Consider the following 45,928-nt stretch of genomic DNA (forward strand, 5'->3'; position numbering starts at 1 on the left):
AAGAAGCCGTGATCGGCAGATGCGCGCCTTGGAACGCAAGGCACGCAAACTGGGATTGCAGCTGGTTAAAGCGGCTTAAATTTTAAGAGCAAAAACAATGAGTTAATTTTTGTTTGATAAGAGCGGGCTTGCTCGCTCCCACAGTAGTTTGGGGATACTCTGGGGGTTAGTGGACGACCCAGCTCAGGAGCCATAGGCCGAGCAGTAGCCAGATGATGCCCATGATGACCGAGGCGCGCATGAAGGCGCGTACGGCTGAATACAGGAATAGCAGGCCGACGATCAGGGTGATGATGCTGATGATCGAGGTGTCCATGCCCAAGGTGCGGGACAGGCCTTCGACGAAGTTGCCGCCGGCGTTGCTCAGGGCACCGAACAGGCCGCTGAGGCCGTCGACGATAAAGCGGATGATGGAACCGAGCGCCTGGCCCAGCCATTCGAAAAAGCTTTCTACCTGCATGTGTGTGTCCTGATGAAGAGTTGGGCGTATCCGTGTCTTTGGTTGTTATTGCGACTGGCTAGTTCCCTACAAGCATAGAGGTTTGCTCGGTTGAATTTGCGATTAAGTTGCGTCATTTGCGGGTGTACGCTCCCACATTTACTGCGCTGGGCTCTGGGGGCAGTGGTGTTGGTGGTGGTGTTGTTGTGGGGAGCGGATCGGGTTTGGCCGTTGCCGTTGCCTCAGGATGATTTGGCGCGGGTGGTGTTGGCTGAGGATGGCACGCCGTTGTGGCGGTTTGCCGATGCGAATGGGGTGTGGCGCTATCCAGTGCAAACCAGCGAAGTGTCGCCGTATTACCTGGATGCGTTGCTCACCTATGAAGACCGTTGGTTCTATCAGCATCCCGGCGTAAACCCACTGGCGCTGGTGCGGGCGACTTGGCAGAACTTGACCGGGGCGCGCGTGGTGTCGGGGGGCAGTACGTTGTCGATGCAGGTGGCGCGGTTGTTGGATCCGCATTCGCGCACCTTCCACGGCAAGTTGCGCCAGTTGTGGCGCACGGCGCAGTTGGAATGGCACCTGTCCAAGGAGGAGATCCTCAACCTCTACCTGAACCGCGCACCGTTTGGCGGAACATTGCAGGGCGTGGCGGCGGCCAGTTGGGCGTATCTGGGCAAGTCTCCATCAGAATTGACCCATGCCGAAGCCGCCTTGCTCGCGGTTTTGCCCCAGGCACCCAGCCGTTTGCGCCCGGACCGTCACCCGCAGCGTGCCCAGGAAGCGCGCGACAAGGTGCTGCGTCGTCTTGCCGAGTTCAAGGTGTGGCCGCAAGCCGCCGTCGATGAAGCCCTGCAGGAACCGCTGCTGCTCGCCCCGCGGCGGGAGCCGAGCTTGGCGCCCCTGCTCGCGCGTCGCCTGAACCGCCCCGACAGCCCGCCGCTGATCCGCACCACTCTCGATGCCACCCTGCAACGCCGCCTCGAAGACCTGCTGTTGGGTTGGCGTGCACGCTTGCCGGAGCACACCTCCGCCGCGATCCTGGTGGTGGAGGAAGAAACCATGGCGGTACGCGCCTACCTAGGCTCGGTGGACATCAATGATGCCAAGCGTTTTGGCCATGTGGACATGATCCGCGCACTGCGTTCGCCGGGCTCCACCTTGAAACCCTTTCTCTACGGCATGGCCCTTGATGACGGGCTGATTCACTCTGAGTCCCTGCTGCAGGACGTGCCGCGGCGTTACGGGGATTACCGGCCGGGCAATTTCTCCCTGGGTTTTACCGGCGCAGTGCCGGCGAGTACGGCGCTGTCCAGTTCGCTCAACCTGCCGGCGGTACAGTTGCTGGAAGCCTATGGGCCGAAGCGGTTCGCCGCCGAGATGCGTATTGGCGGCGTGCCTTTGGCGTTGCCGGCGTTGGCCGAGCCGAACCTGGCCTTGATCCTGGGCGGCGCAGGCAGCCGTCTGGAAGATCTGGTGAGCGGCTATAGCGCCTTCGCCCGGAACGGCAGGAGTGCAACTATTCGATTACAGCCGGACGATACGCTTAGGGAGCGACCATTACTGTCGCCAGGGTCCGCCTGGATTGTGCGGCGCATCCTCAGCGGCCAGGCGCGTCCCGACCGCGACCCGCGGGCCGAGCTGGTGCAGCGCCCGATGCTGGCCTGGAAGACTGGCACCAGCTACGGCTTTCGTGATGCCTGGGCGATTGGGGTGGGGCCGCGTTACTTGATCGGCGTGTGGATCGGCCGCCCGGACGGCACACCGGTGCCGGGCCAGTTCGGGCTGGCCTCGGCGGCGCCGTTGATGTTGCAGGTGCACGATGTACTGAGCAACCGCGACAGCCAGCGCGGCATCAGCGCGCCGGTCAACCCGGTGCCTGCCAATGTCGGCGTGGCAGCGATCTGTTGGCCACTAGGCCAGCCCATGAGCCGCAGCGACCCCAATTGCCGCCGCCAGCGCTTCGCCTGGACGCTGGACAACACCACGCCGCCGACCTTGCAGGCACTGGACCAACCGTTGAGCGTGGGCCTGATGGAAAGCGTATGGGTCAATGCCAAAGGCTCGCGGGTCGACGCCCATTGCCCGGGGGCAGAGCCGAAAAACATCGCCCTGTGGCCTGCGCCCTTGGAACCCTGGCTGCCAAGGGCCGAACGCCGCGAAGCACGCATCCCGCCCGCTGACTCCGATTGCCCGCCACCGGCGCTGGCCGCGTCTTCACCGCTGTCGATCGTTGGCGTACGCGAGGGCGACCAACTGCGCCTGCCCGCCGCCAGCCAGCAAACCTTGCGCCTGAAAATCTCCGCCCTCGGCGGCAGTGGTCGGCGCTGGTGGTTCCTCAACGGCGCGCCACTGGGCGACAGCGCCAACCAGGACTTCATCAACGCCAGCTTCGAACACCTGGGCCGCTACCAACTCAGCGTCCTCGACGAAGCCGGCCAAACCGCCCGCCTAGAATTCAGCGTCATCGACTAGAGCCTCATCGCAGGCAAGCCTACATTTTGATTTGCAAACCCATTCCAATGTGGGAGCTGGCTTCCCTGCGAAGGCGTCCTCGAACACACCACAGATTCACTTGCCTTAACCGCCAATCCCCCCGAAGCTACCCATCTTCAGGAGCCCCCGCATGAACCTCGAACACCTCACCGAACGCCTGCACCGCATTCGCGATACAAATAATTGGAAACAATTCCACAGCCCAAAAAACCTGGCCATGGCCGCCAGCGTAGAAATGGCTGAACTGGTGGAAATCTTCCAATGGCTGAGCGAAGACCAATCGCGCCAGCTCCCGGCTGAGAAACTCGCCCACGCCGGCCAGGAAGTCGGCGATATTGTGCTGTACCTGCTGTTGCTGTGCAGCGAACTGGGCCTGGACATGAACGAGGTGGTGCGCGCCAAATTGGCCGACAGCGAACGGCGGTTTGCCCATGAGTGATCGTCATTTCGACCAACTGGCCACGCGCTTTGCCGAAAAAATCTACGGCGGTGCCAAAGGCGCGATTCGCCTGGCGGTGCTCCAGGCCGACCTCACCGAAGCCCTGCCCAAACGCCCCTTGCGCGTTCTGGATATCGGCGCAGGCCTGGGCCACATGTCGCTGTGGCTGGCGGAGCAAGGCCATCAGGTCACCCTGGCCGAACCTGCCGAACCGATGCTCGCCGGCGCCCGCCAACGTTTTGCCGACGCCGGGCAGACCGCGACCTTTATTCATGCGCCCTGGCAAGACCTGCTCGGCCAACTCACCGAACCCTACGACCTGGTGCTGTGCCACGCCGTGTTGGAATGGCTGGCCGAACCTCATGCGATCCTGCCGGTGCTGCATCAGCTCACGCTGCCTGGCGGCTGGTTGTCGTTGGCGTTCTACAACCGCGATGCGCTGATTTACCGCAACCTGCTCAAAGGCCACTTCCGCAAAATGCGCAAGAACGACATGGCCGGCGAAAAGCAGAGCCTCACCCCGCAGCAGCCGCTCGACCCACGTGAATTGGCGGCGCAACTCGAAGGCCTTTGGCAGGTCGAAAGCCAAAGTGGCGTTCGCGTATTCCACGACTATATGCCGGTGGAATTCCAGGCCCGCGCGGATTTGCAGGGCCTTTTGGAGATGGAACTCGCTCACCGTCGTCACCCAAGCTTTGCCGGACTTGGGCGTTATTTGCACTGGGTCTGCCGTCCGGTTTAAACGGCCCAGTCTGCGGAGGTCGAAATGCGTCGTCTCTGTTTGATCCTGTTATCTCTCGGCTTGGGTGCGTGTTCGAGCCCCAACCCTTATGTCTCCGCTTCGGCGCCGATTCCACCGGCGCCGCCGCAGGCAGCCAATACCTTTGATGCCAGCGCCTATCCCGCGCCCGTGCGCGACTACGGCGCCTACCGCAACTGGGCGTGGCGCAATGGCCAGCTCCCGGCGGGCACGGCCTGGGCGGATTCGGCGCAAATTGCCGAAGCGGTCAGCGGCGCGCTTGACCAGCGCGGTCTGCGTCCCTTGCACGACAACCGCCCGGCAGACCTGCTGGTGAGCGCCGATGTGCGCCAGGAAAAGCGCCTCAAGCAGGTCCCGGATGATTATGGCTACGGTTACGGCGGCTACAACCGCTATGGCAATGGCTATGGCATGTACAACTCGGTGCCGATCGTACGCACCTATGAAGTCCAGGTCGTGGTGGTGCGCGTCAATCTATTCGATGCCCGCACGGGGCAGCCGGTGTGGAGTGCCAGCGCGGAAACGGGCAGCCAGGGCAGCCTCAGTGAACGGGGAGATGCCTTGCGCCAGGCGGTGCAAAAGGCAATGACGGCGTATCCTCCCAGTTAACAGCTATTCTCATCCTGAGCGCGGGTCGCTTTTTGGAGAAAACCCATGTTTTGTCGTATCGCTATGCTCGCTGTTGTCATGTTGCTGGGCGGTTGCCAGACCAGTCAGGTCAACCACGATTTTGACGCCAGCCGTGATTTTGGCGCCTACCGCAGTTGGGCCTGGAAAGACCCGGCCTTGCAATATCGCCCGGATGACCCGCGCATCAAGAGCGACCTCACCGAACAGCGCATCCGTCAGGCGGTGGGCGAACAACTCGACCAACGCGGCCTGCGCTCAGCGGCACCGGGCAGCAAGGCCGACTTGAACGTACAGGCCTACCTGATCGTCGAAGACCGCCAGCAACAAGTCACCACCAACTATGGCGGCGCATGGGGCGGCCCATGGAACGGCTATTGGGGCGCGCCGATGTACAATGAAACCCGCAACATCACCTACAAAGTCGCCACCCTCCAGATCGACCTGCTCGACGGCAAAGACGGCAAACTGGTCTGGCGCGGCAGCGACGAACAAATGATGGCCAACTCGCCCAGCCCGCAGGACCGCAACAACGCCATCCGCACCACGATCACCCGAATCCTCTCCAGCTACCCACCCCACTAAAACCACCGCTGAACCCTGTGGGAGCTGGCTTGCCTGCGACAGCATCACCTCGGGGAATCTGAAAAACCGAGGTGCCTGCATCGCGGGCAAGCCCGGCTCCCGCACAAGCCAGCCCCCACATTGATTTGTGGCGACTGGCCAGCCCTTGTCTACACTCAATACCAACTAAGGAGAGTAAGCGCTAAGGAGTGCCTGATGTCTCCCCGACTTGGTTCCCGTCAGCGTGGTGCGATTGGCCTGATGGCTGCGGGCACCCTCGCAGTGGCCCTGGTGTTCATGCTGCTCGCGGTAGACAGCGGCCGCCTCCACCTGGAAAAGCGCAAATTGCAATCCATCGCCGACACCTCGGCCCTAGAAGCCGCCAGCCGTGGTGGCCTGTGCACGCCCACCACCAGCGCCAATGACTACGCCAAGGAAAACGCCACGCGCAACGGCTTCACCGTGGTCGCCGGCGACAACAGCCGTGGCCTGGCCGTGACCTGCGGCACATTGACCACCAATGCCAGCAATATCCGTGTATTCACCGCAGACGCCACCAAAAACGATGCCGTGCGTGTGGTGGCCACGCGTAGCGTGATGACCAGCATTGCCGGTGGGATCTGGAGCATGTTCAGCGGCGGGCCAATGTCCACCCAGATGATCTTGAGTGCCACCGCCGTTGCTGCATATGCGCCACCGGTGGCGCAGCTGACGATTCGCAGCAGCCTAGGAACGGTCGATGCCAGTAAATCTCCTATATTGAACATGGTCATCGGCAATCTTTTGGGCGGCAACCTGTCCCTGACGGCGGCGGCCTGGAACGGCTTTTTGACGACGAACGTTAATCTGCTCAGCTACTTGGATCAGTTGGCGATTGAATTGAATGTCAAGGCAGGTGACTACGATGCATTGCTCAACACCGCTGTGTCCGCCAGCCAGTTGATCGAAGCCGCGGTAAAGGTGCTGCAAAAAAATGGCTCGGTGGCCACGGCGATCATTAACGACGTGATTTCAGTGAAAGCAATCGCGCCCACCACACAGCTGTTGAAGGTCGGAGACCTGCTGAAGGTCGCCACTGGAACACCGGCCGCTGCCTTGAATACCAGCGTGCAGTTGTTTCAACTGCTTGAGACTGTGGCGCAACTGTCCAATAGCAAGAGCGCGGTGAGTGCCGCAACGCAGGTGAATATTCCACTGGTGGGCAATGTCTCGATCCAGACCAAAGTCATCAAGCCGCCGCAACTGTCGGCGATTGGCAATCCCGCAAAGGCCAAGGCCGGACTCCTGAATAACCCGCAGACAGATCAGATTTTTGTACGAACCGCCCAAGTGCGCACTTTGGTCACCATTGATGCGCCGGTAATCAAGATGGTTTCTGGGGTTTCACCGATTCTGACCGGGCTTGCGACGCCAGTGTCAAAGGTGGTCGGCGGTTTGTTGAACCTGAACCTTGTTGATACGGTGGCCGGTGTCGTGTGCTTATTGGGGTGCAATCTCACTGACGTGGATATCACCCAGCCCTTGAGCATCTATATCGAGGCGGCCAGTGCGCAAAGCCATGTAACCGACTTCAGTTGCGCCACACCGGCCACTAAGTCTTTGACGGTGCAGGCCACCACCACACTCGCTACCCTGGGCGTTGGTTATGTGGATCCGGTGGCGGCATTTTCATCGTCTGCGCCTGTCAACGTGCAGCCAGTGAGGCTGATCGACTTTGGCCAGCGCTTTTGCCTGCTGACACTGGTTTGCGGTCCGCGCACAGCAGGCGTCGGCGGCGGCTTGAATCTGAGAGCGTTGTCCACGGTGGGCGCGCAGACTAATACGTTGCTGTTTTCTCCGGTGAATGACATCAACGCGGCGACGATCTATAAAAGCCCACCTGGCACCGCCAATATCGTCAGTAGCCTGGGGGCTACGTTGAACGGTCTAGAGGTCACCTACGTACCGCCCAGCGGCAGCACACCCGGTGCGGCGAACGGCACTGTCACAAGTGCTATGGCTACCATCATCAGTTCGGTGATCACGCTCGTAAAAAGCGTCCTGACTCCGATACTCGACCCCATCGTCAACACGCTGCTCTTAGCCCTGGGGATCAGCCTCGGCAACGCCGAAGTCGGCGCCAACCTCAGTTGCCACATGGGTCGCGCCTACCTGGTGATCTAACTGATCGGCAACTCCACACAAAACCGCGCACCGTGCTCCCCCCTGGCAACGCTCAACCGTCCGCCCATGTTGTCCACAATCCCGTAGCTCACCGACAACCCCAACCCCGTGCCCACGCCAATCGGCTTGGTGGTAAAGAACGGCTCGAAAATTCGCTCCAGCAACCGAGGGTCAATGCCACCCGCGTTGTCTTCCACCCAGATCCGCGCATGCCGACTATCGTGCTCGCAATGCACTGCGATCCAGGGGCGGAACGCCGGGTCCTTGTCCTGTTTGCTCAACAGCGCATCACGGGCATTGACCACCAGGTTGATCAGCACCTGCTCAAGCTGGTCGACGTAACCTTTGACCTGCACCGCAGCGTCCGCTGGCGTGACGCGCACCTCCACACCTTTGCCGCGCAAGCCTTCGCCGAGCAGTGACAGCGTGCCTTCTACCGCCTGTGACGGGTCGAAGGGCTGTTGTTCGATTTCCGAGCGGCGGCCAAACACGCGCATATGGTCCACCACCCGCGCCGCGCGCTGCACCTGGGTGTCGATGCGCTGGAGCTTGTCAGTGAGGTAGTCGATTTGCGCATCACCAGTGCTTAGCCGCTTGAGCACATTGACGATCGCCATGCGCATCACGTTAAGCGGCTGGTTGATCTCATGGGCGAGGCCCGTGGCCATTTCGCCAAGGGTGGCCATCTTTGCGCTTTGGGTCAGCTGCTGCTGGGAGCGGCGCACTTCGGTGTTGTCGCGGCCCACCGCTTGCACTTCCACCAGCGTGCCCTGTTCATCGAACACGCCACGGTCTGACCATACCCACCAGGCGTGTTCGCGGCCGGGCAATTCCAGGCTGATTTCGGCGGTGCTGACCGGAAATTCCGCGCTCAATTGGCCGATACGTTGCACAAAGGCCTGGTGTTGTTCTTCCGACAGCCAGTGACCCAGGTTCTGCCCCGGCAGCTGTGCGGGCAGGCATTCCAGGTAATTGGCCAGCGGCGTGTTGCCAAAGGTCAGGGTCAGGTCCGGGCGGTAGCGGCAGATCATTGCCGGGGAGTCTTCGACGAGAATGCGGTAGCGCTCTTCGCTTTGTTTGATCTGCTCGGCAGCCTGGGTTGTCTCGGTGACGTCCAGCCACAGCCCGACGGCTTCCAGCGGCAATCCAAGGTCATCGCGCAGTAATTTGGCCTCATCCAGCAGCCAATGGTATTGGCCTTGTTTGTCGCGCAGGCGGTAGCGGCTGCGCACGGCGCCTTCGCGCAACAGTTGGCGGGTGCGTTCGAAGTACAAATCGCGGTCTTCGGGGTGAATCAGCGATGCCAGGCTGTCGTGGTTACACTCGGCCAACGTCCAGCCCAGCAGGGGCAGCAGGCTATCGCTGAAGAACGCAGGGTGCAGGGCGCCGCTGACATAGCGCTGCACATAGATCACTGCTGGTGAACTGGCGATGAGGTTGTCCAGGCGCGCATGGGCGGCGGCGGCTTGCAGTTGTTGGTTCTTGATGTCGCTGATGTCGAGCATGAAGCCGACCCAGCGGCGGTCATCGCCCATGCCCAGCACCTGGCCCTGTACGCGGTACCAGAGGGGGTTGTGCTCGGCGTCGGTGCGTTGCAGGCGTACGGTGGTCAGCAGCGGTTTGCCCAGGGCTTGTAGATCGTGCAGGCGGCTGTTGAGTTCCTGGCGGTCGGCGGGGTGGATCAGTTCCAGCCACAGGCCCAGCGGTTGGCGGGTGGGACCGTCTTCCGGGCTGAGGCTGTGCAGCAACTGCGGGGCGAGCTGGATTTCTTGGGTAGCCGGCAGCAGCTCCCACCAGCCGGTGCCGAGCAGGCCTTGCAGGGCTTCCATGCGGTCGAGCTGTTGATGATAGCGTTGCTCGCGCAAGCGGCTCAGCAGTGGGGCGGCGAGGGCGGCGGTGAGGTCCAGCCAGTCCTGTTCGCGGGTGTGTTGCTGGCCGTTGTAGAGGCCGCAGAGTAACCATGCGGCGACGCCCTGGCTGTCACGGTAGGGCACCAAAAATCCATCGGCGTTGCCGAAAATGCTCTGCAGGCGCGGGTTGTCGCTGCGCTCTTGGGCCAGGCTCAACGGCGTGTTGCCACTCACACTGTCGAGGCTGGTGCCCAGGTGTTGGCCGGTCCGCCACAAGGCGGGGGCATCGTGGGCGGTGTAGTGGCTGTAGATCCGCCAGCCCTGGTCTTCTTCATCGAGCAACGCCAGCGCGAGGCAGGGCATGCGCCAGCGCTGCGCCACGCTCCGCAGGTGCTCGTTGAACACCTCGGGCAGTCGGGCCAGGCTGCACACCCGCAACTGGCCGCTCATCTGGCAGGTCAGTTGATGGTTCTGCTCACGGTTTTGGGCCAGTTGCGAGCCAGCCAGCAAGTCGCTGACGTCCAGCAGGCGCAGGCTCCAGCCGTCACCCTCGGCTTCGATCCAGCCGCGGGTGTGCAAGACCTGGCCGGTACCACCCTGGAAGTCCAGGTCCAGGCTCTGGCGCTGCCAGTCGGCCGGGCGACCTTCAATGCTCAAGGTGCTGCTGGCGCACAACAGTTCACGCAATAGCGGCCGGGTTTCGCCCACTCCATGCGACGCGAGCTGCGGGCGCAGCGTGCCGCTGATGGTCAATACGTGGCCCTGGTGATCCAGTTGCAGGTGCAACCCTGGCGTGGGTGCGCCGGGCGTGTCGAGGGGCGTTGCGTTGGTGCGGCCGAGCAGGCGCCCGAAGAGGCTATCCCCCGAGGTCAAAACTGCAGACTCGAAATGGCTGTCAGGTCGGCCGGCAGATTCGGCACGGTGCCTATGCCCGGCACTACCAACGCCGGAAACACTGAATAGAGGCGGCTGGTGGGGTATTTAATCGTCACAGTCAGCGTAGTGCCGTTGTAGGCGGCGGTGATTAAATCGTCGGTAAATTGGAAGCTGGGTGGAATCCAGTCCAACTGCAGGATCGCCGTGGTTTTGGCGCGATCTCTCAACTGCGTGCCATAGGCAGTGCCCGCAGCGACCGGGTCCACCGCCATCGCCTGGCGCACGGCCTCCGCTGCCGCCTGGTTGAACGACTGCATCAACAGCATCGGCAGGCTATAGCTGATCAATCCATAGAACACCGCAAAAAAGATCCCGAAGACCAGCGCGAACTCAATCGCCGCCGCACCTTTTTGCTTTCTAGGGAGGCTTGTTTTCATGACTGCGTCTACCCTGACGGCTACTACTTGATATCAGCATAGAATCATTCAGCAAAAAGGGATGTTTTTTACGTGATCCATGGCGTGGTGATACTGCTCTGGTTGGGGCTCTGTGCGTGGCAGGACATGCGTCAACGGCAAATCGCCAACGGCTTGACCCTGGGGGCGGCGCTGCTGGCGCTGTTCTACCTGTCATGGACGGGCACCACCTGGCTCGGAGCGCCCGCCGGCGAAGGTGGCGGGGCCTTTGCCGTGGCGCTGCTGCTGACCTTGCCCGGCTATGCGCTGGGCCGCTTTGGCGCGGGTGATGTGAAGCTGCTGGCCGCCCTGGCGCTGGCCAGTACGCTGGACTATTTATTGTGGTCTTTGATCGGCGCAGCGCTGTTCCAAAGTGGCTGGGTGATTGTGTGTCAAAGGCTTAGTGCGCCTCTTCTAATCGCGGCTGCGGGAGCGTCAACAAAACAGCCTTTTGCGCCCTTTGTATTGACTGGGTTTGGGCTATATTGGTTTTGGATCGATTAGGCTGGCGAGGCCTCTGTCGCTGTGTACAGAGTCAGAAAGTAGGTCTACGTTTATCAACTGGATGTGTAGGATTTTTTGTCAAAAGGGATAGGTCAATCTTTTGGCTTTCCGGGCATGGAGTGGCGCGTGAACAAGCTTACCTCGGCGGTGAAAGTGCTCGTTGTCGACGATCAGCCGATGATCGTGGAAGAACTCTGCGAATTTCTTGAAGGCAGTGGTTACCGCTGCGTCCCTTGTGAATCCAGTCGGCATGCGTTGCAACGCTTCGGCGAGGATGCCGACATTGGCTTGGTCCTGTGCGACCTGCATATACCGGACATGGATGGCATCGAGCTGGTGCAGGCCATGCAGAAGGTGGCGGGCAAGCAGCGGGCGTTCGAAGCGATCATGCTGACCGGGCGTGCCGACAAGCAGGACGTGATCAAGGCCCTGCGCGCAGGGATCTCGGATTACTACCAGAAGCCGATCAACCTCGATGAGTTGCTCGAAGGCCTGCAACGCCAGGAAGCGGCGTTGGAAGAACGGCAAAAAGAGCTGCAACTGGGGCACTTGAACCAGAAGCTGCAATACCTCTCCGAATCCATCAATGACCTGTACCAGGACCTCGATAAAGTGCGCCGCAGCCCAAGTCCCGGCTTGGTGGACGATGGCGAGCTGGTCGCCGAAGAGGCTGGGCCAGTGGAGATTCCGACCATTTTCAACCATCTGTCGCCGCGCCAGCTTGACGTTGCACGTCTGGTGGGCAAGGGCCAGACCAACTACCAGATTGCCTGTGAGCTGGGGATCACCGAGAACACCGTCAAGCTGTACGTGTCCCAGGTGCTTCGCCTCACCCACATGCGCAACCGCACCCAGCTGGCGTTGGCCTTGTCACCGAATAACTCCGCGATTCGCCAACGGGTCACCGCCCACTAGGGTGTCACTGGCTCTTCCCGCCTTGGGCAGACCCTCCCGACTCCGATTCAAAGAACTCCGGAATCGGATGCTTATTACTGTCCAGCCAGCGCTGCAAGGCTTGCTCCCGTTCTGCGGGAGTGGTCCTTTGCGGCGTCGCCGAAGCAGCCCGACCATTGACCTGCAAGGCCAGCCAGTTTTCCGTCTCCGCTTGTTGCGGGGACGACGGGCCGGGTTCGAGGGCCAGTGCGCTCAGCGGTAGCATCGCCAGGCCAATAAGGTAATGTGCTTTCATCAATCACTCCTTACTTGAGGGTCACCGGCAGGGCATCGCTCACCGCCGCTACTTTGCGCGTCGCCGCGCGGGAGCCCTTGAGTTTTTCCGCGCGTGCCTGGGCAACGGTGACTTGCTCGGGGGTCAGGCCCAACTGGCTGACCACTTTCGCCGCTTGACCCCAGTCGTCCTGATAGATCAACAGCGTCACCAGGTTGACGGCAGCCAAGGGATTGCCCTGCTTGAGCTCGATGGCGGTCATGAATTCAAAGCGGGCGTCTTCCAGGTGCAATTGGTTGAGGTACACCACGCCCAGGTCATTGCGGATTTTTTCGTCCGTTGGCGCCAGCCGCGCCGCTCGCTGCATATGCGCCATCGCCTGGTCGTTGTCGCCCTTGGCCGCCGCCAATTGCCCCAAACCGTGTTCGCCTTCAGCGGTCATGCAGGTGCCGAGCAGGCTGCGGTACAACGGCTCGGCCTCGCTGCGCCCCAGCAAGCGGTAAGCGCGTGCCTTGCGCTGGCGCACCTGGGGCAAGGACTCGGGCAGGTTTTGCAGGTTGGCGAGGCTGGCGTGCAGCTTGCCTTCGTTGGCCAGGTCGTCCGACAGGTTGAGCGCCAATCCCTGGTCTGAACTCGGCTTGGCGCAACTGCCGGTCGAGATCAACGCGGCCCAGGGTGATTGGCCGTTGGTGGCGCAGCCGCCGAGCATTAGCAGGGCCACGCCGGCAATCAGTACTTTCATCAACGTCTCCTCAAAAGTGATTCAAAGCGCGGGCGATGCCGATAAACGCAGGGCCACCGAGCACGATCAGCAACGCGGGGAACAGAAACACCATCATCACCACTGACATTTTTGCCGACATCTTCGAGATGTATTCCTGCAGGCGAGTCAGGCGTCGGTCGTCGAGCAACTGCTTTAGCGCCAGCAAGGATTTCATCGCGCCGCCGCCCTGATGGATCAATTGCTGCAGGATGATGCAGGTGTCGGTGAATTCATCCACTTCGAGCAAGCGTGCGGTCTTGCCCAGCTCTTCGCTCAGCTCCAGGCCGGAATCGACACGCGCCAGGATCAGCCGCAATTCATGGGTAAGCGCGGGTAGCAGGCGTTCGGCTTCGTTGCCCAGCACGCGCAGCGACTGCTCAATCGCCATGCCCGACTCGAACAGGATGCGCAGCAGCGGAATGAACGTTGAGATTTCTTTGGCGATGGCCTGCTGGCGGTATTTGGCCGCCGCAGCCAGCACGCGTTTTGGCAACAGGTAACCGATGCCCAGCGCAAATATCGGGGCAGTCCAGGCAGGGTCTGCATGAGGAAACAGCAGTTGCTGGCCGAGGAGCGTCAGGCCCAGCAGCACGACAGGCAAACCAATCTGGAACGCAGCAAACAGTGAGCGCTGGCTAGCCTTGCGCCAGCCGACCCGGTTGAGCAGGACCTGCGTCTCGTTGTCCAGGCTGACCGAGCGCTGCGCCAGGGTGCTTGCGCCCAATTGACGCATGAGCGTGCCGAACCTTGCATCGCCGCTCATCCGCCCCTGCAAGCGTTCAGCCACCCGGCGCTTGCGACGTCGATTCTCGAGCTCTTGGCCGCCTACCAATACCACGGCTGCGAGCAACAACAAGGCGCAGGCCAGAAGTACCATCTCAGACACTCCTCAGCATGCGCCACATGATAAAAGTGCCGCCGAGGTCCATGGCCAGCGCGGTGAACAGCATCATGCGCCCCGTGCTGTCGTTCCACATGGTCATCAAATAGCTGGGGTTGACCACCATGAAGTAACCCACGATCAACACGGGCAGGCCGCCCAGCACATAGGCCGTCATGCGCGTTTCGCCGGTCATGGCTTTGAGTTGACGGGCGCCCTGTTCTCGCTCGCGAATCATTTTGATCAGGTTTTCCAGCAGTTCGCTGGCGTTGCCGCCGTAGCGATGGTTGACCTTCAAGCCAAGGGCAAACAGGCGAAATTCGTCCTGTTCGTAGAACTCGGCGAAGTCGCTGACCGAATCCGGCAGGCTGACCCCCATGCGCACGTTGCGCTGCACGCGGCCCATCGCATCCTTGAGTGGGTTTTCAACGCTATCGACGCCGCCCAATATGGCATCGGCCAGGGTTCTGCCGGATTTGAGGCTGCGTACGCTGTGGTCGAGCAACTGCGGCAGTTGCTCGACCATACGCTGCACGCGACGTTGGTAGCGCCAGCTGATGTACATGCGCAAAACCAGCGGCGGTCCCACGATCATCGCGAACAGGCCCAGCCCGTCGGCGAGCAACCCGCCCAACAATGCGCCGATGACCCAGGCGCTCAGCCACAGGCCCAAACGGTCTGTAGGTTTGCCCAGCCCCGCGCGCAGGAACATGCGTTCAAGGCCGGTCCATCGGGTACTCGGCTCCTGGGCCTCGGGCTGGCCATCGCCGAGGCGCTCCAGCACGCGATCCGTCCGGGCCTTGCGCAGGCCATGTTGAAGCAGCCAGAACGACAAGCCGATCAGCAGCAGGCAGACAAGCAGCAACGCCGGTCCAGTCATCACGCGCTCCCTAGGGTGGCAAGGCCGATTCGCGGCGCAGTTTGTCGCCGGCCGGGTTGAGGGCTTCGCGCAAGAAACCAAAGCCGGTGCGCCGATCCAGGCGGAACAGGGTGTTGGTGACATACACGTCATCGCGCACGCCGACCACTTCCACTACCTCGCTCACGCAGCGACGGCCATCGGGCATGCGCGTCAGCTGGATGATCACGTCCAGCGCGGCGCAGATCATCTGGCGCAAGGTTTTTTCCGCGATCACGCGGCCGGTCAGGCCCACCAGGGTTTCCAGGCGCAGCAACGCATCCTGGGCATTGTTGGCGTGTACCGTGCTCATGGAACCGTCGTGACCGGTGTTCATCGCGGTCATTACGTCGAGCACTTCCACACCACGAATTTCCCCGAGAATGATGCGGTCCGGGCGCATCCGCAACGCGTTGCGGATCAGGTCGCTGGACCTGACCTCGCCGTGTCCCTCAGCGTTGGGCGGACGGGTTTCCAGGCGGACCACGTGCGGGTGGCCCAATTGCAGCTCGGCAACGTCTTCGATCGTTACCAGGCGCTCGTGGGGGTTGATCAACTGACTGAGGATATTCAGCAAAGTGGTCTTGCCGGTACCCGTACCGCCGCTGATCAGGATGTTGCAGCGCCTGCCCACGGCCTCCTGGAAGAACTCGAAAATGCGCTGGTCGATAGTCTGCATGGCGACCAGATCGCTGCTCTTGAGCATGTCTTTACGAAACTTTCGAATCGACAGGCACGGGCCGTCCAGGGCAATCGGCGGGATGATCGCGTTCACCCGGCTGCCGTCGGGCAAGCGTGCGTCCACCATCGGCGAGGACTCATCCAGGCGCCGGCCCAGCGGCGCAAGGATACGTTGCATCACGCGTTCCACGTGGTGGTCGTCGATGAAGCGCAAGTCACTCTGGTGCAGCAGGCCATCACGTTCGATAAACACCCGGTGCGGCCCGTTGACCAGGATTTCGGTGACCGATGGGTCGCGCAACAGCACTTCCAGTGGGCCGAAACCGGTGAGTTCGTCGACGATCTCTTCGGCCAGGCGCTCTATCTCATAGCGCGAAATCGCCAGGCGCATGCGCGTGATGTATTCCGAAACCTTGTCGATGACAAATTGCGCCAGCGACTGGCGCGTGCCTTCGAGCAGGTTTTTGCCCGACTCCTCGATGGCGTCGATGATGTAGCGATGCAGCACCAGTTTCAGCCCATCGTGATCGCTGTTGCCGCTGACGCTGCGGGCCGGGCCGCCAAACAGTTTTTCGCCGCTCATCGTCCCGACCCCAGGATGCGTTCAAACCAGCGCATTGAGGGCTTTGCAAGGCCCTCGGAGCGTTTTGCCAGGCGCTCGCCCAAGGTGCGTACGGCTTGGGTCAGGGGTTCACGTGGGGCCAGGGCGAACAGGGTCTGGCCTTGGTTTTTCACGTTCAGGCGCAGCTCAGCGCTCAGGGGCAGCACGGCGACGCATTCAAGGCCGTAGCTTTTTTCCAGGGCGTCGGTGTCCGGCGCACAGGCCTTGATGTAGCGGTCGATCACCAGCTTGGCGTGATCAAGCTTCATGCCTTTTTCGCGCCAGCGGCTTATCACCGCGAGGTTGCGGCGACAGTCCAGTACGCTCTGGTCGGTGCACCACAGCAGCTTGTCGCAATGGCTGACAAAGGTGCGCAGCGCTTCACTGTCTGGCTGCCCGGTGATGTTCACGACGATGTGCTGGAAGTGTTGGCGCAGAGCGCTGAGCAACATGTACAGCTCGGCGGCGCTGGTCAGTTTGAGTGGCTCGTCACCGGTGGCGTACGCCAGGATGCGCAGGCCATCCAGGGCGGTGGTAAACGCACTGTTGATCAACGTGGTATCAAGGCGGCGTAAATGCCGCAACGCATCACCGAAATTGAACGTACTCTCCAGGCCCAGCAAGGCCAGGCTGTCGCTGCGTGGCAGGCCCAGGTCGAGCAGTAAGGTCTGCTGCCCGCTTTTCTGCACGACCAAGGCCAGGTGGGTTGCCAGTATTGCGCCGTCAGCGTTGCTCTGAGTGCCAAACAGTACGGTCAGCCCACCCAGCTGTGCATTGTGGGCGACGGCTGGCAGGCGCTTGCTCAGGCGACGCACCAGCCCCGCCACTTCGCTGGAACGCGAGCCGTAGGCTATGAAGTCGCGGGCACCGGCGCGCATGGCGTTGAGTACCAGTTGGTTGTCCATGCCATCGCCGAGGGCGACCACGGCGAGCATCGGCTTGGCTTCCAGGGCACCTTCGATGAGCGCGCTCTGGGCCACGACGTTTTCTCGGTCGAGGCCGACGAACACCAGATTGGCGAACGTCACGTCCACCAGCGCCAGCAGTTCGTCCAGGCTGCCGGTGCCGGCACTGACGACTTGGCCAAGGGGCGCAAGGGCACCCTGCAGCCACTCCAGGTCGGTGGTGTTGCGCGTGATGGCGAGGAAGGTCTGGTTCAGGCTATCGCTCATTGGGAAAGTCCACTGCGACGGTCGAAATTACCGTTTTCCAGGAAGAACAGCCGGTACCAGTTCGGGTCGTAGCTGCGCAATTTTTCACCAGGCAGCGACGGCAGTTGGGCGTTGGCGGCCAACGGCTGCACAAGGTGCGGCGTGACGATCATCAGCAGTTCTTTTTCTTCGCGGCTGATGTTTGAGTCGCGGAAAAATGCCCCGAGGATCGGGATATCGCCCAGCCCGGGGAACTTGCTGACGGTGGAGCGATTATTGGTACTGATCAGGCCGCTGATCACGAAACTTTCGCCATCGGCCAGGGACACGCTGGTGTCGGTTCGGCGCACGGTCAGGGCTGGCACCTGGATGCCTTGGATCTGCACAGCGTTGCTGTAGTCCAGCTCACTGACTTCCGGCGCCACCTTGAGGGTGATGCGGTTACGGTCAATGACGGTGGGGGTCAGGGTCAGGCGAATGCCGAACTCCTTGTATTCGATGGAGATGGTGTCGCTGCCGGCGCTGGGCACCGGGACCGGCACCTCGCCGCCGGCCAGGAAGGAGGCGCTCTGACCGCTCATGGCCACCAGGCTCGGGCGCGCCAAGGTGTAAGCGAAACCGCTGCGTTCGAGGGCGTTGATCATCGCCGAGACCCGGCCACCGCCAAAGCCAATATTGAAGTTGGTGCTGCTGATCGCCAGGGCCTGGGTGGTGGTGGTCGGAAACAGCAAGTTAGGGCTGCCGAAGAACGCATTCTTGGCGGTGCCGAGGATGGTCGTACTGGCTTCCTTGAGCTTGGAGCGGCTGACTTCCACAAAGCGGATATCGGTCTGCACCTGGCTGGGCAGCAGTGGGTCTTCCGATGGCGACAGCGACAGGCTGGTCAGCGCCGAGGTGGCCTTGCCCTTGACGAACACCATGCTCTGGCGCGGCGCGCTGGCACAGGCGGTCCACACCATCAGGCTGGTGGCGCCACTGGTGACGCCGGTCAGCAGGAAGTTACGGTCGCCGTTGACGCGCACATCGGCAATTTTCGGGTCGCCGATTGCCAGGCGCGTGATCGCCACCGGCAACTGCAGCTCTTGTTGCAGGCCTTCTCCCACCTCGACCACGGCCGGCAGTTGGCCCAGGGTGCTGCAGTTGCCCGGCGCCGCCAAGGCCATGCCGACCGGAAAGCTCGACAGTATCAAGGCCCAAGCCATTTGCGTGAACATGGGTGCGTAGCGATGGCTCATTCAAGGCATCCTTGCTCTATCACGGAGTTTGTGGCGCCGCTTGGGCACCGCGAATCACTTCAATGCCACGGCGCACGCTAGGCTCACCACCGGCCGGCGCGATTCTTTTTGTCGGGCCGGTCAGGGCTAATTGGGTGAATTGGTAAAGGTCGCGGTTGGCGCTTTCGAGTTTTTCCGGCGCGTCGTTTTCGCCGGCCCAGTAGCGGCTGAGCAGTTGCTCCTCGGCGCTGCGTACGGCCAGGCGCAAGGTGCCGGCTTGCGCCGCGAGCATCAGGCGGCTTAATAAAGGCTCCGGCACGGCCAGCACCACGGTGCGTGCGGCGGCGCGGCGTTGGGCGGCTTGGGCGCGCTCTTCGACCGTGGCCGGCGGTGGCACTGCGGGCTGGCCATCGTTGGCCAAACCCAACTGGTCGCCGACACTGAGTAGGCGCATCGCCGGAAGTGCGACCTGGGCCGATTGCTCGGTGTTGCTGGCATCCTGGCGCAGGAACAGCAACACATCCACGTAATCCCCGGGGGTCAACTGGCCGCCCGCGCCGATCACCTCATCCACCGCGACGGCCAGCGCGCGTTCGTTGGGACGAATCATGCGCGCCAGCGGGCCACCGCCGCTGAAGCTGTCCTCGGTGAGCCAGATGCCTGCGCCCAGGGCGCGCAGCGGCATGCGGCCGATGGCCTGGTCGAGCTGGGTGAGGCTGCCGGCGGGCACTGTACGCAGTTTTTCCACCGCCAGGTCGGCGGCGGTCAGCGGAATAAAGGCGGGCACGTCATGCACCAGGACCACTACCGGTTGGCGGGTCTGGTCTTCAGCGGCGGCGACGGTGTTTTCCACGGAAACGACAGGTGCGGTGGGGACTGCGACAGGATCCGGTGCGCGGCTCAAAACAAGCCCCCAGTACCCGGCGAACAATGCCCCGATCAGCAACAAGCCGGCCAGGACCATGCTGATGCGACTGTTCATGACGGCTCTCCCTTCCCGTTGCACTGCATGCCCGTCTAATCCAAACGAGTTAATCCGCAACCTGGCTGTGATGAACATCTAACGAATTGGCTATTTGAAGGTAGCTCAGCTAGGACAAAAAGCCATTAACCCAGGAAAAATTTATCGGTCCTTTGAACCTTGCCTTTTAAACCCTACGTTCATGGCGCCAACGTTGCGACTAATACTTTGTGATTAATCCGTTCTTACAGTTGTGTGTCTGAGGTTTGTTGACAATGCTTTAGTGGCACGCCGCGATCATCTGGTAATAGAGCCCTTCCGGCTTTCAGTGGCGTTTTAGGGAGAAGTATTATGTTCCTTGACTTGGTGTTGAAACTTTATGTCCAGACGCACTTGTTTTTTCAACGCAAAGACGGCGCGTCGGGTATTGAATACGCGATTATCGTGGCCATGGTTGCACTGGTGATCGTCGGTGCAGGTACAGGACTTGGAACTAAGATCAAGTCCATCTTTGATAGCGTCGCGACTAACATGACGACTTGATAGTCCGCTGAAAAATGTGGGGAACCCTCATTAAAGTTATTTCTGTCCAGGTACAGCCATGAGCGCCGCCTCTTCTTCCCGCCAACAAATTCTTTTGGTAGATGATGAAGAGGACGCCCTGATCGAACTCGCCGAGTCCCTCGAAAACGAGGGGTTTGTCTGTTTAACCGCCAACTCCGTCACCTTCGCCCTGCAAGAATTGACACTCCATCCCGACATCGCCCTGGTCATCACCGACCTGCGTATGCCCGAGGAAAGTGGCATTTCCTTGATCAAGCGCCTGCGCGAACACACCTCACGTTCTCATCTGCCCGTGATTGTGATGTCGGGCCACGCCGAAATGGATGATGTGAGCGACATGCTGCGGCTGCACGTGCTGGACCTGTTCCGCAAGCCGATCTACCTGGTGCGGCTGATCGACACGTTGAACAACTTGTTTCCCCTTCCCAACGCTCACTAAAGTCAGAGCTGATAGCCGAAGCTTAACGAGTAGCGCGGCCGCCGATCGAAGCTGTCCAGCGCTACGTCGGACATCGGCTTGGCGACTTCCAGCGCGATGTTGTAGCACTTGGCGCTGCCAAAGCGCAGCCCCACCGCTGCAGCCGCCGAGTGCCAGTGCTACTGCCAGGGCCAGCGCGGTACTTGCTTTCCAGAACACGATTTGAGTGTTCATGATTGAGTTCCTTGCACCTGTACAACCTTAGTTGTCTTCAAACGCTCGCTATGTCTTGGGACAGCGATGCGTTTGTCCGTGTGGCTATAACCGCCCAGACGGTGCTCTCTCAGTTATCTACTGGGTATTAACGATTTTTATACCGCAGCAATGTGCCGGTTAAGCGACTAGTGCCAAGGGTTTAGAGGGGGGTGTATCAAGATATATATGTTTTTGAAAACAATCAGTTGAATAAAAAAGCGGACTTGAAAAGTCCGCTAATACTTAAGGTGTGTATATACAATTAATCAGTTTGTTTCAGGTGATCGGTCGCCATTTACCTACCATGTGTTCAATGTCGCCAGCGCCTTTCAACCACAACTCACCGCTGGAACCGGCGGCGCTGGCCAATAACGTCACATCACCGGGCAGGCGCACGGGTTTCTTGAACTCGACGTCTATCTCGATATTGGCGGCGGGCAGGTGTTCGCTGAGGGCGGCGAGGGTGCGCGCCTTGTTCCATAACCCATGAGCGATGGCCTGGGGGAAGCCAAACAGCTTGGCGGTCAGGGCGCTGAGGTGAATTGGGTTGTAGTCGCCGGAGACCCGCGCATAACGGCGGCCGATGTCGGCAGGGGCTTTCCAGCGGGTCAGTTCATTGACCTGGGTCGGGCAAGGCTCGGCGTGTTCCTCTGCGTGACCTTCCAGTTTCACGCCTCGGCACAGCATGCGGCTCTCAGCTTCCCAGAGCAGGCCGAGGGAATCCTCGACGCTGGTCACTAATTCAAAGGTCGCGCCTTTGGGATGGGGCTTGAGGTTCTGCGCATGCACGCTGATGGACAGCTCGCTGACGCCGCCGAGAGGACGGTGAATGCGGATGCGATTATTCAGGTGAATCAACCCCAGCAGTGGGAAGGGAAAGCTGTGGTCGGTCAGCAACTGCATCTGCAAACCAAACGCCAGGATATGCGGATAAGTCGCCGGCAGAATCGGGCTGTCGGTAAAGCCACAGACCTTGCGATACGCCGCCACGTGCTTAGGGTCGATGCTCACCCGGCAGCGCAACCCCTGTTCGGGCAGGGTGCTACCGGTAATCTTGCGCTTGAGCGCCGCGCGCCAATACAGCGGCGGCAGAAACGGCGTAGCGCCTAATGTCTTCCATTGCATGCCTATGCTCCCAGAATACTTTGGCCACACACCCGCAGCGCTTGCCCGCTGACCGCACCGGAACCCGGTTGGCCAAGCCAGGCCACCGCTTCGGCGACGTCTTGCGGCAAGCCACCCTGGCCCAGCGAACTCATGCGCCGCCCGGCCTCACGCAGCGCGAACGGAATATGCGCAGTCATCTGGGTTTCGATAAAACCGGGGGCCACGGCATTAATGGTGATGCCGCGTTCCTTGAGCAGTGGCGCCCAGGCTTGCGCGAGGCCGATCAACCCGGCCTTGCTCGCGGCATAGTTGGTTTGCCCACGGTTGCCGGCGATGCCGCTGATCGACGCCAGCAGCACCACGCGGGCGTTGTCGTGCAGGGTGCCGCTGTCGAGCAATGCCTTGGTCAGTACCTGCGGTGCATTGAGGTTGACCGCCAGCACCGCGTCCCAGTATTCCGGGGTCATATTCGCCAGGGTTTTATCGCGGGTAATACCGGCGTTGTGCACCAGAATGTCGAGGCCATCGGGCAGTTGTTCGATCAATTGGCTGGCGGCGCCATCGGTGCAGATATCCAGCACCACGGTGCGGGCACCCAGGCGCGCGGCCAGGGCTTCGAGGTCGGCCTTGGCCTGCGGCACGTCGAGCAGGATGACCTCGGCGCCGTCGCGGGCCAGGGTTTCAGCGATGGACGCGCCAATGCCTCGGGCGGCGCCGGTGACCAGCGCCTTGCGCCCGGCCAGTGGTCGCGTCCAATCCTCAACGGGTGTGGCGCAGGCTTGCAGGCGAATCACCTGGCCGGAGATATACGCACTTTTCGGCGAGAGGAAAAAGCGCAGCGCGCCTTCCAGTTGGTCTTCGGCACCCTCGCCGACGTAGAGCAATTGCAACACGCCGCCATTGCGCAACTCCTTGGCCAACGAGCGGCTGAAACCTTCCAGGGCACGCTGGGCGCTGGCGGCGAACGGGTCGCGCAGGCTCTCCGGCGCGCGGCCGAGGATCACCACGTGGGCGCTGTTATCCAGGTTTTTCAGCACCGGCTGGAAGAACTCGCGCAGTTGCTTGAGGGTGTCGGTGTGCTGCAGGTCGCTGGCATCGAATACCACGGCCTTGAGTTTGGGGCCATGGCCGGGAATCCACGTCGAGGTTTCGCTGCCGTAGGTGTAGATAGCGTCGGTGAATTTGTGAGCAAACGCCTGCACGTTGGTTGCCAGTGCTCCACCGCCCAGCAGCAACGCGCCTTCGACCGGACGCAGGCGCCCGGCTTGCCAGCGTTCCAGGCGTACCGGTGACGGCAGGCCAATGGCGGCGACCAGGCGATGGCCGAGGCTTGAGTTGGCGAAGTCGATATAACGGTCAGACATGGAACGCTCTCCGAAGGCTGGGGTTCAAAGGGTTGACCACCCCGGGGTGGCAGTCGTTCGATTGAGCCTAGGCTAGGCTTGATGATTCCACCCACAACCATCAGGGAGCTTTCCATGACTCAATTGCGCCGTGTAGCGATCATTGGCGGTAACCGCATTCCTTTCGCTCGCTCCAATGGCCCGTATGCCACCGCGAGCAACCAGGCGATGCTGACGGCTGCGCTGGAAGGCCTGATCGAACGCTACAACCTGCACGGCCTGCGCATGGGCGAAGTGGCGGCGGGCGCGGTGCTCAAGCATTCGCGCGACTTCAACCTCACCCGTGAATGTGTGCTGGGCTCGCGCTTGTCGCCGCAGACACCGGCCTATGACATTCAACAGGCCTGCGGCACCGGGCTGGAAGCCGCATTACTGGTGGCCAACAAGATTGCCCTGGGCCAGATCGAATGCGCGATTGCCGGCGGGGTGGACACCACTTCCGATGCGCCCATCGGTGTAAATGAGGGCCTGCGCAAGATTCTGCTGCAAGCCAACCGCAGCAAATCCATGGCGGATAAATTAAAAGTCCTGTTACAACTTCGTCCCCATCACCTCAAGCCCGAACTGCCACGTAATGGCGAGCCGCGCACAGGCCTGTCCATGGGCCAACATTGCGAATTGATGGCGCAGACGTGGCAGATTCCCCGCGCCGAACAGGACCAGTTGGCCCTGGAAAGCCACCAGAAAATGGCCGTCGCCTACGCTGAAGGCTGGCACAACGATTTACTCACACCGTTCCTGGGCCTGACCCGCGACAACAACCTGCGCCCCGACCTGACCCTGGAAAAACTCGCCGCGCTTAAACCCGCCTTCGAACGCAGCGAGAAGGGCACGCTGACTGCCGGCAACTCCACGCCCCTCACGGACGGCGCGTCGCTGGTGCTGCTGGGCAGTGAAGCCTGGGCCCAAGAGCGCGGTTTGCCGATCCTGGCGTATCTGCGCGATGGTGAAGCGGCGGCGGTGGATTTCGTCAACGGCGCCGAAGGCCTGCTGATGGCGCCGGTATATGCCGTGCCGCGGCTGCTGGTGAGGAATGGCCTGACGCTGCAAGACTTCGATTACTACGAGATCCACGAAGCCTTCGCTGCCCAGGTTTTGTGCACACTCAAGGCCTGGGAAGATGCGGACTACTGCAAGACGCGCCTTGGGCTTGACGCGCCGTTGGGGTCCATCGACCGCAGCCGGCTTAATGTAAAAGGTAGTTCCCTGGCTGCCGGACATCCGTTTGCCGCCACAGGTGGGCGTATCGTCGCCAATCTGGCCAAGTTGCTCGACGCAGCAGGTAAGGGGCGTGGCCTGATTTCGATCTGTGCCGCCGGCGGTCAAGGCGTGACGGCGATCATCGAGCGTTGATTGCGCCGCAAATTGGCATATTGGATGCATTCTGAAGGGGTCAGAGGTCGGTAGCCTCTCCCACCGGCGAGCCGATTGCCGTATAACGAGTGCCACACGCGTGTTTGGTAATACAGGACCCACAATAAAAGCTGATGAAGACTCCTAAACGCATTGAACCCCTGATCGAAGACGGTCTGGTCGACGAAGTGCTGCGCCCACTCATGAGTGGTAAAGAAGCAGCTGTTTATGTGGTGCGCTGCGGCAACGAATTGCGTTGCGCCAAGGTTTACAAGGAGGCGAACAAACGAAGTTTTCGTCAAGCGTCCGAATACCAGGAAGGCCGTAAGGTCCGTAACAGTCGTCAGGCCCGGGCCATGGCCAAGGGCTCCAAGTTCGGCAAGAAAGAAACCGAGGATGCCTGGCAGAATGCCGAAGTGGCGGCGTTGTTCCGCCTGGCCGGCGCGGGCGTTCGCGTGCCCAAGCCTTACGACTTCCTGGAAGGCGTGCTGTTGATGGAGCTGGTGGCCGACGAGTATGGCGACGCCGCGCCACGTCTGAACGACGTCACGCTGGATCCGGATCAGGCGCGCGAATACCACGCCTTCCTGATCTCGCAGATTGTGCTGATGTTGTGTACCGGCCTGGTGCACGGTGACTTGTCCGAGTTCAACGTACTGCTGACGCCAACCGGCCCGGTGATCATCGACCTGCCCCAGGCGGTGGATGCGGCGGGCAACAACCACGCGTTCAGCATGCTGGAGCGGGATGTGGGTAACATGGCTTCCTACTTCGGGCGTTTTGCTCCTGAGTTGAAGAAGACCAAGTACGCCAAGGAAATGTGGGCGCTGTACGAAGCCGGCACCTTGCACCCGGCCAGCATCTTGACTGGCGAGTTCGACGAGCCGGAAGAGTTGGCGGACGTGGGCGGCGTGATCCGCGAGATCGAAGCGGCGCGGCTGGATGATGAACGTCGTCAGGCGATTCGCGCGGCGGATGATGAGCCGCAGAGCAAAGTGCCGGACGAGCCACCGCCACCGCCGTGGATGCAGTAGTCAGAGCAACTGCGATCCAATGTGGGGCTTGTGTGGGAGCTGGCTTGCCTGCGATAGCATCAACTCGGTGTGACTGACAGACCGAGGTGTCTGCATCGCGGGCAAGCCCGGCTCCCACACAAGCCCACATTCGGTTTGTGTTTCGTCAGATGAATCAGCCGGCGCAGCAACTACCCGACGCCAACTCCTTGAGTATCGGACAATCCGGCCGATGATCGCCCTGGCAGTGCTCCACCAGATCCTGCAACGTATCGCGCAGTTGCCCCAACTCCAGAATTTTCTGGTTCAGCGCTTCGATATGTTGGCGCGCCAGCGCCTTCACGTCGGCGCTGGCGCGTTGCCGGTCCTGCCACAGGGTCAGCAACTTGCCGACCTCCTCCAGTGAAAACCCCAAATCCCGCGAACGCTTGATAAACGCCAGGGTGTGCAAGTCATCCTGGCCGTACACGCGATAGCCACTGTCGGTGCGGTGGGCGGCTTTGAGCAGGCCGATGGATTCGTAATAGCGAATCATCTTGGCGCTGAGCCCGCTCTGGCGTGCGGCTTGGCCGATGTTCATGGGCGTTGATCCTCCAAGTGCTCCGGTTTCCAAGTCTTCAACAGCAAGGCATTACTCACCACACTGACGCTCGACAGGGCCATCGCCGCGCCGGCCAGTACCGGGTTGAGCAGGCCGAACGCTGCCAGAGGAATGCCAATCAAGTTATACACAAAGGCCCAGAACAGGTTCTGGCGGATTTTTGCGTAGGTCTTGCGGCTGATCTCCAGCGCGGCCGGCACCAGGCGCGGATCGCCGCGCATCAGGGTGATACCGGCCGCGTGCATGGCCACGTCGGTACCACCGCCCATGGCGATGCCGATATCGGCGGCGGCGAGGGCCGGGGCGTCGTTGATGCCGTCGCCGACCATCGCGACGACGTCGGTTTTCTTCAGTTCGGCGACGGCGGCGGCTTTGTCGGCGGGCAGCACTTCGGCATGCACATCATCGATGCCCAGGGCCTCGGCGACCACGCGGGCGCTGCCGCGATTGTCACCGGTGAGCAAATGACTGCTGATGTGCTGGGCCTTGAGTTGCTGCACAGCCTCCAGCGCACCGGGCTTGAGGGTATCGCCAAACGCGAACAGCCCCAGCACACGCGGTTGCGCACCTTGTTCGATCAACCAGGACAAGGTACGCCCTTCGGCTTCCCACGCCTTGGCGGAGTCGGCAAGGTCGCCCATGCGCAAGCCGCTTTCTTCCAGCAGCCGACGATTGCCCAAGGCCAGCGGTTGCCCCTCAAGAGTGCCGGCGATACCGCGCCCGGTCAGGGATTGGCTGGCGCTCACGTCGGCCACGTTCAAGCCTTGTTCATGGCACGCATCCAGCACGGCCTTGGCCAACGGGTGTTCGCTGCCGCGTTGCAACGCGCCGGCTTGTTGCAGCAGCAGCGTTTCATTGCCATCCACTGCCGCCAAGTGGGCGATTTTCGGCGTGCCGGAGGTGAGGGTGCCGGTCTTGTCAAAGACCACGGCGCTGACTTCATGGGCGCGCTCCAGGGCTTCGGCGTCCTTGATCAGGATGCCGTGGCGTGCAGCGACGCCTGTACCGGCCATGATCGCGGTGGGAGTGGCCAGGCCCAGGGCGCATGGGCAGGCGATCACCAACACCGCTACGGCATTGATGATCGCGGTCTCCAGGGACGCGCCATACAGCCACCAGCCGACCAAGGTGACAGAGGCCAACACCAGCACGGCAGGGACGAACACCTGGCTGACTTTATCCACCAGTTTCTGGATCGGGGCCTTGGCGGCTTGTGCGTCTTCCACCAGGCGGATGATCCGCGCCAGCACGCTTTCGGCGCCGAGCGCCAGCGTGCGCACCAACAGGCGGCCTTCACCGTTGATGGCGCCGCCGGTGACGTTGTCGCCGGGCTGCTTGGGCACCGGCAGGCTTTCGCCGCTGATCAAGGCTTCATCGGCATGGCTTTGACCGTCCACCACTTCGCCGTCCACCGGGAAGCGTTCGCCGGGTTTGACCAGCACCAGGTCATTGAGCTTCAACGCGGTGATGGCGACGTCTTCTTCGCGACCGTCGAGCACCCGAATCGCCCGTTCGGGACGCAGGGCTTCCAGGGCGCGGATGGCGCTGGCGGTCTGGCGTTTGGCGCGGCTCTCCAGGTATTTACCCAGCAGCACCAGCGCGATCACCACCGCCGAGGCTTCGAAGTACAGGTGTGGCGTCATGCCTGAGTCAGCCGTGAGCCATTCATAAATGCTCAGGCCGTAACCGGCGCTGGTGCCGATCGCCACCAGCAGGTCCATATTGCCAGCGCCGGCCCGCACGGCTTTCCAGGCAGCGATATAGAAGCGTGCGCCAAAGATGAATTGCACCGGTGTGGCGAGCGCGAACTGTACCCAGGCGGGCAGCATCCAGTGCAGGCCGAAAGGTTCCACCAACATGGGCAGCACCAACGGCAGTGCCAGCAGGATCGCCAGCAGCAACGCCCAACGCTCGCGATGCAGGCGCTGGGCTTGATTGGCTTCGGTGGCCGTTTCGCTTTGGGGCAGGGTGGCGCTGTAGCCGGCCTTGTCGACGGCGGCGATCAGCACGCCGGCGTCCATCTGGCCAAGCACTTCAACATGGGCACGTTCGTTGGCCAGGTTGACGCTGACGCTTTGCACCCCCGGCACTTTGCCCAGCGCGCGCTCGACCCGGCCGGCACAGCTGGCGCAGGTCATGCCGCTGATGGGCAGGTCAAAGGTGGTGTATCCATTCATGGGGCAGTCCTCCAGGAGAAGTTGCCCTTAGGATCAACCTTGACCTGTGGGGAAGGTCAAGCGCCGTTAATATTCCAGTGCGGCAGGTTTGAGGTACATGCCGTCCGGGCCTTGGGCGATACGCAATTTGCGCACGTCACCGGCCTTGAGCGTAATGTTTTGCGCGGGTGGCGCGAGCAGGCCCGGCAGGCACCCTGGGGACTGGCCCGGTAGCAGTTTCAAGCGCAACGACAGGTTGCCCGCCGGCAGGTTGAACGACGTGGCTTGCTCCTGGAACAACCGGCCCGCCAGTTGATCATTCAGGTATAGGCCGATCTCGCAGTTGGTCGACACTTCCAGGCGCTCCCGGGAAATAATCAGCACCGCATAGTCTTCCGCGGCAACGGCCTGGGGCGCAGCGGCAGACAAGCTCATCAGGCCGGCAAGGGCAAAAAAAGACCAGCGCATGGCGAATGCTCCGTGGTTTGAATCGAAGAGGGGTGAAGCTTGGCCTTTGAAGCCGCCAAATACCAGCCCGGCAGAAGTTTTCAGAACTTGACCTTGCCATCGTGGCAAGGTCGAGACTGGGCCCAACCTCATCAAAGGAGTCATGTCATGCAAGTATTCAGCGTTGAAGGAATGACCTGCGGCCATTGCGTTCGGGCGGTGACCCAGGCGGTGCAGAGCCAGGACCCGGCGGCCAGCGTGAAGGTCGACCTGGCGGCAAAGGAGGTCGGCGTCGAGAGCCGCCTGTCCGCAGAGCAAGTGATCAGCCTGATCACGGAAGAGGGCTACAGCGCCAAGCTTGCCTGACGGGTAAAAATAGTTAGCGAGCTATCGTGTTCAATGCACCCAAGCGCGGCTAGACTATCGGGCTGCCGTCTGACTTGGGTGCCCGATGAACCTTCGTATAATCCTGATTCTGGGTGCCTTGAGCGCCTTCGCGCCGTTGGCGATCGATTTTTACCTGCCGGGTTTCCCGGCGATGGCCAAGGCCTTTGCGACGGATGAAAAACACATCCAGCTGACTCTGGCGGTGTATTTCGCTGGCCTGGCCATCGGCCAATTGATCTATGGCCCACTCGCGGACCGCTTTGGTCGACGCGGCCCGCTGCTCAGTGGTGTCACCCTGTTTACGCTGGCCTCCTTTGCCTGCGCTTTCGCGCCGTCCTTGGAATGGCTGATCGGCGCGCGTTTCGTGCAGGCCCTCGGTGGCTGCGCCGGCATGGTGATTTCCCGCGCGGTGGTCAGCGATAAATGCGATGCGGTGGGCTCGGCCAAAGTGTTTTCTCAATTGATGCTGGTCACCGGCCTGGCGCCGATCCTCGCGCCACTGGCTGGCGGGCTGATGGTGGGGTTGTGGGGCTGGCAGTCGATTTTCCTGGCGCTGTCGATATTCAGCGTGATGGCGGCAATCGCTGTGGCGATCGGGCTGCCGGAAACCTTTCCGGCCCATCAGCCGCGCCAGCCGTTGTCCGGGTCGTTACGTCGCTACGGCTCGCTGTTGTCCGATCGGGTTTACCTGGGTTACGCGCTCACCGGCGGTATTTCGATTGCCGGGATGTTTGCCTACATTGCCGGTTCACCGTTCGTGTTTATCCAACTCTACGGCGTGCCTGCCGAGCATTACGGCTGGCTGTTTGGCTCCAATGCCGCAGGCTTTATCCTGGTGGCACAGGTGAATGCGCGGTTGCTGGCCAAACGTGGCCCGGCCTACCTGCTGTCGCGCAGTGTATGGGTCTACCTGTTGGCGGCGTTGACGCTGCTCGGCATCGCGGCCTTACGCACCGATGCGCTGTGGCCATTGCTGGTGCCGCTGTTTATCTGCATCGCGAGCCTGGGCTGCATTTTGCCCAATACCTCGGCGTGCGCCATGAGCGGGCAGGGTGCACGCGCCGGTAGCGCGTCGGCGCTGCTCGGTTGCATTCAGTTTGGCGTGGCGGCTGGCGCTGCCTCATTAGTGGGTGTGCTGCACGACGGCACGGCGATGCCGATGGCCATCGTCATCAGCGTGTGCGGTGTATTGGCGGTAACGATTGCGATGTCGACCCAGCGCCTGCAACGGGCGAGGGCCGAGCAGGCGCAGGGCTGAAGCGCGGATCAGCCAGCGGCGGAGCGTTGCTGGCCGTTCGGAAAGCGGTGGGGGGCTTGGATACGGGTTTGCAGGGTGTCGGCAAACGCACGGGCTTCGGCCTCGGTGCGGAAGGTGAACGCGTCGCCGTCGAGACGAACCTGCCATTTATTGCCTGCGGATTTTGCTAACGCTTTTATCAGGATCTTCATTGCTGACTTCCTCACGTAAAAGAATCGTGGCAAAGGCGGCCAATATAAACCCGAATACGTTCACAAATATGACAAAGATCAACTCTCAGACTAGCGGTGTCGTCCATTACTCACAGGAGTAACGGACAACACTGACAGACGTTTTTCAGAACCCTTCCAGTACGATCTTTCCCTTGGCCTTGCCGCTTTCCAGCAGCGCATGGGCACGCCGCAGGTTTGCCGCATTAATCACACCAAAGTGTTCACCCACTGTGGTTTTCAGGGTGCCTGCATCAATCAGTTCGGCCACGCGATTGAGCAGGTTGTGCTGTTCGATCATGTCCGGGGTCTCGAACATCGAGCGCGTGTACATGAACTCCCAATGCAGTGACAGGCTCTTGCGCTTGAGCTTACTGACGTCCAGTGCCTTGGGATCGTCGATCAGCGCCAGCTTGCCCTGGGGTTGCAGGGCTTCGACCAACTGGTCCAGGTGATGGTCAGTCTGGGTCAGGCTGGCGACGTGGGTCACTTGCGGGTGGCCAGCTGCTTTCAGCGCTTCGCTCAACGGTTGGCTGTGATCGATCACCAGGTCGGCGCCGAGGGCCTTGGCCCATTCCTGGGTTTCCGGGCGCGAAGCGGTGCCGATCACTTTCAAGGCGGTGAGCTGGCTGGCCAACTGGGTCAGGATCGATCCTACGCCACCAGCGGCGCCAACGATCAGCAGGCTCTGGCCTTCATCCTGTTTGCCTTCACGCACTTGCAGGCGTTCGAACAGCAGTTCCCACGCGGTGATGGCGGTCAGTGGCAGGGCGGCAGCTTCGGCAAAACCCAGGCTTTTCGGCATGTGCCCGACGATGCGTTCGTCCACGGTGTGCAATTCGCTGTTGCCGCCGGGACGCACCAGAGAACCGGCGTAGAACACGTTGTCACCGACGTTGAACAGCGTCACGTCACTGCCGACAGCCTTGACCACCCCGGCCACGTCCCAGCCCAGCACCTTGGCGGTGCCGTTTTCCGGGGCGACGTTCTGGCGCACTTTGGTGTCCACCGGGTTGACCGAGATGGCTTTGACGTCCACCAGCAGGTCACGCGGGCCGGCGACGGGCGCTGGCAACTCGATGTCTTGCAGGGCGTTCGGATCGTTGATCGGCAGCGAGGCGTAGTAGGCAATGGCTTTCATGATGGCTCCAGGAAAAGGGCGATGATCAGGCAAGAAACTTCAGGCGCTTGAGGTCGAAGTGTTCGATCACATCAGCGGCCTTGGCGCGAAAGCTCTGGATGTGCGCGCTCTGGTCGTGGTCGGCCAGCGCTGCGTCGTCGCTCCAGCGTTCGAGCATGTAGAAGGTTTCGGGGTGTTGCAGGTCCTGGTGCAGGTCGTACTGCTCACAACCAGCCTCAAGGCGGGTGGGTTCCAGCAGGCCGCGCAGCAAGGTTTCCAGGGTGGCCTGCTGGCCGGGTTTGGCGATCAGCGTGGCGATGACGTTAAAGGCAGTGGACATATTCAACTCCAGACACGTAATGAACGGGATGCACGGATGATTGGCTATTTCCCCAGGAGATAAAAGCCGCTAAAACAAAGGTCTGTTTCAACCAAATTTTGATAATGAGCGGGAATGCATGCTGCGTTTTGATGATTTGCAGTTATTTGTGCGTGCGGCGGACTTGGGTAGCCTGTCCGCTGCAGCACGGGTGATGGACCTGTCGCCTGCGGTGGCCAGTGCCGCGCTCAAGCGCATCGAACAGCAGCTGGGCACGCGTTTGCTGGCGCGCTCTACCCGCAGCCTGCGCCTGACGGCTGAAGGCGAGGGTTTCCTGGAATATGCTCGCGCCGCGTTGAGCTCGCTGGATGAAGGGCGACGCTTATTGGCCAGCGGCCAAGACCATGTCAGTGGCGTGCTGCAGCTGTCGGCGCCTTCCGATTTCGGGCGTAACCAATTGCTGCCGTGGTTGGATGAATTCCAGCATGAGCACCCGCAACTGAGCGTGCGCCTGTTGTTGGGTGATCGAATTGCCGACTTGTTCCGCCAACCGGTGGACATCGCCCTACGCTACGGTGAGCCCGAGGATTCCAGCCTTGTCGCGCTCCCCGTCGCGGCGGACAACGTTCGCGTGCTCTGCGCGTCCCCTCGCTATCTCGCCCGTTATGGTGAACCTCGGCATCTGGAGCAATTGGCCCAGCACAATTGCCTGCTGTACATGCTTGGCAGCCGGGTCCACGACCACTGGACCTTTCACGACGGTAAACGCGACGTCAGCCTGACCGTCTCCGGCGACCGTTTCAGTGACGATGCCGACGTAGTCCGCCGCTGGGCGGTGGCGGGTGTGGGCATTGCCTACAAGTCCTGGCTGGACGTGAGTACTGACGTGCTGGCCGGGCGCCTGCGCTTGATCCTGCCTGAGCTGCGCGGTGAGCGTACGCCACTCAATCTGCTGTGCTCGCATCGCGCGCAGCTGAGCAAACCCATCAACTTGTTGCGGGAAATGCTCGTGTCCCGTTGTGCGATATTGACTGCCCAATTGCCGGAGCCCTTGAGCGCGACGTAACGGCCTCCATCAAAGCAGGAAATTTCACTCAGATACTGTCCCTATCTACGCTGTCAGACGCCGTGGAACCGGCGATTTACGGCCCTATACTTTGGCGCCAACCTCAGTAGAAAAATAAATCGACAGGGAGTGAAAAGATGGAAGTAGCACCTTGCATCAGTCAGATCGCCAGCTTGCTCGCCGAGCCCAAACGCACTGCCATGCTGTGGGCCTTGATGGATGGCTCGGCCAAGTCGCCGGTTGAGTTGGCAACGCTCGCCGGGCTGTCTCCGACATCCGCCAACGCGCACTTGGCGCGAATGACTGCAGGTGGTTTGTTGCGGGTGGAGGCCCGGCGTGGCAAGCGTTTGTTTCGTGTAGCGGCACCTGATGTCAGCGCTGCCATCGATGCCTTGGCCAGAACCACCATGGCTTGTGTTGCACGCAGCGCGCCGGGCGTTTTGCCGCCGGCCCTGGTTGCCCCGCCACTGTTACGCCATGCCCGGTTGTGCCACGGCCACCTCGGCGGGGAGCTGGGGGCGCAGTTGTATCAACATCTGTTGGAGGCGGGGTGGATCGAGCGCCATGAGTTGCGTACCGACATTACGGTCAAAGGCGCGCAGCACTTGGCCGGCCTGGGTATTTTCATTCAGGCATTGGCATCGCCGCTGGTGTGTAGTTGTTTTGACTGGAGCCAGCAGCAACCGCATCTGGGCGGTGCGTTGGGGGCAGGGTTGTTGCAACTGTTTTTGCAGTCGAACTGGATCAGTGTGATCAACGAGTCGCAGGCCTTGCAGGTGCACGCTATCGGACAGCGGGAAATCGCCCGATTCACCCTGGCTGGGTGAGGTGTTGACGTGAGATCGATGAATTCAATGTGGGAGCTGGGCTTGTCGAACCGTCGAACCGCCGCGATAGCGGTGTGTCAGGCAATAAATGCCTGGCTGATACACCGCTATCGCAGGCAAGCCAGCTCCCACATTTTGGACTGCGTTTAGTCAGTTATGGCTTGACCAGTCTTGCATCCAGGCTGTTCTGCGCCAGGCGTTTGGCCTGGTCCTGGGTCATGCCCAGCGAGGTGTACAGCGCGTGGAAGTTCTCGGTGACATAGCCGCCGAAGTACGCCGGGTCATCCGAATTTACCGTCACCTTCACGCCACGCTCAAGCATGTCGAGGATGTTGTGTTGGGCCATGTCGTCGAACACGCACAGTTTGGTGTTGGACAATGGGCACACGGTCAGCGGGATCTGCTCGTCGATGATGCGCTGCATCAAGCGCTCGTCTTCGATAGCGCGCACGCCATGGTCGATACGCTCGATCTTCAACAGGTCGAGGGCTTCCCAGATGTATTCGGGCGGGCCTTCTTCGCCAGCGTGGGCCACGGTAAGGAAGCCTTCGTGGCGGGCGCGGTCGAACACGCGCTGGAACTTGCTCGGCGGGTGACCCATTTCCGAACTGTCCAGGCCCACGGCCACGAACGCGTCACGGAACGGCAAGGCCTGGTCCAGGGTTTTCTCGGCTTCGGCTTCGCTCAAGTGGCGCAGGAAGCTGAGGATCAAGCCGCTGGTAATACCCAGTTGTTGCTCGCCATCTTTAAGTGCAGCGGCGATGCCGTTGAGTACCACTTCGAACGGCACGCCACGGTCGGTGTGGGTCTGCGGGTCGAAGAAGGGTTCGGTGTGGATCACGTTCTGCGCTTTGCAGCGCAGCAGGTAGGCCCAGGTCAGGTCGTAGAAGTCCTGGGAGGTGCGCAGCACATCGGCGCCCTTGTAATACAGGTCGAGAAACTCTTGCAGGTTGTTGAACGCGTAGGCCTTGCGCAGGGTGTCGACGTCGTTCCACGGCAGCGCAATCTTGTTGCGCTCGGCCAGGGCGAACAGCAACTCAGGCTCCAGCGAGCCTTCCAGATGCAGGTGCAATTCAGCCTTGGGCAGGGCGTTGAGCCAATCGTACATTTTCTAAATTCTCATCAGGTGCAATGGCGGCATTCTACAGGCCATGGATGAAATAATCGGTAAAACCTGACCAGCAGGAGAGTTTTGGTTTTATTCGTGCAATCACCGTCTCAACTAAGATGTAACGAAACGTTAGCTGCATCGCGCAGTCTGTACCCCATCAATGACAGATTTGCCGTACTAAAAGGCCCGAAATGCTCACCTCCCTCAAGCAAGAAAAATTCATGCTGCTGGCGCTGATTGCCGCCATCGCCGCCTACCCGCTGGAGCACTGGATGCTGCACAGCGGGCAAATGGTGGCGCTGCTGGCCGGCGCGGCACTCATCGGCTTTATCGTGATGGCGTCGATGCGCGTGGCCCATCACGCCGAGCAACTCGCGGAAAAAGTCGGCGACCCCTACGGCACCATGATCCTCACCCTCGCTGCCGTGCTGGTGGAGGTGGTGATCCTGGCGATCATGATGAGCAACGAACCGTCCCCCACCCTGGTGCGCGACACCATTTACTCGGCGGTGATGCTCGACATCAACGGGATTCTCGGCCTGGCTGCGCTGATGGGCGGTATCAAGCACGGTGAACAGTCCTACAACGATGATTCGGCGCGTACTTACAGCGTGATGATCCTCACCGCCATGGGCGTGTCAATGGTGGTGCCGGAATTCATTCCCGAAGCCGACTGGAAAATTTACTCGGCCTTCACCATTGGCGCGATGGTGGTGTTGTACACCCTATTCCTACGCATGCAGGTGGGGCCGCACAGTTATTTCTTTAGCTACAGCTACCCGGAAAAACGCCGCAAGAAGCAGCCGGAAGAACAGAAAGCGCCGTCGGTGAACCTGGCGTTTTCCATCGGCACGCTGGTGTTTGGGGTGGTGGTGATCGGCGCATTGGCCGAAGTGATGGCCAAGACCCTGGACCTTGGCCTGGAAGGCACAGGCGCGCCGCCGGTGATCACGGCGATTGTGGTCGCGGCCATTTCGGCAGCGCCGGAAATTTTGACAGCGTTGCGCGCTGCGTTGGCGAACCGCATGCAGTCGGTGGTGAATATTGCGTTGGGTGCTTCGTTGTCGACGGTGATCCTGACAGTGCCGGTGATGGAAGCCATGGCGCTCTACACCGGCCAGCCGTTCCAGATGGCGATGACGCCGGTGCAGACCGTGATGGTGTTGATCACGCTGATTGTCAGCGCGATCAACCTCAACGATGGCGAAACCAATGCCATCGAAGGGATGACGCATTTTGTGTTGTTTGCGACCTTCATCATGTTGTCGTTGTTGGGGGTGTAGCGCAACTCAACGCAACGCCGCTCCGACATTTTTGCCCCGTGTCTGGCTTAGGTTCCGGCGATCAGTTGGCGTGCCGCCTGGGTGTGATCGGCGATCAAGCCTTTCAGGTCCAGGCCTTCCACTTGGCCGTCAATCACACGCCACTTGCCGCCGATCATCACCCGGTCCGCACGATCAGCACCGCACAGCAGCAGTGCTGAAATCGGGTCATGGCTGCCCGAGAAACGCAGCTCATCCAGCTTGAACAGCGCCAGGTCTGCCTGCTTTCCTACCGCCAACTCGCCAATGTCCGTACGCCCGAGCAATTGCGCTGAACCTTTGGTCGCCCAACCCAGCACGCCTTCAGGCGTGATCTTTTCTGCGCCATAACGCAGGCGCTGGATGTACAGCGCCTGGCGTGCTTCAAGGATCATGTTTGAGGCATCGTTGGAGGCTGAGCCATCCACGCCCAGGCCGATAGGCGCGCCCGCTGCCAACAGGTCCAGCGTCGGGCAGATGCCAGACGCCAGACGCATGTTCGAGCTTGGGCAGTGGCAGATGCCGGTGCCGGCGGCACCCAGGCGCGCAATTTCATCCGGGTTGAAGTGAATGCCATGCGCCAGCCAGGTGCGCGGGCCGAGCCAGCCGACGCTGTCCAGATAATCCACGGTGCGCAAGCCGAAGCGTTGCAGGCAGAAGTCTTCTTCGTCGAGGGTTTCCGCCAAGTGGGTGTGCAGGCGAACGTCGAGGCTGGTGGCCAGTTCGGCGCTGGCTTGCATGATTTGCGGGGTGACGGAAAACGGCGAGCAGGGGGCCAGGGCAATCTGGATCTGTGCGCCGTCGCCGCGCTGGTGATATTCGCGGATCAAGCGCTGGCTGTCTTCAAGGATGACTTGGCCCTGTTGCACGGTCTGCTGGGGAGGCAGGCCGCCATCGGCTTCGCCGAGGCTCATGGATCCGCGGGTGAGCATGGCGCGCATGCCCAATTCGCGCACGCTTTCAACTTGTACGTCGATCGCGTTTTCCAGGCCGTCAGGGAACAGGTAATGGTGGTCTGCCGCCGTGGTGCAGCCAGAAAGCAGCAACTCCGCGAGCGCCACCTTCGATGCCAAGGCGAGCTTTTCCGGGGTCAGTCGCGCCCAGACCGGGTAGAGGGTCTTCAACCAAGGGAACAGCGGCTGATTGACCACCGGCGCCCAGGCGCGGGTCAGGGTTTGGTAGAAGTGGTGATGGGTGTTGATCAGGCCGGGAAGGATCACATGTTCACGGGCATCGAAGACATGCCCGCAAGGCACGGCAGGCTCTCTTCCCCAGCCCAGTAATTCAGTGATCACACCGTCTTGCAGCACCAGGCCGCCACGGGCATCGAGGCCATTGGCAGTGAAAATCGCGAGGGGGTTTTTTAACCAGATACGGGTCGCAGGCATTGGCCGGCTCCTCTGAATGATGGGTTCAGGTTTGCCAGCTCAGTGTTGCCCTGTCTGCTGATCCAGGGTCGCCGGTGAAGGCGAGTGGCAGAGTTTACTTGTAGTCTATGTTCGGGTCTATCTGTAGGAGCGCGGTGCCCTCGAGATCATCGCGGGCAAGCCCGCTCCCACAGTGGGTGGGTATTTACCAGGCGATGGTGTCGCCTTTGTAATCGATGAAGTGATGGCCGCCTTTACCGGTGTAGGCGTTCACTTGGTCCACCAGCCCGCGCACGCTGGTGTCGACATCGATGTGCGCATTTTCGCCGCCCATATCGGTCTTCACCCAGCCTGGATGCAGCGACAACACCGTCAGTTTAGGGTCACCCAGTTGGGTGACAAAGCTGTTGGTCATGGAGTTGAGCGCCGCCTTGCTGGCCTTATACAGCGCCAGGTCAGAACCGTCGGGGATGGTCACGCTGCCCAGTACCGAACTCATGAAGGCCATGACGCCGCTGTCCTTGCGGATCTGCCCGACAAAGCGCTGGGCCAGGTTAATTGGCGCCACGGCATTGGTGAAAAACAGTTGACCGACTTCGGCCAGGGTGGCGTGGCCGGGTTCTTGATTGGCGGGGCCCTTAACGCCGGCGTTGACGAACAGCAGGTCGAAGGTGTGCTCCTTGAGGCGCTGGCTGAGGGCGATCACGGCTTGTTGATCGTCCATGTCGAGTTTTTCGATCTGCGTTGGGCCGAGGGCTTTCAGCGCATCGGCGTTGCTCGGATCACGCACGGTGGCGATCACATCCCAGCCGTCCTGGATCAGTTGCTTGACCAGGCCAAGGCCCAGCCCGCGCGATGCGCCGATGATCAATGCGGTTTTTGGCGTAGGCATGAAAAGCTTCCTTTAGCGTTGCGGTTCAGGGAGTTCAGCGTTGTAGCAGGATACGCCCACGGCTGAGGTCGGCGAGTTGAATTTGCAGGGTGTCGATATGCGCTTCGCCCACAGCCAGCTGTAGTTCGACGCCGTTGGCGGTGAAGGTTTCTTCCACCACCAGCCCGCCCAGTTCAGCCACGCGCAGTTTCACCAGGTTGAGTTCGGCGAACCCGCAAGCGCAACTTAAGGGCACACGGCTGATCAATTCGATGCGTTCGGCATTCTGCAGGCATTTATTCGCGCCACCGCCGTACGCACGCGCGAGCCCGCCGGTGCCCAATTGGATGCCGCCGTACCAGCGAATCACCAGCACCGCGACCTGATCAAAACACTGTGCCTCGATGGCCGCCAGGATCGGCCGCCCGGCTGTGCCGCCGGGTTCTCCGTCGTCATTGCTGCGGTACTGGTCGGCCAGTTTCCAGGCCCAGCAATTGTGCGTGGCGTTCAGGTCGCTGTGCTGTTCGAAAAACGCCTGGGCGTCTTGCGCGCTGGTAATCGGTGCGGCGAGGGTGATGAAGCGGCTTTTGCGTATTTCTTCGCGAAACTCGCAAAGGCCGATGAGCGTAAAAGGCATAAGTCGCTTCGTTTATTGGACGGGCTTGATGCCACAGCCCTTGAGAATGATGTGGATCAGGTTGGTGCCGGCGTCTTCCATGTCCTGCTTGGTCAGCTTGGTGCGACCGGTGACGCGGCAGATCTGGGTGGCGAAGTCGGCGTAGTGCTGGGTGCTGCCCCACAGCAGGAAGATCAGGTGCACGGGGTCGATGGGGTCCATCTTGCCGGCGTCGATCCAGGCCTGGAACACCGACGCGCGGCCACTGAACCACGCGCGGTAGTCCTGGCTGAAATATTCGGTGAGGCATTCGCCGCCGCTGATGATCTCCATGGCGAAGATCCGCGAGGCCTGGGGTTGGCGCCGCGAGAACTCCATCTTGGTGCGAATATAGCGGGCGAGGGCTACGGCCGGGTCATCCTCGGCGGTCAGCGAGTTGAAGGTGCTGTCCCACAATTCGAGGATGTTGCTGAGCACCGCGATGTACAGGCCCAGCTTGTTGGTGAAGTAGTAATGCAGGTTGGCCTTTGGCAGCCCGGCACTGGCAGCAATGGTGTTCATGCTGGTGCCTTTGTAGCCATGGCGCGCGAACTCATCTTCAGCAGCCTGGAGAATCGCTTGTTCGTTCTTTTGCCGAATGCGGCTGGCGGGTTTACCGGCTTGGTTGCTGTGGGCAGGAACTTCGAGGCTCATGGAGGTTTCCGTGCTGATCGATAGAGACGACGTGTGCACAGATAACCCACCCTCAAGCCTCAGACAAGTCCTGATGCAATAAAACCTTCAAAGCGGTTCCAGCGTGTCGCTTTCCGGTGTGTGGTTAACGGTGGCGCTGCTGACTTTGGCTTCTGGTAATAGCAGGCACAGCGCAATGGCAGTCAGGCCGCCGCTGGTGATAGCGGAGTCGAACAGGTTCTGCACCAGCGTTGGCATCAAGTGCAGCAGGCTCGGTTGGGCGGCGATACCCAGGCCGACACCAAACGAGGTGGCGATGATCAGCATGCTGCGTCGGTCCAGCGGTGCCTGAGCAAGGATACGCACACCGGCGGCGGCCACGCTGCCGAACATCACCAGGGTCGCACCGCCCAAGACCGGCTTGGGGATTTGCTGCAGGACTGCGCCAATCAATGGAAACAACCCGAGGCAAAACAGCACCACGCCGATATATAAGCCGACGTATCGGCTGGCGACGCCGGTGAGTTGAATCACGCCGTTGTTCTGCGCGAATGTGGTATTGGGGAAGGCGCTGAAGGTGGCGGCGATCATGCAACTGACGCCATCGCCGAGTACGCCACCTTTGAGTCGGCTTATATAAGAAGGACCGCTGATGGGCTGGCGGGCGATCATGCAGTTGGCGGTGAGGTCACCGACCGTTTCGATGCTGCTGATCAGATAAATCAGCGCGATCGGCAGGAAAACGCTCCAGTCGAAGTTGAAACCAAAGCGAAACGGAATAGGCAGGCTGACCAGCGGCAGGTCGGGCAGGGCTTGAGGCACGAGTTTGCCGCTGAACCAAGCGGCCAGGCTACCCAGGGCCAGTCCGATGATGATTGCCGAGAGGCGCACCCAAGGTGTGTTGGAGCGGTTGAGCAGGATGATCGTCAGCACCACGAACACGCCCAGCGCCAGGTTGATAGGCGCGCCGAAGTCCGGCGCGTTGAAACCACCGCCAAGGTCGGTGATGCCGACCTTGATCAAACTGATGCCGATCAACGTGATGACAATTCCTGTCACCAACGGCGTGATGACTCGGCGCAGTTGGCCGATAAAGCGGCTCAGCACGATCTGCACCACGGCGCCGAAAAAGCACACGCCAAAGATCATCGCCATGATGTCTTCCGGGCTGCCGCCACGTTGCTTCACCAGAAAGCCCGCCGACAACACCGCGCCGAGAAACGCAAAGCTAGTGCCTTGCAGGCAGATCATCCCGGCGCCGATGCCAAATGGCCTACGTGCCTGAATGAAGGTGCCGACACCGGAGACCATCAACGCCATGCTGATCAAGTAGGGCAAATGGGCGGTGAGGCCCAGGGTGGAGCCGATGATCAGTGGCGGGGTGATGATGCCGACAAAGGCGGCCAGCACATGTTGCAGTGCGGCGAGCAAGGCCGGAGCGGGTTTCGGGCGGTCGTTGAGGCCGTAGATGAGGTCGTTGGGGCTGGAGGGTTCTGGTGGCATGGCGGGCAAACTCGAGTCGGACAGTTCTAGGTCCTGGTGGACTTGCAAAAAACTGTCCAAGTGCTCAGCTTTTTGCTCGAGGCCCGCGTTAGCGCGTTGCTGCCAGACTTTCCAGGAAGCTTTCCAGCACCAAATGGGGGCGACGGCCCTTGCGCGTGACCGATGCGAGGCTCAAATCGTAAAAACGTGTAGCCGGTTTCAGCGGGCGCAGTCGTCCTTGTTGTACCCACAGGCTGGCGTAGTGATCGGGCAGGTAGCCAATATAGTGTCCGGTAAGGATCAGGAACGCCATGCCTTCGCGGTCGGACGCGCTGGCGGTGCAGTTGAGTGCCTGGTAATGGGCCTGGATCTCGGCGGGCAGGCGGAACGTCGGTGCGATGGCGTCCTGGTCATCGATGCGAGCGTCGTCCAATTGCTTGTCGTCGGCATAGAACAACGGGTGGCCGACCGCGCAGTAGAGCAGCGAACGCTCGCTGTACAGCGGTTGATATTCCAATCCCGACAGGGCGCTTGCCTGCGGCACCACGCCGACATGCAGACGACCGTCGAGCACGCCTTGTTCGACTTCGTTGGGGGCGATCATGCGGATCTGGATTTGCACATCCGGGCCGCGTTGCTTCAATTGTGCGAGCGCGTGGGTGATGCGCATGTGGGGCAGGGTGACGAGGTTGTCGGTGAGACCGATGATCAGCTCGCCGCGCAGATGCTGGTGCAGGCCGTTGACCTCGGTGCGAAAGCTTTCCAGGGCACTCAAGAGTTGCAGGGCCGACTGGTAGACCTCTCGGCCTTCTTCGGTCAGGGAGAAACCGGCGCGGCCGCGTTGGCACAGCCTTAACCCGAGGCGTTGCTCAAGATCGCTCATTTGCTGGCTGATGGCCGAACGGCCTATGCCCAGCACGGTTTCTGCCGCTGAAAAGCCGCCGCACTCCACCACACTTCGAAAAATGCGCAGCAGGCGGATATCGAAGTCGCTGACTTGGGCCAGGGGATCGGGTCGACGGCTGCTCATAGTTTAGTAAAGGCCTGACTGAAGGTTAGAAGAGTTGGATTTCACCGACTTTATCGCCATGGCAATTTAGCTGCAACCACGCGTTTCAATCCCGACGCTGCCTTTTGCCTTGCGAGGTTTTGCTGATGAACATGCCCGAAAACGCCCCATCGTCCTTGGCCAGCCAACTGAAGCTGGACGCGCACTGGATGCCCTACACCGCCAACCGTAACTTCCAGCGTGACCCGCGCCTGATCGTGGCCGCTGAAGGCAGCTGGTTGACGGATGACAAAGGCCGCAAGGTGTATGACTCGCTGTCGGGCCTATGGACCTGTGGCGCCGGGCATACTCGCAAGGAAATCCAGGACGCGGTGTCCAAGCAACTGGGGACTTTGGACTACTCGCCGGGCTTCCAGTACGGTCATCCGTTGTCGTTCCAACTGGCGGAAAAGATTACGGACTTGACCCCTGGTAACCTCAACCATGTGTTCTTCACCAACTCCGGCTCCGAGTGCGCCGACACTGCGGTGAAGATGGTGCGTGCGTACTGGCGCCTGAAAGGTCAGGCCACCAAGACCAAGATGATCGGTCGCGCCCGTGGTTATCACGGTGTGAACATCGCCGGCACCAGCCTGGGCGGCGTCAACGGTAACCGTAAGCTGTTTGGTCAGGGCTTGATGGACGTTGACCATCTGCCGCACACCTTGCTGGCAAGCAACGCCTTCTCCCGTGGCATGCCGGAGCAGGGCGGTATCGCGCTGGCCGACGAATTGCTCAAGTTGATTGAATTGCACGACGCGTCGAACATCGCCGCGGTGTTTGTCGAGCCAATGGCCGGCTCTGCTGGCGTGCTCGTGCCGCCTAAGGGGTATCTCAAGCGTCTGCGTGAGATCTGCGATCAACACAACATCCTGTTGGTGTTCGACGAAGTGATCACCGGTTTCGGCCGCACCGGCTCGATGTTCGGTGCCGACAGCTTCGGCGTAACGCCGGACCTGATGTGCATCGCCAAGCAAGTCACCAACGGCGCGATCCCGATGGGCGCGGTGATTGCCAGCAGCGAGATCTATCAGACCTTCATGAACCAGGCGACGCCGGAGTACGCGGTGGAATTCCCCCACGGCTACACTTACTCGGCGCACCCGGTGGCGTGCGCAGCGGGCCTGGCGGCATTGGACCTGCTGCAGAGGGAAAACCTGGTGCAGAGCGTAGCCGAAGTCGCACCGCACTTTGAGAATGTGCTGCACGGTTTGAAGGGCAGCAAAAACGTGATCGATATTCGCAACTACGGCTTGGCCGGTGCGATCCAGATTGCCCCGCGTGACGGTGATGCCATCGTCCGTCCATTCGAGGCCGGCATGGCGTTGTGGAAGGCCGGTTTCTACGTGCGTTTTGGCGGTGACACCCTGCAGTTCGGGCCAACCTTCAATAGCAAGCCGCAGGACTTGGATCGCTTGTTTGATGCGGTCGGCGAAGTGCTGAACAAGATCGACTGATTTCTCCTTCTATATAGAACAATTTTTCAGGAGCCCTGCATGAGCCTTATCCAGCATTTGATCAACGGTGAGATGGTCAACGACAGCGGCCGGAGTGCCGACGTGTATAACCCGTCGACCGGCCAGGTGATCCACCAGGTGCCGTTGGCCAGCCGTGAAACCATTCAACAAGCGATCGACTCGGCCAAGGCTGCGTTCCCGGCCTGGCGTAATACCCCGCCGGCCAAGCGCGCCCAGGTGATGTTTCGTTTCAAGCAGTTGCTGGAGCAGAACGAAGCACGCATCTCGCAGTTAATCAGCGAAGAGCATGGCAAGACGCTGGAAGACGCGGCCGGTGAGTTGAAGCGCGGGATCGAAAACGTTGAGTACGCGTGCTCGGCGCCGGAGATTCTGAAGGGCGAGTACAGTCGTAACGTAGGACCGAACATTGATGCCTGGTCGGACTTCCAGCCGCTGGGCGTGGTTGCTGGTATTACGCCGTTCAACTTCCCGGCGATGGTGCCGTTGTGGATGTACCCGTTGGCGATTGTCTGCGGTAACTGCTTCATCCTGAAACCATCGGAGCGTGATCCGAGCTCGACGCTGTTGATCGCGCAATTGCTGCAAGAGGCCGGTTTGCCTAAAGGCGTGCTGAGTGTGGTGCATGGGGACAAAGGTGCGGTGGACGCGCTGATTGAAGCGCCGGAAGTGAAAGCGCTGAGTTTCGTGGGCTCGACGCCGATTGCCGAGTACATTTATTCCGAAGCGACCAAGCGTGGCAAGCGCGTGCAGGCACTGGGTGGGGCGAAGAATCACGCGGTACTGATGCCGGACGCCGACCTGGATAACGCGGTGAGTGCCTTGATGGGCGCGGCGTATGGTTCCTGTGGTGAGCGTTGCATGGCGATTTCGGTGGCTGTGTGCGTGGGCGACCAAGTGGCGGATGCGTTGATTGCCAAGCTGGTGCCGCAGGTCAAGGCGCTGAAAATTGGCGCGGGCACTTCTTGCGGGCTGGATATGGGGCCGTTGGTGACTGGCCAAGCACGTGACAAAGTCAGTGGTTATATAGAAGACGGTGTGGCGGCCGGTGCTGAGCTGGTTGTCGATGGTCGCGGCTTGAGTGTTGCCGGGCACGAAGAAGGCTTCTTCCTGGGTGGTAGTTTGTTTGATCGCGTGACGTCTGAGATGCGTATCTATAAAGAAGAGATCTTCGGACCGGTGTTGTGCGTGGTGCGGGTAGATAGCCTGGAAACGGCGATGCAACTGATCAACGATCATGAATACGGTAACGGTACCTGTATCTTCACCCGCGACGGTGAGGCGGCCCGTTTGTTCTGCGATGAGATCGAAGTGGGCATGGTCGGCGTTAACGTTCCCCTGCCTGTGCCGGTGGCTTATCACAGCTTTGGTGGCTGGAAGCGATCGCTGTTCGGCGACTTGCATGCGTACGGTCCGGATGGGGTGCGCTTCTACACACGTCGCAAGGCGATTACACAGCGCTGGCCGCAACGGGCCAGCCATGAAGCTTCGCAGTTTGCCTTTCCTAGTCTTTAAGGCTCGGTAGGAAGAAAGCCGGCCCCTTGGGGCCGGCTTTTGCGTTTCTGAGGGCTTTTTGGCCTATATGACAGAAATGTGAAGAAAAGGGGTTGACGGCAGATTCTGGAAGTCTATAATTCGCCCCACTTCCGGCGCAGTCGAAACGGAAAACTCCTTGGTAAACAAAGAGTTATGCAAGATTCGACAGCGAGTTGCTTCAGTTCATCGAAGCCCAGAAGGAGTTGGTAGGGCGGTGTTGTTTGGCTCTATTAACGTTTCGATCCTCTCGGTCGAAAGCGGAGAAAAAGAGGTGTTGACAGCAGCGTGTAACGCTGTAGAATTCGCCTCCCGCTAACGAGAGATCGGAGGCGCAAGTGGTTGAAGTTGTTGAAGAATTCTTCGAAAACTTCTGAAAATAATCACTTGACAGCAAATGAGGCTGCTGTAGAATGCGCGCCTCGGTTGAGACGAAAGATCTTAACCAACCGCTCTTTA

At 60.8% G+C, this 45,928-nt stretch carries 46 protein-coding genes; 19 read left to right on the forward strand and 27 right to left on the reverse strand.

The window, feature by feature from the left end; all coding sequences use genetic code 11:
- Positions 1-166 precede the first annotated feature (166 nt).
- Positions 167-460: a hypothetical protein gene (locus tag AACY08_RS26500; RefSeq protein ID WP_339472097.1), complete on the reverse strand. Its 294-nt coding sequence runs from the start codon at positions 458-460 to the stop codon at positions 167-169.
- A 141-nt stretch (positions 461-601) separates the two neighbouring features.
- On the opposite strand from AACY08_RS26500, the gene pbpC reads away from it, so the two are divergent.
- The 6 genes from pbpC (at position 602) to AACY08_RS26530 (ending at position 7,488) form a co-directional block, all read left to right on the forward strand.
- Complete coding sequence (gene pbpC, locus AACY08_RS26505) at positions 602-2,914, forward strand: peptidoglycan glycosyltransferase PbpC (RefSeq protein WP_339472141.1); 2,313 nt, start codon at positions 602-604, stop codon at positions 2,912-2,914.
- A gap of 151 nt (positions 2,915-3,065) precedes the next feature.
- Positions 3,066-3,374, forward strand: coding sequence for a MazG-like family protein (locus AACY08_RS26510; RefSeq protein WP_010567659.1), 309 nt, complete (start codon positions 3,066-3,068; stop codon positions 3,372-3,374).
- Positions 3,367-4,116 (forward strand): methyltransferase, encoded by a 750-nt coding sequence (locus AACY08_RS26515; protein WP_339415772.1) that lies wholly within the window; start codon positions 3,367-3,369, stop codon positions 4,114-4,116. Before AACY08_RS26510 ends, AACY08_RS26515 begins: the two co-directional genes overlap by 8 nt.
- A gap of 24 nt (positions 4,117-4,140) precedes the next feature.
- Complete coding sequence (locus AACY08_RS26520) at positions 4,141-4,743, forward strand: DUF4136 domain-containing protein (protein ID WP_339472099.1); 603 nt, start codon at positions 4,141-4,143, stop codon at positions 4,741-4,743.
- A gap of 45 nt (positions 4,744-4,788) precedes the next feature.
- Complete coding sequence (locus AACY08_RS26525) at positions 4,789-5,346, forward strand: DUF4136 domain-containing protein (protein WP_339415773.1); 558 nt, start codon at positions 4,789-4,791, stop codon at positions 5,344-5,346.
- Between the two features lie 195 nt (positions 5,347-5,541).
- Positions 5,542-7,488, forward strand: a complete 1,947-nt coding sequence (locus AACY08_RS26530) for a pilus assembly protein TadG-related protein (RefSeq protein WP_339472100.1) — start codon at positions 5,542-5,544, stop codon at positions 7,486-7,488.
- Here the strand turns inward: AACY08_RS26530 and AACY08_RS26535 are convergent.
- The gene (locus AACY08_RS26535; RefSeq protein ID WP_339472102.1) at positions 7,485-10,211 is read right to left on the reverse strand and encodes a PAS domain-containing sensor histidine kinase; all 2,727 of its coding nucleotides are present in this window, start codon (positions 10,209-10,211) and stop codon (positions 7,485-7,487) included. The two genes, AACY08_RS26530 and AACY08_RS26535, sit on opposite strands and share 4 nt — an antisense overlap.
- A complete protein-coding gene (locus tag AACY08_RS26540; RefSeq protein WP_339472103.1) occupies positions 10,208-10,651 on the reverse strand; it encodes a TadE/TadG family type IV pilus assembly protein in 444 nt (147 codons plus the stop codon). The genes AACY08_RS26535 and AACY08_RS26540 overlap by 4 nt, the downstream gene beginning before the upstream one ends.
- A gap of 72 nt (positions 10,652-10,723) precedes the next feature.
- Between AACY08_RS26540 and AACY08_RS26545 the strand changes: the two genes are divergently transcribed.
- On the forward strand, positions 10,724-11,173 hold the full coding sequence (locus AACY08_RS26545; RefSeq protein ID WP_339472105.1) for a prepilin peptidase: 450 nt from the start codon (positions 10,724-10,726) through the stop codon (positions 11,171-11,173).
- Between the two features lie 126 nt (positions 11,174-11,299).
- A complete protein-coding gene (locus AACY08_RS26550) occupies positions 11,300-12,088 on the forward strand; it encodes a response regulator transcription factor (RefSeq protein ID WP_339472106.1) in 789 nt (262 codons plus the stop codon).
- A 4-nt stretch (positions 12,089-12,092) separates the two neighbouring features.
- Here the strand turns inward: AACY08_RS26550 and AACY08_RS26555 are convergent, their stop codons facing one another.
- From AACY08_RS26555 to cpaB, 8 genes are read right to left on the reverse strand one after another with little or no spacing between them, the layout of a single operon-like run.
- Entirely contained in the window at positions 12,093-12,362 is a 270-nt protein-coding gene (locus tag AACY08_RS26555; protein ID WP_339415779.1) for a DUF3613 domain-containing protein, read from the reverse strand.
- 10 nt (positions 12,363-12,372) lie between these two features.
- Complete coding sequence (locus AACY08_RS26560) at positions 12,373-13,083, reverse strand: hypothetical protein (protein WP_339472108.1); 711 nt, start codon at positions 13,081-13,083, stop codon at positions 12,373-12,375.
- A gap of 10 nt (positions 13,084-13,093) precedes the next feature.
- A complete protein-coding gene (locus tag AACY08_RS26565) occupies positions 13,094-13,981 on the reverse strand; it encodes a type II secretion system F family protein (protein ID WP_339472110.1) in 888 nt (295 codons plus the stop codon).
- A gap of 1 nt (position 13,982) precedes the next feature.
- Entirely contained in the window at positions 13,983-14,864 is an 882-nt protein-coding gene (locus AACY08_RS26570; protein ID WP_339415782.1) for a type II secretion system F family protein, read from the reverse strand.
- Between the two features lie 10 nt (positions 14,865-14,874).
- Complete coding sequence (locus tag AACY08_RS26575; RefSeq protein WP_339472111.1) at positions 14,875-16,146, reverse strand: CpaF family protein; 1,272 nt, start codon at positions 16,144-16,146, stop codon at positions 14,875-14,877.
- On the reverse strand, positions 16,143-17,336 hold the full coding sequence (locus AACY08_RS26580; protein WP_339472112.1) for a pilus assembly protein: 1,194 nt from the start codon (positions 17,334-17,336) through the stop codon (positions 16,143-16,145). Before AACY08_RS26580 ends, AACY08_RS26575 begins: the two co-directional genes overlap by 4 nt.
- Positions 17,333-18,550, reverse strand: a complete 1,218-nt coding sequence (locus AACY08_RS26585) for a type II and III secretion system protein family protein (protein ID WP_339472114.1) — start codon at positions 18,548-18,550, stop codon at positions 17,333-17,335. Before AACY08_RS26585 ends, AACY08_RS26580 begins: the two co-directional genes overlap by 4 nt.
- A 19-nt stretch (positions 18,551-18,569) precedes the next feature.
- The gene (cpaB, locus tag AACY08_RS26590; RefSeq protein WP_339472115.1) at positions 18,570-19,511 is read right to left on the reverse strand and encodes a Flp pilus assembly protein CpaB; all 942 of its coding nucleotides are present in this window, start codon (positions 19,509-19,511) and stop codon (positions 18,570-18,572) included.
- Between the two features lie 330 nt (positions 19,512-19,841).
- On the opposite strand from cpaB, the gene AACY08_RS26595 reads away from it, so the two are divergent.
- The gene (locus tag AACY08_RS26595) at positions 19,842-20,033 is read left to right on the forward strand and encodes a Flp family type IVb pilin (protein WP_339472116.1); all 192 of its coding nucleotides are present in this window, start codon (positions 19,842-19,844) and stop codon (positions 20,031-20,033) included.
- A gap of 58 nt (positions 20,034-20,091) precedes the next feature.
- Positions 20,092-20,493: a response regulator gene (locus AACY08_RS26600; RefSeq protein ID WP_339415788.1), complete on the forward strand. Its 402-nt coding sequence runs from the start codon at positions 20,092-20,094 to the stop codon at positions 20,491-20,493.
- Between the two features lie 2 nt (positions 20,494-20,495).
- On the opposite strand, the gene AACY08_RS26605 is transcribed toward AACY08_RS26600, so the two are convergent.
- The 3 genes from AACY08_RS26605 to AACY08_RS26615 all read right to left on the reverse strand — a co-directional run bounded on the left by AACY08_RS26605 (position 20,496) and on the right by AACY08_RS26615 (position 23,198).
- Entirely contained in the window at positions 20,496-20,627 is a 132-nt protein-coding gene (locus tag AACY08_RS26605) for a hypothetical protein (protein ID WP_339415789.1), read from the reverse strand.
- 376 nt (positions 20,628-21,003) lie between these two features.
- Entirely contained in the window at positions 21,004-21,852 is an 849-nt protein-coding gene (locus AACY08_RS26610; protein WP_339472117.1) for a MaoC family dehydratase, read from the reverse strand.
- A gap of 2 nt (positions 21,853-21,854) precedes the next feature.
- Positions 21,855-23,198 (reverse strand): 3-oxoacyl-ACP reductase, encoded by a 1,344-nt coding sequence (locus tag AACY08_RS26615; protein ID WP_339472119.1) that lies wholly within the window; start codon positions 23,196-23,198, stop codon positions 21,855-21,857.
- Between the two features lie 114 nt (positions 23,199-23,312).
- Between AACY08_RS26615 and AACY08_RS26620 the strand changes: the two genes are divergently transcribed.
- Complete coding sequence (locus AACY08_RS26620; protein WP_339472120.1) at positions 23,313-24,590, forward strand: acetyl-CoA C-acetyltransferase; 1,278 nt, start codon at positions 23,313-23,315, stop codon at positions 24,588-24,590.
- A gap of 134 nt (positions 24,591-24,724) precedes the next feature.
- Complete coding sequence (locus tag AACY08_RS26625) at positions 24,725-25,624, forward strand: PA4780 family RIO1-like protein kinase (protein ID WP_339472121.1); 900 nt, start codon at positions 24,725-24,727, stop codon at positions 25,622-25,624.
- Between the two features lie 154 nt (positions 25,625-25,778).
- Here AACY08_RS26625 and cueR read toward each other — a convergent pair whose 3' ends face one another.
- From cueR to AACY08_RS26640, 3 genes are all read right to left on the reverse strand, one after another.
- Positions 25,779-26,183 carry a Cu(I)-responsive transcriptional regulator gene (gene cueR / locus AACY08_RS26630; RefSeq protein WP_339472122.1) on the reverse strand — a complete coding sequence of 135 codons (405 nt, stop codon included), beginning with the start codon at positions 26,181-26,183 and terminating at the stop codon, positions 25,779-25,781.
- Positions 26,180-28,381 carry a heavy metal translocating P-type ATPase gene (locus AACY08_RS26635; RefSeq protein ID WP_339472123.1) on the reverse strand — a complete coding sequence of 734 codons (2,202 nt, stop codon included), beginning with the start codon at positions 28,379-28,381 and terminating at the stop codon, positions 26,180-26,182. The genes cueR and AACY08_RS26635 overlap by 4 nt, the downstream gene beginning before the upstream one ends.
- 66 nt (positions 28,382-28,447) lie before the next feature.
- Positions 28,448-28,828 (reverse strand): hypothetical protein, encoded by a 381-nt coding sequence (locus tag AACY08_RS26640; RefSeq protein WP_339472124.1) that lies wholly within the window; start codon positions 28,826-28,828, stop codon positions 28,448-28,450.
- A 147-nt stretch (positions 28,829-28,975) separates the two neighbouring features.
- On the opposite strand from AACY08_RS26640, the gene AACY08_RS26645 reads away from it, so the two are divergent.
- Positions 28,976-29,173, forward strand: a complete 198-nt coding sequence (locus AACY08_RS26645) for a heavy-metal-associated domain-containing protein (RefSeq protein ID WP_049710182.1) — start codon at positions 28,976-28,978, stop codon at positions 29,171-29,173.
- Between the two features lie 85 nt (positions 29,174-29,258).
- Positions 29,259-30,452, forward strand: coding sequence for a multidrug effflux MFS transporter (locus AACY08_RS26650; protein WP_339472126.1), 1,194 nt, complete (start codon positions 29,259-29,261; stop codon positions 30,450-30,452).
- Between the two features lie 8 nt (positions 30,453-30,460).
- On the opposite strand, the gene AACY08_RS26655 is transcribed toward AACY08_RS26650, so the two are convergent.
- The 3 genes from AACY08_RS26655 to AACY08_RS26665 all read right to left on the reverse strand — a co-directional run bounded on the left by AACY08_RS26655 (position 30,461) and on the right by AACY08_RS26665 (position 32,121).
- Complete coding sequence (locus AACY08_RS26655; RefSeq protein WP_339415805.1) at positions 30,461-30,643, reverse strand: hypothetical protein; 183 nt, start codon at positions 30,641-30,643, stop codon at positions 30,461-30,463.
- A gap of 145 nt (positions 30,644-30,788) precedes the next feature.
- Positions 30,789-31,802: a zinc-binding alcohol dehydrogenase family protein gene (locus AACY08_RS26660; RefSeq protein WP_339472127.1), complete on the reverse strand. Its 1,014-nt coding sequence runs from the start codon at positions 31,800-31,802 to the stop codon at positions 30,789-30,791.
- A 25-nt stretch (positions 31,803-31,827) separates the two neighbouring features.
- On the reverse strand, positions 31,828-32,121 hold the full coding sequence (locus AACY08_RS26665; RefSeq protein WP_065874251.1) for a putative quinol monooxygenase: 294 nt from the start codon (positions 32,119-32,121) through the stop codon (positions 31,828-31,830).
- A gap of 118 nt (positions 32,122-32,239) precedes the next feature.
- On the opposite strand from AACY08_RS26665, the gene AACY08_RS26670 reads away from it, so the two are divergent.
- Positions 32,240-33,166: a LysR family transcriptional regulator gene (locus AACY08_RS26670; protein ID WP_339472129.1), complete on the forward strand. Its 927-nt coding sequence runs from the start codon at positions 32,240-32,242 to the stop codon at positions 33,164-33,166.
- 137 nt (positions 33,167-33,303) lie between these two features.
- Positions 33,304-33,993 carry an ArsR/SmtB family transcription factor gene (locus AACY08_RS26675; RefSeq protein ID WP_339415811.1) on the forward strand — a complete coding sequence of 230 codons (690 nt, stop codon included), beginning with the start codon at positions 33,304-33,306 and terminating at the stop codon, positions 33,991-33,993.
- Positions 33,994-34,147: 154 nt separating this feature from the next.
- Here AACY08_RS26675 and AACY08_RS26680 read toward each other — a convergent pair whose 3' ends face one another.
- Positions 34,148-35,101, reverse strand: coding sequence for an adenosine deaminase (locus AACY08_RS26680; protein WP_065874248.1), 954 nt, complete (start codon positions 35,099-35,101; stop codon positions 34,148-34,150).
- 194 nt (positions 35,102-35,295) lie between these two features.
- Between AACY08_RS26680 and AACY08_RS26685 the strand changes: the two genes are divergently transcribed.
- A complete protein-coding gene (locus AACY08_RS26685) occupies positions 35,296-36,387 on the forward strand; it encodes a calcium:proton antiporter (protein ID WP_339472131.1) in 1,092 nt (363 codons plus the stop codon).
- A 47-nt stretch (positions 36,388-36,434) separates the two neighbouring features.
- On the opposite strand, the gene AACY08_RS26690 is transcribed toward AACY08_RS26685, so the two are convergent.
- From AACY08_RS26690 to AACY08_RS26715, 6 genes are all read right to left on the reverse strand, one after another.
- Positions 36,435-37,793, reverse strand: a complete 1,359-nt coding sequence (locus tag AACY08_RS26690; protein WP_339472133.1) for an 8-oxoguanine deaminase — start codon at positions 37,791-37,793, stop codon at positions 36,435-36,437.
- A gap of 184 nt (positions 37,794-37,977) precedes the next feature.
- Positions 37,978-38,664 carry an SDR family oxidoreductase gene (locus AACY08_RS26695; protein ID WP_339427212.1) on the reverse strand — a complete coding sequence of 229 codons (687 nt, stop codon included), beginning with the start codon at positions 38,662-38,664 and terminating at the stop codon, positions 37,978-37,980.
- Positions 38,665-38,698: 34 nt separating this feature from the next.
- Entirely contained in the window at positions 38,699-39,280 is a 582-nt protein-coding gene (locus AACY08_RS26700) for an IMPACT family protein (protein WP_339472134.1), read from the reverse strand.
- Between the two features lie 12 nt (positions 39,281-39,292).
- Positions 39,293-39,952: a TetR/AcrR family transcriptional regulator gene (locus AACY08_RS26705; protein WP_339472135.1), complete on the reverse strand. Its 660-nt coding sequence runs from the start codon at positions 39,950-39,952 to the stop codon at positions 39,293-39,295.
- A gap of 87 nt (positions 39,953-40,039) precedes the next feature.
- Positions 40,040-41,434, reverse strand: a complete 1,395-nt coding sequence (locus tag AACY08_RS26710; protein WP_339472136.1) for a uracil-xanthine permease family protein — start codon at positions 41,432-41,434, stop codon at positions 40,040-40,042.
- Positions 41,435-41,522: 88 nt separating this feature from the next.
- Positions 41,523-42,443 carry a LysR family transcriptional regulator gene (locus tag AACY08_RS26715; protein WP_339415818.1) on the reverse strand — a complete coding sequence of 307 codons (921 nt, stop codon included), beginning with the start codon at positions 42,441-42,443 and terminating at the stop codon, positions 41,523-41,525.
- Positions 42,444-42,568: 125 nt separating this feature from the next.
- On the opposite strand from AACY08_RS26715, the gene AACY08_RS26720 reads away from it, so the two are divergent.
- The gene (locus tag AACY08_RS26720) at positions 42,569-43,918 is read left to right on the forward strand and encodes an aspartate aminotransferase family protein (RefSeq protein ID WP_339472138.1); all 1,350 of its coding nucleotides are present in this window, start codon (positions 42,569-42,571) and stop codon (positions 43,916-43,918) included.
- A gap of 39 nt (positions 43,919-43,957) precedes the next feature.
- A complete protein-coding gene (locus tag AACY08_RS26725) occupies positions 43,958-45,451 on the forward strand; it encodes a CoA-acylating methylmalonate-semialdehyde dehydrogenase (RefSeq protein WP_339435839.1) in 1,494 nt (497 codons plus the stop codon).
- Positions 45,452-45,928: the final 477 nt, after the last annotated feature.

The sequence above is a fragment of the Pseudomonas sp. EL_65y_Pfl1_R83 genome, assembly GCF_963970695.1.
In the GTDB taxonomy this organism is placed as follows: Bacteria; Pseudomonadota; Gammaproteobacteria; order Pseudomonadales; family Pseudomonadaceae; genus Aquipseudomonas; species Aquipseudomonas tritici.

What these genes read in the sequence shown, in the direction of transcription:
- AACY08_RS26500 (WP_339472097.1), bottom strand. Translation starts at nt 460, where the DNA reads ATGCAGGTAGAAAGCTTTTTCGAATGGCTGGGCCAGGCGCTCGGTTCC.
- AACY08_RS26510 (WP_010567659.1), top strand. Translation starts at nt 3,066, where the DNA reads ATGAACCTCGAACACCTCACCGAACGCCTGCACCGCATTCGCGATACA.
- AACY08_RS26515 (WP_339415772.1), top strand. Translation starts at nt 3,367, where the DNA reads ATGAGTGATCGTCATTTCGACCAACTGGCCACGCGCTTTGCCGAAAAA.
- AACY08_RS26520 (WP_339472099.1), top strand. Translation starts at nt 4,141, where the DNA reads ATGCGTCGTCTCTGTTTGATCCTGTTATCTCTCGGCTTGGGTGCGTGT.
- AACY08_RS26525 (WP_339415773.1), top strand. Translation starts at nt 4,789, where the DNA reads ATGTTTTGTCGTATCGCTATGCTCGCTGTTGTCATGTTGCTGGGCGGT.
- AACY08_RS26530 (WP_339472100.1), top strand. Translation starts at nt 5,542, where the DNA reads ATGTCTCCCCGACTTGGTTCCCGTCAGCGTGGTGCGATTGGCCTGATG.
- AACY08_RS26540 (WP_339472103.1), bottom strand. Translation starts at nt 10,651, where the DNA reads ATGAAAACAAGCCTCCCTAGAAAGCAAAAAGGTGCGGCGGCGATTGAG.
- AACY08_RS26555 (WP_339415779.1), bottom strand. Translation starts at nt 12,362, where the DNA reads ATGAAAGCACATTACCTTATTGGCCTGGCGATGCTACCGCTGAGCGCA.
- AACY08_RS26560 (WP_339472108.1), bottom strand. Translation starts at nt 13,083, where the DNA reads ATGAAAGTACTGATTGCCGGCGTGGCCCTGCTAATGCTCGGCGGCTGC.
- AACY08_RS26565 (WP_339472110.1), bottom strand. Translation starts at nt 13,981, where the DNA reads ATGGTACTTCTGGCCTGCGCCTTGTTGTTGCTCGCAGCCGTGGTATTG.
- AACY08_RS26570 (WP_339415782.1), bottom strand. Translation starts at nt 14,864, where the DNA reads ATGACTGGACCGGCGTTGCTGCTTGTCTGCCTGCTGCTGATCGGCTTG.
- AACY08_RS26575 (WP_339472111.1), bottom strand. Translation starts at nt 16,146, where the DNA reads ATGAGCGGCGAAAAACTGTTTGGCGGCCCGGCCCGCAGCGTCAGCGGC.
- AACY08_RS26580 (WP_339472112.1), bottom strand. Translation starts at nt 17,336, where the DNA reads ATGAGCGATAGCCTGAACCAGACCTTCCTCGCCATCACGCGCAACACC.
- AACY08_RS26585 (WP_339472114.1), bottom strand. Translation starts at nt 18,550, where the DNA reads ATGAGCCATCGCTACGCACCCATGTTCACGCAAATGGCTTGGGCCTTG.
- cpaB (WP_339472115.1), bottom strand. Translation starts at nt 19,511, where the DNA reads ATGAACAGTCGCATCAGCATGGTCCTGGCCGGCTTGTTGCTGATCGGG.
- AACY08_RS26595 (WP_339472116.1), top strand. Translation starts at nt 19,842, where the DNA reads ATGTTCCTTGACTTGGTGTTGAAACTTTATGTCCAGACGCACTTGTTT.
- AACY08_RS26600 (WP_339415788.1), top strand. Translation starts at nt 20,092, where the DNA reads ATGAGCGCCGCCTCTTCTTCCCGCCAACAAATTCTTTTGGTAGATGAT.
- AACY08_RS26610 (WP_339472117.1), bottom strand. Translation starts at nt 21,852, where the DNA reads ATGCAATGGAAGACATTAGGCGCTACGCCGTTTCTGCCGCCGCTGTAT.
- AACY08_RS26615 (WP_339472119.1), bottom strand. Translation starts at nt 23,198, where the DNA reads ATGTCTGACCGTTATATCGACTTCGCCAACTCAAGCCTCGGCCATCGC.
- AACY08_RS26620 (WP_339472120.1), top strand. Translation starts at nt 23,313, where the DNA reads ATGACTCAATTGCGCCGTGTAGCGATCATTGGCGGTAACCGCATTCCT.
- AACY08_RS26625 (WP_339472121.1), top strand. Translation starts at nt 24,725, where the DNA reads ATGAAGACTCCTAAACGCATTGAACCCCTGATCGAAGACGGTCTGGTC.
- cueR (WP_339472122.1), bottom strand. Translation starts at nt 26,183, where the DNA reads ATGAACATCGGCCAAGCCGCACGCCAGAGCGGGCTCAGCGCCAAGATG.
- AACY08_RS26635 (WP_339472123.1), bottom strand. Translation starts at nt 28,381, where the DNA reads ATGAATGGATACACCACCTTTGACCTGCCCATCAGCGGCATGACCTGC.
- AACY08_RS26640 (WP_339472124.1), bottom strand. Translation starts at nt 28,828, where the DNA reads ATGCGCTGGTCTTTTTTTGCCCTTGCCGGCCTGATGAGCTTGTCTGCC.
- AACY08_RS26645 (WP_049710182.1), top strand. Translation starts at nt 28,976, where the DNA reads ATGCAAGTATTCAGCGTTGAAGGAATGACCTGCGGCCATTGCGTTCGG.
- AACY08_RS26650 (WP_339472126.1), top strand. Translation starts at nt 29,259, where the DNA reads ATGAACCTTCGTATAATCCTGATTCTGGGTGCCTTGAGCGCCTTCGCG.
- AACY08_RS26655 (WP_339415805.1), bottom strand. Translation starts at nt 30,643, where the DNA reads ATGAAGATCCTGATAAAAGCGTTAGCAAAATCCGCAGGCAATAAATGG.
- AACY08_RS26660 (WP_339472127.1), bottom strand. Translation starts at nt 31,802, where the DNA reads ATGAAAGCCATTGCCTACTACGCCTCGCTGCCGATCAACGATCCGAAC.
- AACY08_RS26665 (WP_065874251.1), bottom strand. Translation starts at nt 32,121, where the DNA reads ATGTCCACTGCCTTTAACGTCATCGCCACGCTGATCGCCAAACCCGGC.
- AACY08_RS26670 (WP_339472129.1), top strand. Translation starts at nt 32,240, where the DNA reads ATGCTGCGTTTTGATGATTTGCAGTTATTTGTGCGTGCGGCGGACTTG.
- AACY08_RS26675 (WP_339415811.1), top strand. Translation starts at nt 33,304, where the DNA reads ATGGAAGTAGCACCTTGCATCAGTCAGATCGCCAGCTTGCTCGCCGAG.
- AACY08_RS26680 (WP_065874248.1), bottom strand. Translation starts at nt 35,101, where the DNA reads ATGTACGATTGGCTCAACGCCCTGCCCAAGGCTGAATTGCACCTGCAT.
- AACY08_RS26685 (WP_339472131.1), top strand. Translation starts at nt 35,296, where the DNA reads ATGCTCACCTCCCTCAAGCAAGAAAAATTCATGCTGCTGGCGCTGATT.
- AACY08_RS26690 (WP_339472133.1), bottom strand. Translation starts at nt 37,793, where the DNA reads ATGCCTGCGACCCGTATCTGGTTAAAAAACCCCCTCGCGATTTTCACT.
- AACY08_RS26695 (WP_339427212.1), bottom strand. Translation starts at nt 38,664, where the DNA reads ATGCCTACGCCAAAAACCGCATTGATCATCGGCGCATCGCGCGGGCTG.
- AACY08_RS26700 (WP_339472134.1), bottom strand. Translation starts at nt 39,280, where the DNA reads ATGCCTTTTACGCTCATCGGCCTTTGCGAGTTTCGCGAAGAAATACGC.
- AACY08_RS26705 (WP_339472135.1), bottom strand. Translation starts at nt 39,952, where the DNA reads ATGAGCCTCGAAGTTCCTGCCCACAGCAACCAAGCCGGTAAACCCGCC.
- AACY08_RS26710 (WP_339472136.1), bottom strand. Translation starts at nt 41,434, where the DNA reads ATGCCACCAGAACCCTCCAGCCCCAACGACCTCATCTACGGCCTCAAC.
- AACY08_RS26715 (WP_339415818.1), bottom strand. Translation starts at nt 42,443, where the DNA reads ATGAGCAGCCGTCGACCCGATCCCCTGGCCCAAGTCAGCGACTTCGAT.
- AACY08_RS26720 (WP_339472138.1), top strand. Translation starts at nt 42,569, where the DNA reads ATGAACATGCCCGAAAACGCCCCATCGTCCTTGGCCAGCCAACTGAAG.
- AACY08_RS26725 (WP_339435839.1), top strand. Translation starts at nt 43,958, where the DNA reads ATGAGCCTTATCCAGCATTTGATCAACGGTGAGATGGTCAACGACAGC.